This window comes from Neisseria sp. HMSC068C04 (genome assembly GCF_001810105.1).
Lineage (GTDB): Bacteria > Pseudomonadota > Gammaproteobacteria > Burkholderiales > Neisseriaceae > Neisseria > Neisseria flavescens_B.
Window position 1 is genome coordinate 1 of the sequence record NZ_KV799988.1, and the last position, 57671, is coordinate 57671.

General features: G+C 45.4%; 56 protein-coding genes, 1 tRNA gene, 1 pseudogene and 1 riboswitch (1 of these 59 running past the window's edge). Of the genes and pseudogenes, 29 read left to right on the forward strand and 29 right to left on the reverse strand.

Annotated elements, in window-relative coordinates; all coding sequences use genetic code 11:
* Positions 1-48: 48 nt before the first annotated feature.
* On the reverse strand, positions 49-1458 hold the full coding sequence (locus tag HMPREF2700_RS08975) for a PepSY-associated TM helix domain-containing protein (protein WP_070591638.1): 1410 nt from the start codon (positions 1456-1458) through the stop codon (positions 49-51).
* 345 nt (positions 1459-1803) lie between these two features.
* Here HMPREF2700_RS08975 and greA point away from each other — a divergent pair, with 345 nt between their 5' ends.
* Entirely contained in the window at positions 1804-2280 is a 477-nt protein-coding gene (gene greA, locus HMPREF2700_RS08980; RefSeq protein WP_003684304.1) for a transcription elongation factor GreA, read from the forward strand.
* Positions 2281-2377: 97 nt separating this feature from the next.
* Positions 2378-2806 (forward strand): DUF4149 domain-containing protein, encoded by a 429-nt coding sequence (locus tag HMPREF2700_RS08985; RefSeq protein ID WP_070591639.1) that lies wholly within the window; start codon positions 2378-2380, stop codon positions 2804-2806.
* Between the two features lie 134 nt (positions 2807-2940).
* Here HMPREF2700_RS08985 and HMPREF2700_RS08990 read toward each other — a convergent pair whose 3' ends face one another.
* Complete coding sequence (locus HMPREF2700_RS08990) at positions 2941-3702, reverse strand: OmpA family protein (RefSeq protein ID WP_070591640.1); 762 nt, start codon at positions 3700-3702, stop codon at positions 2941-2943.
* A 442-nt stretch (positions 3703-4144) separates the two neighbouring features.
* Here HMPREF2700_RS08990 and HMPREF2700_RS08995 point away from each other — a divergent pair, with 442 nt between their 5' ends.
* Entirely contained in the window at positions 4145-5095 is a 951-nt protein-coding gene (locus HMPREF2700_RS08995) for a CysB family HTH-type transcriptional regulator (RefSeq protein ID WP_070503716.1), read from the forward strand.
* 86 nt (positions 5096-5181) lie between these two features.
* Here HMPREF2700_RS08995 and fnr read toward each other — a convergent pair whose 3' ends face one another.
* Positions 5182-5916: a fumarate/nitrate reduction transcriptional regulator Fnr gene (fnr, locus tag HMPREF2700_RS09000; RefSeq protein ID WP_039862092.1), complete on the reverse strand. Its 735-nt coding sequence runs from the start codon at positions 5914-5916 to the stop codon at positions 5182-5184.
* 161 nt (positions 5917-6077) lie between these two features.
* Between fnr and hemN the strand changes: the two genes are divergently transcribed.
* The 4 genes from hemN to HMPREF2700_RS09025 all read left to right on the forward strand — a co-directional run bounded on the left by hemN (position 6078) and on the right by HMPREF2700_RS09025 (position 9849).
* The gene (gene hemN / locus HMPREF2700_RS09005) at positions 6078-7499 is read left to right on the forward strand and encodes an oxygen-independent coproporphyrinogen III oxidase (protein ID WP_070591642.1); all 1422 of its coding nucleotides are present in this window, start codon (positions 6078-6080) and stop codon (positions 7497-7499) included.
* A gap of 131 nt (positions 7500-7630) precedes the next feature.
* Positions 7631-7963: a hypothetical protein gene (locus tag HMPREF2700_RS09010; protein WP_003684426.1), complete on the forward strand. Its 333-nt coding sequence runs from the start codon at positions 7631-7633 to the stop codon at positions 7961-7963.
* A 614-nt stretch (positions 7964-8577) separates the two neighbouring features.
* Positions 8578-8823 (forward strand): DUF1289 domain-containing protein, encoded by a 246-nt coding sequence (locus HMPREF2700_RS09020; RefSeq protein WP_070591646.1) that lies wholly within the window; start codon positions 8578-8580, stop codon positions 8821-8823.
* A gap of 39 nt (positions 8824-8862) precedes the next feature.
* Positions 8863-9849 (forward strand): TraB/GumN family protein, encoded by a 987-nt coding sequence (locus HMPREF2700_RS09025; protein ID WP_070591647.1) that lies wholly within the window; start codon positions 8863-8865, stop codon positions 9847-9849.
* Positions 9850-9948: 99 nt separating this feature from the next.
* Here the strand turns inward: HMPREF2700_RS09025 and HMPREF2700_RS09030 are convergent, their stop codons facing one another.
* The 8 genes from HMPREF2700_RS09030 to HMPREF2700_RS09065 all read right to left on the reverse strand — a co-directional run bounded on the left by HMPREF2700_RS09030 (position 9949) and on the right by HMPREF2700_RS09065 (position 16397).
* Entirely contained in the window at positions 9949-10944 is a 996-nt protein-coding gene (locus tag HMPREF2700_RS09030) for an ornithine carbamoyltransferase (RefSeq protein ID WP_070591649.1), read from the reverse strand.
* A 143-nt stretch (positions 10945-11087) separates the two neighbouring features.
* Positions 11088-11843 carry a methylated-DNA--[protein]-cysteine S-methyltransferase gene (locus HMPREF2700_RS09035; protein ID WP_070591650.1) on the reverse strand — a complete coding sequence of 252 codons (756 nt, stop codon included), beginning with the start codon at positions 11841-11843 and terminating at the stop codon, positions 11088-11090.
* 168 nt (positions 11844-12011) lie between these two features.
* Positions 12012-12497 (reverse strand): hypothetical protein, encoded by a 486-nt coding sequence (locus HMPREF2700_RS09040; RefSeq protein ID WP_070591651.1) that lies wholly within the window; start codon positions 12495-12497, stop codon positions 12012-12014.
* A gap of 95 nt (positions 12498-12592) precedes the next feature.
* Positions 12593-13738, reverse strand: coding sequence for a succinyl-diaminopimelate desuccinylase (dapE, locus tag HMPREF2700_RS09045; RefSeq protein ID WP_070591653.1), 1146 nt, complete (start codon positions 13736-13738; stop codon positions 12593-12595).
* Positions 13739-13854: 116 nt separating this feature from the next.
* Positions 13855-14475 carry a glucose-6-phosphate 1-dehydrogenase family protein gene (locus HMPREF2700_RS09050; RefSeq protein ID WP_070591654.1) on the reverse strand — a complete coding sequence of 207 codons (621 nt, stop codon included), beginning with the start codon at positions 14473-14475 and terminating at the stop codon, positions 13855-13857.
* 34 nt (positions 14476-14509) lie between these two features.
* Positions 14510-15019 carry a hemerythrin domain-containing protein gene (locus HMPREF2700_RS09055; RefSeq protein ID WP_070584903.1) on the reverse strand — a complete coding sequence of 170 codons (510 nt, stop codon included), beginning with the start codon at positions 15017-15019 and terminating at the stop codon, positions 14510-14512.
* Between the two features lie 85 nt (positions 15020-15104).
* Positions 15105-15683, reverse strand: a complete 579-nt coding sequence (gene azu, locus HMPREF2700_RS09060; RefSeq protein WP_003684449.1) for an azurin — start codon at positions 15681-15683, stop codon at positions 15105-15107.
* A 291-nt stretch (positions 15684-15974) separates the two neighbouring features.
* Positions 15975-16397 (reverse strand): DciA family protein, encoded by a 423-nt coding sequence (locus HMPREF2700_RS09065; RefSeq protein WP_049329568.1) that lies wholly within the window; start codon positions 16395-16397, stop codon positions 15975-15977.
* Between the two features lie 153 nt (positions 16398-16550).
* Here HMPREF2700_RS09065 and secA point away from each other — a divergent pair, with 153 nt between their 5' ends.
* The 3 genes from secA to HMPREF2700_RS09080 all read left to right on the forward strand — a co-directional run bounded on the left by secA (position 16551) and on the right by HMPREF2700_RS09080 (position 21092).
* Positions 16551-19304 (forward strand): preprotein translocase subunit SecA, encoded by a 2754-nt coding sequence (secA, locus tag HMPREF2700_RS09070; protein ID WP_070591655.1) that lies wholly within the window; start codon positions 16551-16553, stop codon positions 19302-19304.
* A 132-nt stretch (positions 19305-19436) separates the two neighbouring features.
* Positions 19437-20537, forward strand: coding sequence for a chorismate synthase (aroC, locus tag HMPREF2700_RS09075; RefSeq protein WP_070591657.1), 1101 nt, complete (start codon positions 19437-19439; stop codon positions 20535-20537).
* A gap of 117 nt (positions 20538-20654) precedes the next feature.
* Positions 20655-21092 (forward strand): ProQ/FINO family protein, encoded by a 438-nt coding sequence (locus HMPREF2700_RS09080; protein ID WP_070591658.1) that lies wholly within the window; start codon positions 20655-20657, stop codon positions 21090-21092.
* Positions 21093-21434: 342 nt separating this feature from the next.
* Here HMPREF2700_RS09080 and HMPREF2700_RS09085 read toward each other — a convergent pair whose 3' ends face one another.
* Entirely contained in the window at positions 21435-23009 is a 1575-nt protein-coding gene (locus tag HMPREF2700_RS09085; protein WP_070584891.1) for an inorganic phosphate transporter, read from the reverse strand.
* 153 nt (positions 23010-23162) lie between these two features.
* Between HMPREF2700_RS09085 and HMPREF2700_RS09090 the strand changes: the two genes are divergently transcribed.
* The gene (locus HMPREF2700_RS09090; RefSeq protein ID WP_070591659.1) at positions 23163-24263 is read left to right on the forward strand and encodes an anhydro-N-acetylmuramic acid kinase; all 1101 of its coding nucleotides are present in this window, start codon (positions 23163-23165) and stop codon (positions 24261-24263) included.
* A gap of 64 nt (positions 24264-24327) precedes the next feature.
* Here HMPREF2700_RS09090 and HMPREF2700_RS09095 read toward each other — a convergent pair whose 3' ends face one another.
* The 9 genes from HMPREF2700_RS09095 to rlmD form a co-directional block, all read right to left on the reverse strand.
* Complete coding sequence (locus tag HMPREF2700_RS09095; protein WP_070591660.1) at positions 24328-25887, reverse strand: TerC family protein; 1560 nt, start codon at positions 25885-25887, stop codon at positions 24328-24330.
* 260 nt (positions 25888-26147) lie between these two features.
* A complete protein-coding gene (locus tag HMPREF2700_RS09100; RefSeq protein ID WP_070591662.1) occupies positions 26148-26939 on the reverse strand; it encodes a fimb protein in 792 nt (263 codons plus the stop codon).
* A gap of 199 nt (positions 26940-27138) precedes the next feature.
* A tRNA-Asn gene (locus HMPREF2700_RS09105) sits at positions 27139-27214 on the reverse strand.
* Positions 27215-27312: 98 nt separating this feature from the next.
* Complete coding sequence (locus HMPREF2700_RS09110) at positions 27313-27672, reverse strand: roadblock/LC7 domain-containing protein (protein WP_003679682.1); 360 nt, start codon at positions 27670-27672, stop codon at positions 27313-27315.
* Positions 27673-27711: 39 nt separating this feature from the next.
* Positions 27712-28353, reverse strand: coding sequence for a hypothetical protein (locus tag HMPREF2700_RS09115; RefSeq protein ID WP_003679679.1), 642 nt, complete (start codon positions 28351-28353; stop codon positions 27712-27714).
* A 1-nt stretch (position 28354) separates the two neighbouring features.
* Positions 28355-28891, reverse strand: a complete 537-nt coding sequence (locus tag HMPREF2700_RS09120; protein WP_003748733.1) for a GTP-binding protein — start codon at positions 28889-28891, stop codon at positions 28355-28357.
* Between the two features lie 10 nt (positions 28892-28901).
* Positions 28902-30005 carry a response regulator gene (locus HMPREF2700_RS09125; protein WP_070591663.1) on the reverse strand — a complete coding sequence of 368 codons (1104 nt, stop codon included), beginning with the start codon at positions 30003-30005 and terminating at the stop codon, positions 28902-28904.
* A 23-nt stretch (positions 30006-30028) separates the two neighbouring features.
* Entirely contained in the window at positions 30029-31504 is a 1476-nt protein-coding gene (locus tag HMPREF2700_RS09130; RefSeq protein ID WP_070591665.1) for a 23S rRNA methyltransferase, read from the reverse strand.
* 124 nt (positions 31505-31628) lie between these two features.
* Complete coding sequence (rlmD, locus tag HMPREF2700_RS09135; protein ID WP_070591666.1) at positions 31629-32954, reverse strand: 23S rRNA (uracil(1939)-C(5))-methyltransferase RlmD; 1326 nt, start codon at positions 32952-32954, stop codon at positions 31629-31631.
* A gap of 138 nt (positions 32955-33092) precedes the next feature.
* Here rlmD and HMPREF2700_RS09140 point away from each other — a divergent pair, with 138 nt between their 5' ends.
* Positions 33093-34196, forward strand: coding sequence for a L,D-transpeptidase (locus tag HMPREF2700_RS09140; RefSeq protein WP_070591716.1), 1104 nt, complete (start codon positions 33093-33095; stop codon positions 34194-34196).
* A 95-nt stretch (positions 34197-34291) separates the two neighbouring features.
* On the opposite strand, the gene queC is transcribed toward HMPREF2700_RS09140, so the two are convergent.
* Entirely contained in the window at positions 34292-34951 is a 660-nt protein-coding gene (gene queC / locus HMPREF2700_RS09145; RefSeq protein WP_070591668.1) for a 7-cyano-7-deazaguanine synthase QueC, read from the reverse strand.
* Positions 34952-34954: 3 nt separating this feature from the next.
* Positions 34955-35000: riboswitch (PreQ1 riboswitch) on the reverse strand.
* Positions 35001-35071: 71 nt separating this feature from the next.
* On the opposite strand from queC, the gene HMPREF2700_RS09150 reads away from it, so the two are divergent.
* Positions 35072-35671 (forward strand): CDP-alcohol phosphatidyltransferase family protein, encoded by a 600-nt coding sequence (locus HMPREF2700_RS09150; RefSeq protein ID WP_070591669.1) that lies wholly within the window; start codon positions 35072-35074, stop codon positions 35669-35671.
* Positions 35672-35810: 139 nt separating this feature from the next.
* On the opposite strand, the gene HMPREF2700_RS09155 is transcribed toward HMPREF2700_RS09150, so the two are convergent.
* Complete coding sequence (locus HMPREF2700_RS09155; protein ID WP_223168814.1) at positions 35811-37457, reverse strand: Pycsar system effector family protein; 1647 nt, start codon at positions 37455-37457, stop codon at positions 35811-35813.
* A 618-nt stretch (positions 37458-38075) separates the two neighbouring features.
* Between HMPREF2700_RS09155 and HMPREF2700_RS11515 the strand changes: the two genes are divergently transcribed.
* The 3 genes from HMPREF2700_RS11515 to HMPREF2700_RS11520 all read left to right on the forward strand — a co-directional run bounded on the left by HMPREF2700_RS11515 (position 38076) and on the right by HMPREF2700_RS11520 (position 40413).
* Positions 38076-38192: a tetracycline resistance determinant leader peptide gene (locus HMPREF2700_RS11515; RefSeq protein ID WP_001791010.1), complete on the forward strand. Its 117-nt coding sequence runs from the start codon at positions 38076-38078 to the stop codon at positions 38190-38192.
* A 15-nt stretch (positions 38193-38207) separates the two neighbouring features.
* Positions 38208-40127 carry a tetracycline resistance ribosomal protection protein Tet(M) gene (gene tet(M), locus HMPREF2700_RS09160; protein ID WP_000691744.1) on the forward strand — a complete coding sequence of 640 codons (1920 nt, stop codon included), beginning with the start codon at positions 38208-38210 and terminating at the stop codon, positions 40125-40127.
* Positions 40128-40245: 118 nt separating this feature from the next.
* On the forward strand, positions 40246-40413 hold the full coding sequence (locus HMPREF2700_RS11520) for a cysteine-rich KTR domain-containing protein (RefSeq protein WP_000336323.1): 168 nt from the start codon (positions 40246-40248) through the stop codon (positions 40411-40413).
* A 59-nt stretch (positions 40414-40472) separates the two neighbouring features.
* On the opposite strand, the pseudogene HMPREF2700_RS11525 reads toward HMPREF2700_RS11520, so the two are convergent.
* Positions 40473-40568 (reverse strand): annotated as a pseudogene (locus HMPREF2700_RS11525) (XRE family transcriptional regulator); the annotation flags it as partial.
* A 209-nt stretch (positions 40569-40777) separates the two neighbouring features.
* A complete protein-coding gene (locus HMPREF2700_RS09165) occupies positions 40778-41062 on the reverse strand; it encodes a PepSY domain-containing protein (protein ID WP_049359400.1) in 285 nt (94 codons plus the stop codon).
* A 231-nt stretch (positions 41063-41293) separates the two neighbouring features.
* Here HMPREF2700_RS09165 and HMPREF2700_RS09170 point away from each other — a divergent pair, with 231 nt between their 5' ends.
* From HMPREF2700_RS09170 to HMPREF2700_RS09230, 13 genes are all read left to right on the forward strand, one after another.
* Positions 41294-42046 (forward strand): PP2C family protein-serine/threonine phosphatase, encoded by a 753-nt coding sequence (locus HMPREF2700_RS09170; RefSeq protein ID WP_070591673.1) that lies wholly within the window; start codon positions 41294-41296, stop codon positions 42044-42046.
* A gap of 41 nt (positions 42047-42087) precedes the next feature.
* Positions 42088-43416 (forward strand): DUF262 domain-containing protein, encoded by a 1329-nt coding sequence (locus tag HMPREF2700_RS09175; protein ID WP_070591675.1) that lies wholly within the window; start codon positions 42088-42090, stop codon positions 43414-43416.
* Positions 43403-45364 carry a DUF262 domain-containing protein gene (locus HMPREF2700_RS09180; protein ID WP_070591676.1) on the forward strand — a complete coding sequence of 654 codons (1962 nt, stop codon included), beginning with the start codon at positions 43403-43405 and terminating at the stop codon, positions 45362-45364. The genes HMPREF2700_RS09175 and HMPREF2700_RS09180 overlap by 14 nt, the downstream gene beginning before the upstream one ends.
* Before the next feature lie 113 nt (positions 45365-45477).
* A complete protein-coding gene (locus HMPREF2700_RS09185) occupies positions 45478-47220 on the forward strand; it encodes a bifunctional alpha/beta hydrolase/class I SAM-dependent methyltransferase (RefSeq protein WP_070591678.1) in 1743 nt (580 codons plus the stop codon).
* Positions 47221-47609: 389 nt separating this feature from the next.
* The gene (locus HMPREF2700_RS09190) at positions 47610-48197 is read left to right on the forward strand and encodes a hypothetical protein (protein WP_070591680.1); all 588 of its coding nucleotides are present in this window, start codon (positions 47610-47612) and stop codon (positions 48195-48197) included.
* A 4-nt stretch (positions 48198-48201) separates the two neighbouring features.
* Positions 48202-49488: a phosphatase PAP2/dual specificity phosphatase family protein gene (locus tag HMPREF2700_RS09195; protein WP_070591681.1), complete on the forward strand. Its 1287-nt coding sequence runs from the start codon at positions 48202-48204 to the stop codon at positions 49486-49488.
* A 2-nt stretch (positions 49489-49490) separates the two neighbouring features.
* Entirely contained in the window at positions 49491-49865 is a 375-nt protein-coding gene (locus tag HMPREF2700_RS09200) for a hypothetical protein (RefSeq protein ID WP_070591683.1), read from the forward strand.
* Positions 49866-49928: 63 nt separating this feature from the next.
* Positions 49929-50636 (forward strand): lysophospholipid acyltransferase family protein, encoded by a 708-nt coding sequence (locus HMPREF2700_RS09205; RefSeq protein WP_070591685.1) that lies wholly within the window; start codon positions 49929-49931, stop codon positions 50634-50636.
* Complete coding sequence (locus HMPREF2700_RS09210; RefSeq protein WP_070591686.1) at positions 50633-51622, forward strand: phosphatidate cytidylyltransferase; 990 nt, start codon at positions 50633-50635, stop codon at positions 51620-51622. The genes HMPREF2700_RS09205 and HMPREF2700_RS09210 overlap by 4 nt, the downstream gene beginning before the upstream one ends.
* A gap of 107 nt (positions 51623-51729) precedes the next feature.
* On the forward strand, positions 51730-52350 hold the full coding sequence (locus tag HMPREF2700_RS09215) for a DUF2238 domain-containing protein (protein WP_070591688.1): 621 nt from the start codon (positions 51730-51732) through the stop codon (positions 52348-52350).
* A gap of 334 nt (positions 52351-52684) precedes the next feature.
* Positions 52685-53692: a ubiquinone anaerobic biosynthesis protein UbiU gene (locus HMPREF2700_RS09220; RefSeq protein ID WP_070591689.1), complete on the forward strand. Its 1008-nt coding sequence runs from the start codon at positions 52685-52687 to the stop codon at positions 53690-53692.
* A gap of 10 nt (positions 53693-53702) precedes the next feature.
* Complete coding sequence (locus HMPREF2700_RS09225; RefSeq protein ID WP_070591691.1) at positions 53703-54620, forward strand: U32 family peptidase; 918 nt, start codon at positions 53703-53705, stop codon at positions 54618-54620.
* Positions 54607-55053: a ubiquinone anaerobic biosynthesis accessory factor UbiT gene (locus HMPREF2700_RS09230; RefSeq protein ID WP_070591693.1), complete on the forward strand. Its 447-nt coding sequence runs from the start codon at positions 54607-54609 to the stop codon at positions 55051-55053. Before HMPREF2700_RS09225 ends, HMPREF2700_RS09230 begins: the two co-directional genes overlap by 14 nt.
* 150 nt (positions 55054-55203) lie before the next feature.
* On the opposite strand, the gene ccoP is transcribed toward HMPREF2700_RS09230, so the two are convergent.
* The 4 genes in view from ccoP to ccoN are tightly spaced (at most 24 nt apart) and all read right to left on the reverse strand, a layout consistent with a single transcriptional unit that may run on beyond the window.
* A complete protein-coding gene (ccoP, locus tag HMPREF2700_RS09235; RefSeq protein WP_083303984.1) occupies positions 55204-56550 on the reverse strand; it encodes a cytochrome-c oxidase, cbb3-type subunit III in 1347 nt (448 codons plus the stop codon).
* Positions 56550-56747 (reverse strand): cbb3-type cytochrome oxidase subunit 3, encoded by a 198-nt coding sequence (locus HMPREF2700_RS09240; RefSeq protein ID WP_003748776.1) that lies wholly within the window; start codon positions 56745-56747, stop codon positions 56550-56552. The genes ccoP and HMPREF2700_RS09240 overlap by 1 nt, the downstream gene beginning before the upstream one ends.
* A 4-nt stretch (positions 56748-56751) precedes the next feature.
* Positions 56752-57363, reverse strand: a complete 612-nt coding sequence (gene ccoO / locus HMPREF2700_RS09245) for a cytochrome-c oxidase, cbb3-type subunit II (RefSeq protein ID WP_063075589.1) — start codon at positions 57361-57363, stop codon at positions 56752-56754.
* A gap of 24 nt (positions 57364-57387) precedes the next feature.
* A protein-coding gene (gene ccoN, locus HMPREF2700_RS09250) for a cytochrome-c oxidase, cbb3-type subunit I (protein ID WP_188209933.1) crosses the window boundary here: on the reverse strand, positions 57388-57671 show its final stretch. Its footprint extends 1150 nt past the window's final position; the window shows 284 of its 1434 coding nt (coding positions 1151-1434); its start codon lies beyond the right edge, outside the window; its stop codon occupies positions 57388-57390.

Here is a 57671-nt window from a genome sequence, read left to right on the forward strand (position 1 = left end):
ATTTTGGGGAATTTTGCAAAGGTCTCGGCCTTTAATCACATCGGGCGGTTATTTAAACCATCTTGCCAATGCCGGGATACGCGACAACAACAGTGTATCCAAAATCCAAATAACAGCGATTGCAGCAATGGCTGTCGGGAAAATCACAGCCAAAATCAAAAGCGGCACAGCCATTGCCCACCATACCGGCAATTTGATTTTCTGCGCCGGAGGAACCAAACCACGTGCTTCCGAAGGACGGCGTTTCCACCACATTACACAGCCGCTGACACAGATAAAGATAATCGCCAGACAGAACAAGACATTTGCCAATACGCTCCACCAGCCCAATGTACCCATATGCAAAGCAATGCTTGCCGCCATGAATTTACCAAACCAGTTGTAATCGTCGAAATGAATATCAGCCAGAATTTTACCGCTGTATTGATCGATGTGTACCGTGCGGTCAGCGGTCGGACTAATCATATCGTAACTCATTGAGTCTTGCGACAACGTCCATACACCGGTCTCACCTTTGGGTAAATTGAGCTGATAACGGCCTTTAAAGCCAATTTCACGTGCAAAGCGGTCAACCGTCTCCAAAGTCATCGGCTCGCTTGGATTAATGCCGTTTTCGCCCATTGTCGTACCGGAAACCGGCATAGGCGTCAGCTCCAAAATCCATGGCACTTCTTTGGATTTACCGTCGTTCAGCACATCACCATGGGTTGGCACGGAAGATACCGGATTAGGCTCCACACCCCATTTACCCGCAGGAAACTGGCTCCATGCCTGAACCGCTTTACCGCCCCAAATACCTGCCCAAGCAATACCTGACAAACAGAACAGCAACAAAATCAAAGAAACCCAAGAGCCAAATGCGCCGTGCATGCTACGCCACCATGTGCGTCCTTTGCCTGCTTTCGGCACAAGCATGGATTTCAGGCTGCGCTGTTTCGCCCACCACAAATAAATCCCCGTGATTATCATCAGGATGGTCAGCGACGCGGTAGTTTCCAGCAGATAGTCACCCACCGGGCCGATCATCATATCGCCGTGGATTTCGTCCATCGTGTGATACCAGCCTTGACCGCGCGGCATCGTATTCACAACTTTTGCTGTATAGGGATCAACGGCAACCATAGTGGCTTTATCGTCATTGTTCACGCGGAATACGGCGACCATGTCATCTGCGCGCGGCGCAATATATTGCACTACAGAAGCAGTTTCCGGATTCACAAACTGTCTGGCGGCCTCAGCCTGAGCCGACAAAGGCTGCACCACTGCCTGCGGCGTAATATGTATGCGTTCGCCTTCTTTACCGGTAATATTGGCGAATAGCAGCATTCCCAACCCTGTAACAGCCAGCAGGGTTAAAAACGGCGCGACCAAAAGTCCGGCATAAAAATGCCATCGCCAAACAGTCAAATAACGGCGGTTAGCCTGTTGTTCATTTTGGGAAGTTGGTTTTGTTTCCATATTTTCTCTTCATATAGTTAAAGCAGACTAATTACTACGGATTAGTAACAGGTATTTTAATCAAAAACATTCATTTAAGAAACCGTTTTTTCCAATGCAGCTTTGAAATACTTCAATATTTAGTTTTCAGGCCGTCTGAAAAAACAAAATAGACAGAAAACAACACTTTACTGAAAATCCGTTTTAATCATTGCGGTTTCGGCAGAATTTGGTAGAATACAGACATTACTTATTTATTCATCAAGCCGCCAAGCTTTGGCGGCTTGTATTTTTATTTCCAATCCGGCTACCGCGCGTGGCCGGATAAAATTTTAAAAGCATCATCATGCTTTCATGGAGAACCCAATGCAAAAAATCCCTTTGACCGTCCGTGGTGCAGAATTGTTGAAACAAGAACTTCAACACCTAAAAAGCGTGGCACGCCCAGAAGTCATTGAAGCCATCGCCGAAGCACGTTCGCACGGTGACTTGTCTGAAAACGCAGAATACGAAGCCGCCAAAGAGCGTCAAGGCTTTATCGAAGGCCGCATCGCCGAGTTAGAACACAAACTCTCTATGGCGCATATCATCAACCCTGCCGAAATCCATGCAGAAGGCAAAATCGTGTTCGGTACAACTGTGACACTGGAAGATTTGGAAACCGAAGAACAAGTTACCTACCAAATCGTCGGTGAGGATGAAGCAGACATTAAAGAACGCAAAATCTACGTTGGCTCTCCAATTGCCCGCGCCTTAATCGGCAAAGAAGAAGGCGACGTTGCAGAAGTTCAAGCACCCGGCGGCGTACGTGAATATGACATCATTGCCGTGCAATATATCTAAATAAACAAAAGGCCGTCTGAAAATATTTTCAGACGGCCTTTTGTTGTACCTAAAAACACCATAATAGAAAAAGTGAAATCTTCCCAGGAGAAACATAATGAATCTACTGTACAAAATTATCCAAACCGCCGCCGCCATGTGGCTCGGTATGCAACTGACCGCAGGCTATGTTACCGCCCCAATCCTGTTCCGCCTTCTGCCTAAAATACAGGCAGGAGAAATTGCCGGCATTTTGTTTGCCATTACAGCACTATGTGGCTTAGTTATTTTTGGCGCAGCCTATGCCTTTTTCAGAAAACCGCTGGCCTCACTTTCTTGGTGGATATTGGTGCTTTGGTTACTCTTAGCCTGCAACCATCTTTTGGTTACACCGGTTATCGAGGCACACAAGTACGGTCTGGATAACTGGCTGCTGTCCCTAGTAGGTGGAACATTCGGCGTTTGGCACGGCTTATCCAATATCATCTTTTTGATTTGTACGATACTGGCAGCCATCTGCGTATGGAAATGGCCCAAACCAAACTAATCTGTCTTAATAAAAGGCCGTCTGAAAAAAGTCTTTCAGACGGCCTTTTATTTTGAATCATAAATTCCCCGACTCTTCAAATATAAACCATAAAGAAATGCCCTGCATATTGCAGGGCATTTTTCACAAACCGATTAAGGTTTAGCGTAACCGTGAACGCCATTGTAAGGAGCTGGGATCCAACCTTCATCAGTAGCAGGCAATTCGCCTTGACCTTCGATAGTTTGGCCTGGAGCAACTTGACGAGTAACAACGCTGCGGATTTTAACGTCAACGCGGCGGTCAGGTTCGATACAAGCGATAAGGGCAGCACGTTTCTTAGCTTTAGAAACTTTTTTGCCCAGTTTAGCAACTTCAGCTTCACAAGTAGCAGTCATGCGAGCTTGAGATTCGCCCAGACCTACTGCAGAGATTTTGCTAGAAGCAACGCCACGGCCTACCAAGTAGTTAGCAACTACGTTAGCACGACGCTCAGACAGAGCTTGGTTGTATTCTTCAGAACCCATGAAGTCAGTGTGACCTTCAACACGTACAGTTTCTACGTTTTTGTTGCTCAGGCGTTGAGCCAAAGCGTCCAGGTTTTCTTGAGCTTCAGGACGCAGGTTGTCTTTGTCGAAGCCGAACAGAGTTTTAGTAGACAGAGAAACAGTTTCATCAACATACTCAGGAGCTTGTTGTACAGGAGCAACTGCTTCACGATCACCACATTCAACACGGCCTTGGGTAGCTTTGTCGAAGTAGCTGTTTTTCCAGCATTCGCCGTAGTTGTTACGGACGATTTCTTGAGATTGGCTGCTTACGGTGTAACCGTGTTTGGTGTGCGCTTCGCTGGCCATAGCGGTGCCGGAGGCAACCAAGGCAACGAACAATGCGCTTAATTTCAGCTGTTTGGTCATTTTATTCCCTCATCAAATTGTTATGCGGCGGACTAGGAAAGCAACCGCTGCAAAGTACCAATATACAGGCCGCAGTATCAAAACAGCGGCAAATCGGATATATCAGGTTGCACTATAAAGAAGCGCAAGGCAAACTGTCAATACTCGATGCCTTCAAACAATCATGAAGTGCCTGCTTCCTAGTAGTTAATCATGCCGAAAAATCAATCTTGTGTCATTAATTTAGGGCAAAATCAGACAATTCATCCACCTTAAGTTGTACAAAAACAACAAAACCCCTTTCCCTCTTCTTTCCTGAATTTCCCGTTTTCATATCGTTAAAAGATATTTCCATTAAAAACAACCGTTTTCAAAACTCGGGGCAAAACTGGGCAAAATATGTTAAATTACATGCCGTTTGTCGCACAAAATCCACATTAACAACGTATCCGGTACTGCTACCATGAAACTGCAACAATTACGTTATGCCCTTGAGGTTTACCGACACAATCTGAATGTCTCAGAAGCCGCCGATGCGCTTTTCACATCCCAGCCCGGCATTTCCAAACAAATCCGCCTGCTTGAAGAAGAATTGGGTATCCAAATTTTTATCCGCAGCGGCAAACGTGTGGTTTCCGTTTCACAACCGGGCAAAGCCGTATTAGAGATTTCGGAACGGATTTTGCGTGATGTGCAAAACATTAAAAATATCGGCAGCGAATTTACCGATCATGACAGCGGCTCCCTGACCATCGCGACAACGCATACCCAGGCGCGTTATGCTTTGCCAAAAATCGTTGCGGAGTTTGTCAAAAACTACCCTAAAGTCAATTTGACCATCAAACAAGGCAGCCCTTCTGCCATTGCGCAAATGGTCAGCAGCGGCGAAGCTGATTTAGCAATTATTACTGAACGCATTGACGATCATCCTGAGTTGGGAAAACTGCCCTGCTATGAATGGAACCATGCCGTCATTGTTCCGCACGACCACCCTCTTTTGGACTGCCGCAACCCTTTAAGCCTTGAAGATTTAGCTTCTTTTCCGCTGGTTACTTACGAATTTGCTTTTAATTCCGGCAGCAGTATCGCGCGTACATTTAATAAAGCGCATATTGAGCAACCTGATGTTGCCTTATCGGCTGCCGATACGGATGTATTGAAGACATATGTCCGCTTAGGCTTGGGCGTTGGTTTGATGGCTAAAATGGCGTACGATCCCGTTGTCGATCAAGATTTACAACTTATTGATGCGGCACACTTATTTGAACCGTCGCCCACATGGATAGCCTTACGCACTGATACCTACCTGCGTGGTTACGCGTATGACTTTATCCAGATGTTTGCACCAAAACTGACCAGAGAAGTAGTCGACCGTATTCTGTACACACCGGTTGTTGAAGATTTTTCAATTTAATATCTGACTATCACTTTCGTAACTTAACAATTATTCTTTAATTCTTGTTAAAAAGGCCGTCTGAAATATTTCAGACGGCCTAAGATTCAGATAGCGTGCGAACAACCGGAAACCATTTTCTTCAAGGTTGTCGCATCTAAGATTTTGATGTGCTTGTGTTCAACCGAAATCAAGCCTTCATGATGGAATTTAGACAAGGTGCGGCTGACTGTTTCCAGTTTCAGCCCCAAATAGCTGCCGATTTCCTCACGCGACATCCGCAAGATAAAATCATTGGCGGCGAAGCCTCGTGAATAGAGACGCTGAGACAGGTTGAGCAAGAATGCCGCCAATCGCTCTTCAGCGCGCATATTGCCCAAAAGCAGCATAACACCCTGATCTCGGACAATTTCGCGGCTCATCAAGCGGAAAAAGTGGGAGCGGAGGCTGGGAATATCCTGACCGAGTTCCTCAATATGAGTAAACGGAAGCTCGCATACCTCGCTGTCTTCCAAAGCCACAGCATCACAGCTGTGAATATGGGAACAAATCCCATCCATACCGATCAGCTCGCCCGACATAAAAAAGCCGGTTACCTGATCTCGTCCATCTTGGCTGGCGACTGTTGTCTTAAAGAAGCCCGCACGGATGGCAAACAAAGAGGTAAACGGCTCGCCGGCACGGAACAGGTATTCACCTTTTTTCAGACGGCGGCTTTGACGAATAACCGCGTCCAATTGTGAAAATTCGTTAGGCATCAGTCCGACAGGCAAACACAGCTCGCGTAAAGAACATGTGGAACACAAGGTTTTCATTTGATGTGTTGCATTGTGTGTGGCCATAACGCACCCTTAATCTGCATAGTTCTATAAATCCCTGATGAAGCCGAATAACTATTGACCCAAGTCAAAGTCGGCATATCATTATCAGGCATTCTACCAAACTATCGAAATTTTGACTAAAATTTTCCCTAATTTCCCTACTTTATACTACAAGCCCGACCATGAAAATCATCCCCATCTCAAATAACACCAACACAAACAACGAATTACCGGAATTTGACCGTGAATTGATTGCCAGTTTGCCATCAAGCGGTCCCCGTTATACATCCTATCCGACTGCCGACCGCTTCCATGAAGGCTTTAAAGAAGCCGAATATATCCAAGCTTTAAGCCTGCGCAATACGGGAGCGCTCAACAAACCCCTTTCGCTCTACATCCACATTCCCTTCTGCAATACCATCTGCTACTACTGCGGCTGCAACAAAATCATTACCAAAGACAAAAGCCGTGCCGATGCCTATATCCAGTATCTGGAAAAAGAAATGGAATTGCTGGCACCGCATTTGGGCGGAAGACACCAGCTCGCGCAGCTCCACTTCGGCGGCGGCACGCCCACATTCCTGAGCGACGACCAACTCGAACGCGTCTTCGACATGATTCGTAAATACTTCCAGCTGATTCCCAACGGCGAATACTCCATCGAAATCGACCCGCGCAAAGTCAGCCGCGAAACTGTCCTCAAACTGGGCAAACTTGGTTTCAACCGCATGAGTGTCGGTATTCAAGACTTTGACCCTAAAGTGCAGGAAGCCGTCAACCGTATTCAAAGCTACGAAGAAACCAAAGAAGTGATTGATGCCGCGCGTGAAGCCGGATTTAAATCAGTCAGCGTCGATTTAATTTACGGCCTGCCGCACCAAAACACCGAAAGCATCAAAACCACCATCGACACGGTCTTGTCCCTCGATCCCGACCGCCTCGCCCTTTACCACTACGCCCACCTGCCGCATATCTTCAAACCGCAACGCCGTATCGACACCAATGTCGTACCCGGCAGCGAAGAAAAACTCGATATGCTGCAATATTGCGTTCAAACCCTGACCGAGCGCGGCTATGTCTTCATCGGTATGGACCACTTTGCCAAACCTGACGACGAACTCTCCATCGCCCTCAAAGAAGGCTTCCTGCAACGCAACTTCCAAGGCTATTCAACCTATGCCGACTGCGATTTGGTAGCGATCGGCGTGTCCTCTATCGGCAAAATCGGCAGCACCTACTCCCAAAACGAGCGCGACATCGATGCCTATTACGCCGCACTCGATGCCGGACATCTGCCGATTATGCGCGGCTACCAACTTAATCAAGACGACATCCTGCGCCGCAACATCATTCAGGATTTAATGTGCCGCTTCTCGCTTGATTATCAAATCTATGAAAGCGTGTTCGGCATTCCGTTTAGCCGCTATTTTGCAGCCGAACTGGAAGATATGAAGCAACTGGAAACCCTCGGCCTGGTCCGTCTCAAACCGCACAGCCTGACCGTTACGCCGAAGGGCCGTTTCCTGATCCGCAACATCGCCATGGTGTTCGACTACCATCTGCGCCATAAAGAAACCAAAGCCAAATACTCGCAAACTGTGTAAACAGGAATGGACAAGGTCGTCTGAAAATTTTCAGACGACCTTTGTTTTTATTTTCAATACTTTCGGGTAACATAAAACCATATTTTCCGCTTTATCAGGATTCAAAGTTAATTTGTATAGGCGCGTATCCTATGATTACCGAACAGCAAAACGATATCCTCAGCATCAATCAAGTGCAGCTTCTCCTTGCTGAAAAACGCACGGCTCTTGCTATCATGCGTACGGGCATTGCCGTTTTCGCACTCCCTTTGTCTATTTTCAGTGCGCTGATTGCGACATCGAAATGGTACGAGGCCGTCGATGTTTGGCCTTTGCTCGCACTGGTCAGTCTGATGAACATCAGTTTGATTATTTTCTCGATCTATCTGATTACCCGCTCGCTCCGTAGAATGCACCAATACGACCGAATGATTGCCGATATCAAATACAATAATCAGTCTTTGCGTAAACTGATTAAGTCATAAAATGCAGATCGTTGGGGCTGAAATAGGTCGTCTGAAAATCAACATATAGAGGAACTCCAGATTTGTATTAAAACATGATTCTGCCAAACATACCGTAATTGATCTTGGAGACCTTACTGTACACTTTGTTCCCCCTATTTGAATCGATACGATACCATTGCAGTACAAGATATAAAATGAACATTAAACATAAAGAATGGATAAAAATCTTACTCCTCCCTCATTTAATAACGGCTATTTTTTTAGGGCCAGCAATAATTGTTTTTTGGTCAGGTGGATTTGTCGGTCTCTATTCTGTTATAAACGTGTTCAGTGAATTAGGTTCGCTTAATTATTATATTTATATTGGAATTCCTTTAATTTTTATAATGTTTTTACTTGGGTTTTATTGGAAAAATCTGACGATAGGGAAGATACTGACTTCTTCTGCGATATATTTATGGTTTCTCTTAGGGTTTTTATGCCTAGGGTGGCAGATATAAACTTATTGAAATGACCAACTCAATTGGATATTGGTAGGAATCCTACTGGATACACTTGCCGTGTTTAGACAAATACGAATGCAGTCTGCAATTTTGATTTGTCCGGTCTCTTATCTCAAACGCTTTTAAAATATGGAACAACCCGATTTTTTCCCCATCCCCAGTCCCTGTATAGGTGTCTGCGAAGCCAATGCCAAAGGCTATTGCAAAGGCTGTCTGCGCAACCGGGAAGAGCGCTTGTACTGGCTCCAGATGACCGATAGCCAAAAGCATCAAGTCATGCACCTTCTATCCCTCAGGAAGGCCAAAATCCGCAACCGCAAAATGGAAAAACCCGAAACGGGCGAACATCCGGTTCAAAACCTGCTCGATTTCTAAAATTGCCCCTACCTACCGCACACCACAATAAGGAAAAACATGAAAAAACTGCTTGCCTGCCTGCTTTTGCCATTGACCGCCCTTGCCTTGGGTGCCTGCCAACCTAATGCAACTTCAACCGACAACAAACCTGCCGAACTTAACTGGCAGCAGCCTAAACTGACCAGCAATGTTTGGAAAATCAGCAAAGAAGGCCAACCCGATTCCTATCTGCTCGGCACCATCCACATGGGGCAAACCAATCAAACCTTGTCTTCCGATGCAGTCAAACTATTGCAATCCACCGACCAACTGACCACAGAAGTCGATCCACTGCCGGACAGCAGTCCGGAAACGAAAAAAATGTATCAAAAATACTTCAAGGAAGTCATGAGTACCGAACCGCTCAGCCTCAAGCTTGGCAAAGCAGATTTCCGTCTTTTACAAGAAATCTATTCACAAAATGAAGAAAGCCGACCCATCGCCCAATTTGCCGACAAACTCCATCCGTGGGCGGCATTCATTTTTGCCGGCAGTACATTTCCCAAAGGGTATAGCTCAGAAACCGGTGCAGATATGTTGCTGACCAACGCGGCCGCCGACATCAATAAGCCGCGTGGTTCATTAGAAAGCTTGGACGATGTTACCGCGATCTTCAAAGCCCAGCCTGAAGAAACCATGCTCAACTTTCTGAAAGCCAGTATTAAAACCAATAAAGAAGAAACCGAAGATATCAAAAAACTCCATCAAGCCTATTCAGACGGCCGCTTTGAAGAACTCATCCCACTTTTGGAAGAAACCGAACAACGCACCCTCAAACTTGTTGATGCCAAATACGCCAAAGCCATGTCCGATTGGCTGAAAAACGACCTCCTGATTCGGCGTAACTTGGCATGGCTGCCTGAAATCCGCAAGCAATCCGCCAAACAAAGCACCCTCTTTGCCGTCGGTATTGCCCATTTACCCAGCGAAAAAGGCTTAATCGAACTATTGCGTCAAGAAGGCTATCAAGTAACGCCCGAACCCAAAGTCCTGATTTGGCAATAAACCCCAATCAAACGACAAGGCCGTCTGAAAGTCTTTCTTTCAGACGGCCTTTATTTAATCTCTATTAAATGAAGCAGTAAGCAATGTTGAGCATAACAATCAATCGCCCAATGCCGCTACCATCACCGCTTTAATCGTGTGCATCCGGTTTTCTGCCTGATCAAACACAATGCTGGCTTCGCTTTCAAAAACTTCTTCCGTTACTTCCACACCATTCAGGCCGAATGTCTCATAAATCCATTCGCCGACCTTGGTTTCGCGATTATGGAAAGCAGGCAGACAATGCATAAATTTAACTTGCGGATTTTCCGCCGCCGCCATCAGCTCAGGCGTAACGCGGTAATCTTTCAGCAAATCAATACGTTCCTGCCAAGCCTCTTTAGGTTCGCCCATACTGACCCACACATCGGTATGGATAAAATCCACGCCTTTCACGGCTTCCTGCGCATTCTCCGTCAACAGAATCCGTCCGCCGGTCTCTTTAGCAACAGCCTGCACCGTCTCGATAATGTTTTCAGACGGCCACAAACTTTTCGGCGCACCGATACGCACGTCCATGCCCAGTTTCGCAGCCAACACCAGCAACGAATTAGCCATGTTGTAACGCGCATCGCCGACGTAAGCAAACGCAATTTGGTTCAAAGGCTTGTCGCTATGCTCGCGCATCGTCAGCGCATCGGCGAGCATTTGGGTCGGGTGAAACTCGTTGGTCAAACCATTGAACACAGGCACACCTGCATACTTGGCCAGCTCTTCCACCACATCCTGTCCAAAACCGCGATATTCGATACCGTCAAACATCCGCCCTAAAACACGCGCCGTATCCTTAATGCTTTCCTTATGCCCGATTTGACTGGCAGAAGGCTCCAGATAAGTTACCCCTGCCCCTTGGTCGCGTGCAGCCACTTCAAACGCGCAACGGGTGCGGGTTGATGTTTTCTCGAAAATCAGGGCGATGTTTTTCCCCTTCATCCGCTGCACCTCGCACCCTGCTTTTTTAGCGGCCTTCAATTCGGCAGCAAGGTCGAGATAGATGGTGATTTCTTCCGGCGTAAAATCCAAAAGTTTTAGAAAATGGCGGTTTTTCAGGCTCATGTCTTATTTCTCTTTTTCTAGCGTGGGCGTTACCCAACATTTTTCTCCATGCAGATTTTTCCGGGCTTCCCCGACCTTCTGCTACTCAATTTTTTAACGTGCGAAGCCTGCCCGAAGCGCGGCCCCTTATCCTCTATCAAAACTCAGAACAAGGCCGTCTGAACTTCGCCTCGCTCCAAGGCAAGCAACGACTGTTTGCGGTTCAAGCCGCCTGCGTAGCCGGTCAGTTTACCGTCGCTGCCAATAACGCGGTGGCAGGGAATCAGGATAGACACCTTATTCTGTCCGTTTGCAGCGGCAACGGCACGAATGGCTTTAGGATTACCCAACTGTTGCGCCTGCTCCTTGTAGCTGCGCGTTTCACCGTAAGGAATGGTCAGCAGCGCATCCCACACCTGCTGTTGAAAGGCTGTACCTATCGTTTCCAAAGGTGTCGCAAAAACTTTCAGACGGCCTTGAAAGTATAAATCCAATTCTTGACGCAAAAGTTGCGTTTGCTCATTTTCTTGGAAAATAAACTGCCCGCGTAAAGCTTTTTGGACAGCCATGATTTCCTGTTCCATATGTTTCTGCCCGACAAATTCCAACAGACACAAACCCTTGCTGCCGAACACCGCCAACATCTCGCCCAACGGCGTGGCAACCGCGGCCGCAGTCAGTTCGTGCGGACTATCCGGATAACGCGTTTCCAACAGTCGGAAAGCTCGGCGGATACGAACATATTCCTCAGGCGTACAACCGATACAATCAATAAAATCCTGCTCAAGCTGCTTGGCTTCGTGTTCCGTAAACCGCTCGTGCAGCAAGGCTTCGAGGTCGGCAGAAAAGTCGGTTTCCAACTGCTCGCGGATTTCATTCCACTTTGATGGAAGCGCATTTAAAGAAGGCAGAGTAATCATCTGCATTTACTCCCGATAATCAACAAACCCCCAAACGATTACCCGACGGATCATAAAACCCACCATCCGGTACGGCGGCTTTAAAACTTATGTGCAGGTTGGCTGGAAGTTTCCGCCTACCCTATCAATGAAATTCACTCAAAATTTTATAAAATCCAAAAATTGGAATTATAGAATTTTCTTTAAAACAACAAACTCTTTGTCTTTTTCTATCTTAAATTTTCCCAAGACCCACTCGCCGCTCTTTTTAAACTCTCCGTTTTCTCCACAATAGCCTCTTTGCTCAACCTTGGTCGCTTGCAGAATCACTTCGTCATCACTTACAAATCGATAAAGACCTTCTGAATGCGGAAAACATTCATTCCCGCATTCTGCTGAATAACTGCTGCTAAACCTGCCGCCCTTATCAAACTCAATGTGCTTTCCATAAATGTGATTGTCAGAGCCGGCTGTTTCTGCCCGACTGAGATAATATGCGTTTTGGGGCGCATCCATGGGTAACTCGTCAATATGCCACAATCCCACCAGCACATTTTTTTCTAAAATTTTTCCTTGATTAATTGAAACTGCTTGAGGCTTTGGCTCGGACTCAAAGCAACCTGTCAAAGACAATGATAATCCCAATACAACAAGGGCAGAGATAAATTTCGGCATGGATAAACCTTTAGTGAAAAAATCGATTAATGACAGTCAAGGCATTGCCACAATGTGTACTAATTTTAATAGGGGCAATACCCTTTCTGCCGTTTTCAGACGGCCTTTTCATCCAACAAACGTTTCAACATACCTTCATACACTGCCGACAGCTTAGGAATATCTTCCAAGCGCACATTTTCGTTGATTTGGTGGATGGTCGCGTTGGACGGGCCTAACTCGATGAGTTCTTTGGCAATGGCTTTGATGAAGCGTCCATCCGAAGTACCGCCGGTGGTGGACAATTCGGCCTCAATGCCACAAATCTCGGCAATGGCTTCGCGTGCCACATTGGTCAATTTTCCGGCCTGAGTTAAAAACGGTTGGCCTGAGCAAGACCACTGCAAATCATATTGCACGCCGTGTTTGTCCAAAATGGAGTGGACGCGTTGTTTCAGCCCTTCTTCGGTGGACTCGGTAGAGAAACGGAAATTGAATTTGACGTTCAGCTCGCCCGGAATAACGTTGGTCGCGCTTGTGCCGCCGTTGATATTGGAAATTTGGAAACTGGTCGGCGGAAAGTATTCGTTGCCCTCGTCCCAGACTTCTTGTGTCAGCTCTAACAAGGCCGGGGCAAAAGTATGCACGGGATTGATTGCCAAATGTGGATAGGCAATATGGCCTTGCTTGCCTTTGACAGTCAGGTTGCCCGACAGCGAGCCGCGGCGGCCGTTTTTCAACATATCGCCCAATTTATCCACGGCAGTCGGTTCTCCGACGATACAGTAATCAATCAACTCGCTACGCGCTTTCAACACATCGATGACTTTGGTCGTACCGTCCAGCGCATCGCCCTCTTCGTCCGAAGTAATCAGGAGCGCAATGCTGCCTTGATGATCAGGATTTTCGGCAACGAAACGCTCGCAGGCGGTAACGAAACAGGCAATGCTGGTTTTCATATCCGCCGCGCCGCGACCATACAGACGGCCTTCACGCTCGGTCGGTTCAAACGGAGGCGAATCCCATTTTTCAACAGGGCCTGTCGGCACGACGTCGGTATGTCCGGCAAAGCAGAACACCGGAGCCTGCGTACCGCGTCGCAACCAAACATTTTTGGTGTCGCCAAAATGAAGCTCTTCTACGGCAAAACCGATTTTTTGCAGGCGTTTGGCCAGCAGTTGTTGGCAGTTTTGGTCATCCGGCGTAACGGACGGGCGGGAAATCAGCTCTTTGGCAAGCTCTAAGGATTGAGTTTCGGTCATATTTGTTTGTTCACTTTGAGAAACAGGCCGTCTGAAACGTTCTGAATATGATTTTCAGACGGCCTTGAGTTTATTTGAAGATACTGAATAGGCAGTCTGCCTTTCGGTATTCTGAGTTATTTTCCATGACAAGCTTCGTAAAGCGGCAGTAAGTCTTCCACTGTTTCCGCTATCCATTTCACGACATCCTGCTTGCCCAAATCATCACGTTCGATGTGTTTCCCGATACAGAAGAAATCTTTGTCGTCTCGAAGCTTTCTATCGCCGTCGCTTTGTTGGGCAACGGTACGATAATCGTCATATTCGCTTTCCGTACCATGCCACATATCGAATGAAGCGTATTTTTCAGTATCAAAATTATCCAGCCAGCGGTTGTAATCAGGCAACGCAATGGGGGAAACATCGGCTTTATAGCAATGCCAATCCAAGCTGACACTCAAACGGCGGCGATTCAGCAAAATCGATAAAATCGCTGCGGAATTTTTATATTGTTCGTATTTGAAATAGGCAAAGAAATGAGCGCGCACCTGCCAGCCGTTACACCAGCGTTCGATATGCGGCGGTGCAAACGGCGCACCCAATTCGGCGGCAACCTGCTGGATCAGCTGCTGCCATACCTGCCAGTTTTCTTTATAGTCTGCCTTGATTTGCGGAATGCTTTCAGGCTGGTATTTTTTTAGCTGGGAAAACTGGAAAAAAGGGATATTGAACAAATCGCAACTTTTTGGGGTCAGCATAGTGTATTCCTTGAGACGATTGTTTCAGGCGGCCTTATTTGCGGCGGCGTGCGGCCATAATTTCGCCGATTTCGGTCAGTTTTTCTTTGGGGATAAAGGTTTTGCCCATATCAAACAGCGGCTCTTCAATCGCCAGATGAACATCATATCCTGCGACAAAACGTTTGAATGCTTCGGCATCAGGGATATAGGCGTTATCCGCTTCAAGCTTGGCAAATTCAGCCGCTACGCCGTCCCAGTTGCTATGCAGGCTGACATGTTGACGCAACAGTTCGTCAACGCTTTCTTGGGCTTGCGGCGCATATTGCAATAAAAGCGGAAAGAAGTTTTCCTCTTCATCTTCATGATGCAAGGGCGCGGCAACGTTGAAATACTGGGCAATTTGGCGGATGGTTTGCAAAACAACCTGATTGCAGCCGTTTTCGGCGATATAGTCCGACAACATGGCAACCTGATTGCAGAAACGGCGCACTTTGCCGTGGCAGGCATACAGCATTTCAATAGGTTCGGCAAAAGTAACGCTTTTGGTTTCAAACGGATTCATAGGATTTATTCTTAAATTAATGTTTCCAGATTATAACAAAACAGCCTGCGCAAGGCAGGCTGTCTGTTTTCGAGCTTTAGGCGGATTAGTCAACCAAAGTAACTTTACCGTTCATCAAAGCGCCGTGACCTGGGAAGGTGCAAGCGAATTTGTATTCTCCGTCAGCCAGTTTGGCTGGATCCAGAGTCAAAGAAGATTCTTCGCCGCCACCGATCAGTTTGGTGTGGGCAACAACGCGTGCATCATCAGGTTTAACGTAGTCAGTGTCAGCTGCGCCAACGCCATCTTTGAAAATACCGTCCATGTCTTCAGCTTTACCGATGACAATGTTGTGACCCATGCTGGTTTTAGGTTGGGTACCGGTGTGTTTCAGGGTGATGGTGAATTCTTTACAAGCTTTGCTTACTTGGATTTCTTTAGTGTTGAACTGCATAGCGTCGTTGGCTTCAACAGTAGTCGCGCAGTTGCCGGCAGCAGGAGCAGCGGCAGCGTCGGCCGGAGCGGCTTCAGAAGCAGGAGCTGCATCAGCAGGTGCAGTAGTTTCTGCAGGGGCAGCTTCGGAAGCGGCAGAAGCAGCAGGGGCTTCAGCAGGTTTTGCAGCTTCTTGAGAGCATGCAGCCAAGCCGATAACGGCAGCGGAAATCAGAGCCAGATAAGCTTTCATTGATGTATCTCCTAATGATGAGAGTTTTGTTAAGTTCTATTAACAGCACTACACGAATATATTAATAAAAGGCAAACGCCAAACTAAAATTTATCCGCATAGCGTGATGTGAAATTCAGGCGTTATTTTGCTACAAACTTCACACGAAATCAAAGTTTCAAGCCAAGTTTACATCAGTTTACCTAAAAGAAAACAGATACTTTCTAGGTCGTATTTCTTTAGTATTAGATGCTATCAGCCGAACGATATAAGTTTTAACATTTATTAACTGTAATCTCATCTAACATAATTTTAACGGCTATGCTTGCGTACCAATTCTGCCAATGCCGCCGCCAATTCGGGATGCTTGCCTTCCAATTTAGCTGCCGCCTCATCGAAACTGTCTAAAGCTGCCTCGCTCAATCTCAAACTATTGGTTTTCGGTTGAGTCGGAGGCTTGGGAACTACCCGGACCACCACTTCCCTGACGCCTGCATGCAATGTTTGCAATTTGGGTAACATGGCAGGCAGGATCATTTTCAAACGCGAAGCAGCCATATTATTGGCGGCAAGCAAGACCAATCTTCCGTCTTCTACGCAGGCCGTCTGAAAATGCGGATGCAGGTTTGCCGGCAAAACCGTTTTGATTTTTGCATCCAATTTCCGCCATTGTTGCGATTGTTGCAACAAGCCCGCCAATAAATGATCGCGTTTGCCTAATTGTGCTAAATCCATAGTTTCAGACGGCCTCTCAGTGAATTAACCAAACAATTACAATTGAAATACAGCAAAACCGCCTTTATTTCAAACAGCATTACCGCGTTATACAAGCGCTTGTGTTAAAATCCCAGTTTCGCCCACTATTATATCAAGGCGCAGGAATTATTCATGCTGACAAACATTGCTAAGAAAATCTTCGGCAGCCGCAACGACCGCCTGCTGAAACAATATCGTAAATCCGTTGCCAAAATCAACGCGCTTGAGAAACAAATGCAGGCCTTGAGCGATGCAGAACTGCAAGCTAAAACAGCCGAATTCAAACAACGTCTCGCCGACGGACAAAGCTTGGACGACATTTTGGTCGAAGCCTTTGCCGTCTGCCGCGAAGCATCGAGCCGTGTATTGGGCATGCGCCACTTCGATGTACAGCTGATCGGCGGTATGGTCCTGCACAACGGCAAAATTGCCGAAATGCGTACCGGTGAAGGTAAAACTCTGGTGGCTACCCTTGCCGTTTACCTGAATGCATTGTCAGGAAAAGGCGTCCACGTTGTTACCGTCAACGACTACCTCGCCTCCCGTGACGCGAGCATTATGGAGCCGTTGTACAATTTCTTAGGCTTGAGCGTCGGCGTGATCGTCGCCGATTTGCAACCTTTCGAACGCCAAACTGCTTACGGTGCCGACATTACTTACGGTACAAACAACGAATTCGGTTTCGACTACCTGCGCGACAATATGGTTACCGACCAATACGACAAAGTTCAGCGCGAATTGAACTTTGCCGTAGTCGACGAAGTGGACTCCATTTTGATTGACGAAGCGCGTACGCCGCTGATTATTTCCGGCCAAGCGGATGACAACATCCAGCTCTACCGCGTGATGAACGCCGTTCCTGCCCACCTTATCCGCCAAGAAACCGAAGAAGGCGAAGGCGATTACTGGGTAGATGAAAAAGCACACCAAGTTATCCTGAGCGAAGCCGGTCACGAACACGCCGAGCAAATCCTGACCCAAATGGGCTTATTGCAGGAAAACGATTCGCTCTACTCTGCCGCCAATATTTCCCTGATGCACCACCTCATGGCTGCATTGCGCGCGCACACCCTGTTCCACAAAGACCAACACTACGTTATCCAAGACGGCGAAATCGTGATTGTGGACGAATTTACAGGCCGTCTGATGGCCGGCCGCCGCTGGTCCGAAGGCTTGCACCAAGCCGTTGAAGCCAAAGAAGGCGTAGAAATCAAACGCGAAAACCAAACGCTCGCGTCTATTACCTTCCAAAACTACTTCCGCCTGTACAACAAACTGTCCGGCATGACCGGTACGGCCGACACCGAAGCCTTCGAGTTCCAAAGCATTTACAACCTCGAAACCGTCATCATCCCGACCAACCGTCCTGTACAACGTAAAGACTTCAACGACCAAATCTTCCGTTCAGCCGAAGAAAAATTTGAAGCTGTTGTCAAAGACATCGCCGAATGCCACAAAAACGGCCAACCGGTTTTGGTCGGTACAACCAGCATCGAAAACTCCGAACTGGTTTCCCGCTTGTTACACGAAGCAGGTCTGCCGCATAACGTTCTGAACGCTAAAGAACACGAGCGCGAGGCATTGATTGTGGCCCAAGCCGGTAAAGTCGGCGCAATTACCGTTGCCACCAACATGGCCGGCCGCGGTACCGATATTGTCTTGGGCGGCAACCTCAAACATCAAATCGAAGCCATCCGTGCCAATGAAACCTTGAGCGAACAGCAAAAACAAGCGCAAATTTCCGCCCTTGAAAGCGGTTGGCAAGCCGAACACGACCAAGTTGTGGCCGCAGGCGGTTTGCACATTATCGGTACAGAACGCCATGAAAGCCGCCGTATCGACAACCAATTGCGTGGTCGTGCGGGCCGTCAGGGCGACCCCGGCTCCAGCCGTTTCTATCTGTCGTTTGAAGACCCATTATTGCGTCTCTTTGCACTCGACCGTGCCGCCGCCATCCTCAACCGCCTGGCACCTGAGCGCGGCGTTGCCATCGAACACGGTCTGCTGACCCGTCAAATCGAAGGCGCACAACGTAAAGTCGAAGGCCGCAACTTCGATATGCGTAAACAAGTTTTGGAATACGATGACGTTGCCAACGACCAACGTAAAGTGATTTACCATCAACGTAACGAAATCCTGACCAGCAAAGACGTCAGCGATTTGACCCGCGAAATCCGCGCCGACGTTATCAGCGACTTGGTTGATTACCACATCCCGCCTGACAGCATGGAGGAGCAATGGGACATTCCGGCACTGGAGCACCAACTTGCCGCCGATTTCCGCCTGCATGTCGATATTAAAGGCTGGCTAAAAGAAGACAGCACTTTGGACAACCAAGACATTAAAGAACGCCTCATCAAGCGCATCGAAGACGAGTATGCCGAAAAAGTCGAATTGGTCGGCAAACAGGCTATGTCTGACTTCGAACGCAATGTTATGCTGCAAGTTATCGACAACCAATGGCGCGAACACCTCGCCGCTATGGACTACTTGCGCCAAGGTATCCATCTGCGCAGCTATGCTCAAAAAAATCCGAAACAGGAATACAAACGCGAAGCTTTCGCCATGTTTGAAAACCTGTGGCGCAGTATCAAACAAAACATTGCCGCTTTGCTGACCGCCGTTCAAATCGAGCGCAACAGCGAATACGACCACACTGCCGCACAAAGCGTCAGCGATGTTCAAACCGTCCACTCCGATGCGCCTGATATGGAAGAATTGCTCGGCCAATCGCAAACCGATTTGGTTACAGAAGCGTTCGATCCTGACGGCACAGACTTCAGCCCCGAAGCGCTTGCACAAAACGGCCTGATTGTTCACCGCAACGATCCTTGCCCTTGCGGCAGCGGCCTGAAATACAAACAGTGCCACGGTAAATTGAACTAAGCAGTCATCTCAAAAGGCCGTCTGAACGGTGAAACGAGAATCTTTGATTTCGTTCTCACATCTGTTCAGACGGCCTGAGAATTATCCAAACAAGCAAAAAATTTCCAAACCCAATTTCAAAAGAGTATCCCTATGGCAGGCAATACCTTCGGACAAATCTTTACCGTTACCACTTTCGGCGAAAGCCACGGCGCAGGCTTGGGCTGCATTATCGACGGCTGCCCGCCCGGATTAGAATTGAGCGAAGCGGATATCCAGTTTGACCTTGACCGCCGCAAACCCGGCACCAGCCGCCACGTTACCCAACGCCGCGAAGCCGACCAAGTCGAAATCCTCTCCGGCGTATTCGAAGGCAAAACCACCGGCACACCCATCGCCCTCCTGATCCGCAATACCGACCAACGCAGCAAAGACTATGGCAATATCGCCACCAGCTTCCGTCCCGGTCATGCCGATTACACCTACTGGCATAAATACGGTACACGTGACTATCGCGGCGGCGGTAGAAGTTCCGCCCGCGAAACCGCTGCCCGCGTTGCCGCCGGAGCAGTCGCTAAAAAATGGCTGAAAGAAAAATTCGGCACGGAAATCACCGCCTACGTTACCCAAGTCGGTGAAAAAGAAATCCAGTTTGAAGGCTACGAATACATTTCCCAAAATCCTTTTTTTGCAGCAAACCAAAGCCAAATTGAGGGCTTGGAAAACTATATGGACAGCGTGCGCAAATCATTGGATTCTGTCGGCGCAAAACTTCATATCGAAGCAGCCAACGTCCCTATCGGCTTGGGCGAACCGGTTTTTGACCGCCTAGATGCAGAAATTGCCTATGCCATGATGGGCATTAATGCCGTCAAAGGCGTTGAAATCGGTGCAGGTTTTGATAGCGTAACGCAACGCGGCAGCGAGCATGGCGACGAGCTCACGCCACAAGGCTTTCTATCCAACCACTCAGGCGGCATCTTGGGCGGCATCAGCACCGGACAAGATATCCATGTGAATATTGCCATCAAACCGACCAGTTCCATCGCCACACCGCGCCGGAGCATTGATATAGAGGGCAACTCTGTCGAACTTGCCACACACGGCCGCCACGACCCCTGCGTCGGATTACGCGCCGCTCCGATTGCAGAAGCCATGCTGGCCTTGGTATTGATTGACCACGTCTTACGCCATCGTGCGCAAAATGCCAACGTTCAGGTAAATACACCGGACATTGCCAAATTGGAAAAATAACCATTTATTTCTGAATATTCTCAGAAAAATTTAGCCAAATCACAGTCTTTATACTACAATAGCACCTTATTGCCGTATGACAAAAATACGGATTTATATTAGAGGAATACAACCGCAATGGCACAAGAAACCGCTTTGGGCGCTGCGCTGAAATCTGCCGTCCAAACCATGAGCAAGAAAAAACAGACAGACATGATTGCCGACCACATTTACGGCAAATATGATGTATTCAAACGATTCAAACCGTTGGCCGTCGGTATCGACCAAGACTTGGTTGCCGCCCTGCCCCAATACGACCCTACACTGATTGCACGCGTACTGGCCAACCACTGCCGCCGTCCGCGCTATCTGAAAGCCCTGGCTCGCGGCGGCAAACGTTTTGACTTGAACAACCGCTTCAAAGGCGAAGTCAGCGCAGAAGAACAAACCATCGCCCAACAGCACCCAGCCGTTCAACAGGCATTGGCTGCACAAGCCGAACGCCAAGCCGCTAAGGCTACCGCTGAAGCAGAAACGGCTCCTGTGCAAGCTGAGACCAACGAAGCTGCTGAATAATGTTCAGACGGCCTGATAAGGCTCATACTAAATAGAAAAACCCCAATTCAATACGGCACTTAAACGTCAATGAATTGGGGCTTTTTTATTGCCCTAACATTATAGTAAACTGATTAAAAATAGCTTTGTTTGCCTTACTACTCTAAGTTTTGAAACCAAAATCTTTTCCAAGATATTCCCAATAAAATATTTCTCTATTACCTTAATTATTCTTGTATCAGTACAGACATTGAACAACATTATTTGTTCGACATTAAAGCAAACTAAAATCTCCTCTTAATGAACATAAGTAAAGGCCATCTGAAATATCTTTCAGACGGCCTTTTGAAATCAAATAATCAATTAAAACACTGCTTGCAAAACCAAATAGCTGACAACAGACAAAACGGCAGCTGCAGGCAAGGTAATTACCCAAGCAAGGCCGATCGGTTTCATCAATTTCCAGTTGGCATTACGGTTAACCAAGCCGATACCCAAAACAGCACCCACCAAGATATGGGTACTGGAAACAGGCAAGCCCATAAATGATGCAGCCATCACGACGGCGGCGGCAGAAAGCTCTGCAGAAAAACCTGACGCAGGGTGCATTTCTGCCAAGCTGGTGCCTACGGTTTTAATCACTTCTTTGCCGACAAACCACAAGCCGACGATCAAAGCGATACCGAAAGTCAACATGGCAATCGGCGGCACGGCGTTTTGAGCGGTAATGCTGTTGGTACGCAACACATCCATAATTGCGGCAAACGGACCAATCGCATTGGCAATATCGTTCGCACCATGGCTGAATGCAAAACCGCAAGCGGTAAATACCTGCATCCATGAGAACATTTGGAAAGTCGATTTATCCAAATCTTTGCGTTTTAAACTTTTGGCAAATACAAACGTACCCATCCAAATAGCCGCACCGATCATGAAAATGGTCAGGAAGCTGTTGACGTTGCTCATGCCCAAATGCAGATTTTTCAGACCTTTGAAAATCAACATGGCCGCAATCATCATGCCGCCGACAGAAGCAATAAACGGCACCCAGGAATGCAGGGCTTTGTAAGAATCTACTTCGCCCTTACGGCTGTCAAAGCGGTGCAGACCGCGATAATACTCAGACTGCAATTCTTCAGGATCAAAGTCCGGCTCATCATAAATTTGGGCATCGTGCGCCATTTTGGTGGCGTATTCGACTTTTTCAGATTCACTCAAGGCTTCAAAAAACAGGCGGTGTTCTTCTTTATAGGCTTTCTTCTCCAACTTGATGCCTTTGAGCGTATTATCAGCCCAAGAGTTGTAGTCCAAAACGTTTTTCTTAATTCGTGAAAACAACAGATAGGAAACGATGCCGCCCAATACCGGAGACAAAATCCAAGACAAGGCAATTTCGCCCAACTTGTCCCATTGAATCAGCGCAACGGAATCCACACCGTTCAATGCCGCCATACACAAGGCACTACCGACGATACCGCCGATAATGGCATGTGTCGTGGAAACCGGCAGGCCTTTGCGTGATGCGAAAAGCAGCCACAATGCCGCAGCCAAAAGCGCAGACATCATAATAAAGACAAACTGCATCGGATCCAGATGCATGCCATTCAAATCGACAATACCCTTACGGATAGTATCTGTTACCTCGCCACCGGCAATCACTGCGCCGCTGACTTCAAATACTGCCGCAATCAGCAAAGCTTGCGGAATAGTCAATGTGCCGGAGCCGACACTTGTACCGAAAGAGTTGGCAATATCGTTACCACCCACATTAAACGCCATAAAGACGCCGAAAAAGGTAGCAAGGATAAACAGGCCGGAGTGGTTGTAGTGGGTATAACCCAGGCCCCAATAAATAAAATAGCCGACCATGCTCACAAGCATAGCGGCAAAAACCGTATTAATCAGCTTCAAGTTCGCACTCGACTGAGTTTGAGCCATGGAAAGTTTCCTTTTGGAAAACATGTTGAGTCGCGTTATTTTAACCTCTTTGTAATCTTTCTTGCACCAACTATTTACATTAAATGCCGAAATTCCCGTAAAAACGTCAAAAGGCGTTAAAATGTCATTTTACCTTCTCTTTCTGTAACCGAAATGCAACCCCAATACTATATCGGCATCATGTCCGGAACCAGCATGGACGGTGCCGATGCCGTACTGATTCAAATGCAGGGCAAGCAATGGCAACGCGCCGTTGCCCACAGCTTCCTACCCTATTCAGACGGCCTGCGCCAAAAATTGTTGGCACTGCAAGACATAGGCGAAAATGAATTGCACAGAAGCAATATCCTGGCGCAAACACTCAGCCGCCTATACGCCCAAACCGTCCAACAACTATTGACAGAACAAAACCTGTCGGCCAAAGACATTGCCGCGATCGGCTGCCACGGACAAACCATCCGCCATGCGCCTGAACACGGTTACAGCATTCAACTGGTCAACCTCCCCCTATTAGCCGAACTAACCGGCATTTTCACGGTCGGCGACTTCCGCAGCCGCGACCTTGCCTGCAACGGTCAAGGTGCGCCCCTCGTCCCCGCTTTTCACGAAGCGCTGTTTCAAGATGCGAATGAAACTCGTGCCGTACTCAACATTGGCGGCATTTCCAATATCAGCATTCTTCCGCCCGACAGCCCTTCTTTCGGCTTCGATACCGGCCCCGGCAATATGCTAATGGATGCATGGATACAACATATTTGGCGACAGCCTTACGACAAAAACGGGGAAAAAGCCGCACAAGGCAAAGTCCTCCCAGACCTGCTCGCTTCCCTACTCGACCATCCTTACTTCAGCCGCCCTTATCCGAAAAGTACAGGCCGAGAATTGTTTTCCCTAAGCTGGCTTCAAGGCCGTCTGGAAGGTAATGAAAAGCCAGAAGATGTGATACGCACATTGGTCTTTTATACTGCACAAACCATTTTTGATGCGACCAAACAAGCTGCTCCGGCGCATCATCTTTATATCTGCGGCGGCGGCATCCGCAATCCGGTATTGATGCAAGACTTGGAAACCCTGTTTTCCCCCGACACCAAATTGCACAGCACAGCCAAGCTCCATCTTGACCCGCAATGGGTCGAAGCAGCCGCTTTTGCCTGGCTTGCAGCCTGTTGGTGCAATCAAGTTCCGAGCAATCCCCACCATGCAACCGGCGCACATTCACACCGAATCTTAGGCTCGGGACATTACGGCAACTAAAGTCGGATAAATAAAAAGGCCGTCTGAACATTTTCAGACGGCCTTTACCATACTAACTCTTCACTTATTCCTCTTCTGGCAAACGGTTGATTTTCACACGGGCAATCCGTTGTCCGTCTTTTTCAACCACTTCAAAACGCCAGCCGTGATAATCGATGAAATCTCCTACATCAGGAATACTTTGCAACTCTTCCATAATCAAGCCGGCAACGGTATGGAAGTCCGCATCTTCCTCTTGAGCAGGCAGATTTAACTGAGAAGCCAATTCCACATACTCCAATGCACCATCCACAGACAGCGTTTCATCCTGACTGGCCGGAACAGCTTCTTCTTCCTCACGCTCAAACTCTTCGGGGAACTCACCGGCAATGGTTTCCAACAAATCTTTCATGGTCACCATACCCAACACCGCGCCAAATTCATCCACCACCAACGCATAATCCGCGCTGCTTTGACGGAACAATTCAATCGCATTCAACGCCGTCGTACTGTCCGGCAAAATCAATGGTTGACGCAAGGCCGTCTGAATATTGATTTCGCCCGATTCAAGCAGCTGGTTCAGCAAATCTTTTTTACTGATATAGCCCAAAGGCTCATCTACACCTGCCTTACCGACAACCAACAACCGGCTATACGGCGTATTTTTCAACTGCGCATTTTGTTCTTCCCGACTTTGGGAAATATCCAATTTCTCAATTTCCCGACGCGGAATCATCACGCCCATAATCGGACGCTCCGCCAAAGTCAGCACGCTGCGAATCATGGATTTTTCGTTTTCTTCAAAATGCTCGTCATCGCCGCCATTATCGCCTGCTTTTGCCAAAATGCTTTCGCGGATACCCATCATACCCAACACATTTTCAGCGGTGCGCTTACGCCAAGAAGTGCTGATGTAGTCATTTTTGCGGGCATTCTTTTGCGAAACCTGATTAAACAGTTCGATCAAAATCGAGAAGCCGATCGCCGCATACAAATAGCCTTTCGGAATATGGAAATGGAAGGCTTCCGCGATCAGACTGAAACCGATCATCAACAAGAAACCCAGACACAACATCACAACGGTCGGATGCTTGTCCACAAAGGCAGTCAACGGTTTGCTGGCAGAAATCATCACCGTCATCGCCACAACAACCGCACCCATTGCCACCACAATATGATCCACCATCGCCACTGCCGTAATGACAGAATCGATAGAAAAAACCGCATCCAAAATCAAGATTTGCGCCACAACGCCCCAAAAAGCGGAATGCTTCTTCTGCCCTTCAGCAACAGCAAATTGATTGTGGCCTTCAAGGCGTTCGTGCAGCTCGGTAGTCGCTTTATAAAGCAGGAAAATACCGCCGGCAAACATAATCATGTCTTTGCCGGAAATCTCCAGACCGCCCAGCTCAAACAAAGGACGCGTCAGCGTCATGATGTGCGCCATAAAGCCCAGCATGAAAATTCGAATAACCACGGCCAAACCCAAGCCCGTTATCCGCGCCCTATCACGTTGCGACGGTTTAACCTTGTTTGCCAAAATCGCTACGAAAACAAGGTTATCAATACCTAAAACAACTTCTAAAACCAGAAGCGTGGCAAAGCCTATCCAAGTATGCGGCTCTGCCAACCAACTGAAATCCATAATGATTGTGTTCCTTTAAAATACAAAAAGGCAGCCGTTCCGCTTAAAACGGACAGACTGCCAAAGTTCGGACATAAATAAAGGGAAAGAAGCGGTATAACAACTACTCTGCTCTGAGTCTTTCATGAAAAATTTATGCCTCGGTCAAAAATAATGGCAAACAGTTTATCAGTTTGACGAAAGAAAGGCAAAGTCTGACAGCATATTTTCTTTTAAAAACAGCCTATACCATTACTTACCAGCTTTCAGACGGCCTTTTCTTACTTGATAAAACCATCAATCGGCGCATAACCCAAGAAATCTGCCTGATCATTCAATATCACAACCCATTCTTTACTTCGCGCACTGGTAAATGGCAAGAAATACAATTCTTTTCCATTGTTTTCCAGAGAAGCCTGTTTAAAAATTGACTCCTCACTCATGCCACGGGCTTTTGCCAAGACAGACAACGGTTTCATTGCCTTACGAATTTTCTCACGTTCCTGCTGCGAATCTGGCAACCACCAAGAAGGCCTCATACTCGGTTCAATACCTTTCAAAGACAAATCAAGACTTTGGTTAGCCTCATCCGGACTCGTTGCCTCACGCAACCCAACACGACGCACGCCAAACCAAGGTAAATCCTGCAAATCCTTTGGGACATGGCTCAAATCATTTACATCAATTTCTGCAGCAGTTACCACATTTATCCTATCGGTTTCAAATGCGGCAACCACTGGACGCGCCAAAGATACGCTGCACAAACCATAAATTAAAGCAGCCAGCTGAATCATGCCGATTAAGGAAAAATCAATAATCCTCTCTTTAAGTTTCTTGCTCGGACTGGCAAGAATCAAAGTCAGCAACGGGCCGCAAACAATATCTACTGAAATGACCAGTTTATATAAAGCCAATCCGCCTGTCAGCTCGGCATATGGATAAGGATACCAAATTCCAAATACCAACAAAGCGGCCAATCCTGCCAAAATCAGACTAATCAACAAATGCCATGCCGCATTTTTTAATGCGAACCGAAAGCGTGATGAAGAATGTAATGTATGTGAGTTTTCCATAGATAACAATAAGATATTATTTTTTCTATAAATATTATAGATCGCTTAAAAAATAAATGTGATATTTAAATATGCTGGTAGGCCGTCTGAAAATTGAAGCATTCAGTACAACCATCTCGCCACGCATTGTCAATATGTTAAAAATACTCAATAAATAGATAAAATAAAAACCACCATGTAACATGGTGGTTTTAAAATTTGGCTCCCCGACCTGGGCTCGAACCAGGGACCTGCGGATTAACAGTCCGTCGCTCTACCGACTGAGCTATCGGGGAATTAAAGATGGAATTATATAGAAAATATCAGCAACCTGTCAAGCAACAATCTATATAAAAACAAAAATATTTTTATATCTTTTTAATTTATAAAAATTTTATAAGATTTCAGCAATTTGTTTGGCCGCACGTTTCGCATCCAACAAAATCAAGCCCAATTTACCGCTTTCTTTTGCCATCAATGCCAACACTGCATTTTCACCTGCTTGACTCAACAGAATATAGCCATTTTTACCTTTAACCATTACCTGATCCAACTCACCGCAAGCCAACTCATGTACGGAACGATTGCCCAATGCCAAAAGCGTTGCCGACATCGCACCTACACGGTCTGCATTCAGGTGGGAAGGCAGCATGGTTGCGATCGGCAGGCCGTCTGTAGAAATAACTGCAGAAGCAGTGATATCAGCAGAGGTATTGTTCAAATCGCTTAATACAGAGATTAATAGTTGTTGCATAGTCGCTCCATTCTAAAATAAATATCGGTCAGGCAAAAATCAACGGCTGCCGTATCGGTGGTACAGAACTTTAACCAAAGTAACAAAAGCCTCTTTATTTAAATCAGGCATTCCACCAATTACCAAAATCAGCTTGGTCATGCCAATATACAGAGGAAAAAAGGTCAACTCACTTTGGCCTGAAGGATCACAAATACCCCATGCGCTATTATTGATATGCAGGTTATTGCGAATCAAAAGACGGTGATTGTCTTCCATTTTGGCCACTTCGCTCGCCAAAAGCCCCAACTCTTCCGCAGCCTCGTGATGGAAATTGGCATTGGCAAAATACAAACCGTTTTCATCAGCCAATAAAGCTTTGCCAGAATTAGACAACTGTTCCAACAATGTAGGCAATTGCTCGTCAGTCAAATGGATATCGTCTGTGCTGATTTCCTCATCACCATACAAAAATTCCAAGCGTTGGAGGCGGTACAACAGGTTCAAAGCAGTATTGATGTCGCTGGTATCCGCCCATGCCAAGATTTTCTCGCTGCTGATGGTTTCAGACGGCTCTGCACGCAACAGACCATACAATAAAGTTCTGCTGGCACTGGGCGTATCACTTGAAACAGCATAATACGCACCCGCCGGTGTAATCTTAGGATATAAATTTGCTTGTAAAGAGAGTGTCGCTTCCATCTTATACCTCTAATCCGGGGTCAATTGAGAACAACATGGCAGTAACCAATTGTTTTACATCGTCTTCTCGACGCGCATCAATCTCAAAAACCGGTACATTAAAATTATTCTGTGCTAAATATTTTTGATAAACATCCACGCTTGGTAAGGATCGAATATCCATCTTCGTTACCCCTACAACCAGAGGCGCTTTTTTCAGCAATTCCCGAAATGCATCCAAGAAGAATTGCAAGTCCTTCAATGGATTACTTCTTGTATTATCCAAAAGAAGCACCAAGCCCATACTGCCTTGACTCAGAATTTCCCACATGAAATTAAAACGCTCCTGACCAGGCGTACCATACAGGTGAACCTTGGTTTCCTCATCCAAATGAATGACACCGTAGTCCATCGCCACAGTCGTGTACCCCTTGCGGACAAGTGTCATATCGGATGCGGATGCATCGGTTTGAACCGGTGGTTCATCAGATAAAGCTGAAATTGCAGTGGTTTTACCTACGCCAACAGGACCGGTAAAGATAATTTTATTTTCTTTCATGACGTGTCCTTTACGATTTACCCAGCAACTTACGCATCAGGCGTTGCAACAGGCCGCGAGGTTGTTCTTTCGACGGACCGGCAATTTTTTGAGCCTCTTTACTCATTGCTGTTTCAGGTACGTCTTTGCTATTCACATCAATCTGTTCGTTCAACGAAGGCGTATTGTTCGCATCAGTTGCAAACTCTGTATCTGTCGCCAAAAAGCCTGTCATATATGTTGCCGATAAATAGTTCAAAATATCAGGCATTTCTAAAGGCATGACTTTATAGAGGATGTTCAGATTAACAGACGTTTTTGTCAGAAATGCCGACAAACGCATAGATTCCGGAACATGTGCCAAACGAGTTAAGTTTGGCCAACGCTTGAGTGTAAAGACAGTTTGCGGCGTCATCGGATAAATCAGACGGCCTGATGCAGTCCAAATAGCCATTTGCCACAGACATGACATAATGGTAACTTTGGCTTTTTCTTTCCATTGAGGATTATCAGGGACAGCCTTACACACGACAGCCAAGTTATCGTTCTTACACAATTTCTCCAAATCGTTGGCACTGACTGTCAACAGTACTCGCTGGATACTAGGAAACACGATTAATATCGGCTTGCCTTCATGCAAGACGGCAATATCTTGGTGTCCTTGACTAGCAAATTTCAGCGCACCCAACAAGCCTTTATTTGGATTAAATCGGCGGATGGTTGCTTTTCTTGTGCCATCGGAATTTGATTGTCTTTTATTCTCTTCAGCCGCTTGTTGCTCAGACGGCTCAAAAACATTGCCGCCGTGAGCCAGGCTGCGCAAAACAGGAAACAAGGTATCAAATTTGACCGGCTTAGCTAAATAAGGAGTCGTTACTGTCGGCAACTCGGAAGAAAACATAGCCACAGGTACTTCCGGATAAGTTTTCTTCGACTCTTTCCAAGCTTCTACACCTGCCGGAGTATCGGTATCAACCAATATCAAGTCCGGTTTCTCATCAGAATCAGGGGAAACGATGACGTAATTCGTCGTATTGTGCATTTTAAATGCCATACGGAATACCGCCTGCTGTTGCTCACCCATCTCCTGTAACATAACCCGTATGGTTTTAATTTTTGGTAAATGATTATTCATCACTCGTACTTTCTACGATTATCTTATTTTTTTGAATATTGGTTCATTCGTTGCAAGAGACGGCTCATTGCCAAGACAACCTCTTCAGGCAGGCTGACAACACGCTCACGCAACAAGCGCAGAAATTGTTCCAAACGTCCCCAATCTTCAACGCGTTCGTACAAATCAAACAAGATAATGTACAACTGCGATTCTTGAGGATACTGCAAAACAGCCTGTTCTAAAGTACCGATGGCCAAATCCAACTGACCGTAGGCCAACAAAGATTCCACTTCTTTCAGAGCTTCATCAGCTGGTGAAGAGCTGGCGCTGATAACTGAAGAGTCTTTTTGAACCAACTCACGATATTTGGCTTTCATCTGCAAAGAACTTGGCTGAATATAACCACGTTTCAAGCCAATCTCTTTAATTTGCTGCTCAGACGGCCCTTTTTCCAAGTCATCAAAAATTTCGTGATAACCAAGGCTATAACCCCAACCAAGCATACGTTCTTTTACTTGACGACCATATTGACCCAAAGAGTGGTAAAGCTTCCACAGATGCTTGGCAAACTGCCCTACTTCTTCATTCTGATAATCCAGACGCAAGGCATCGATAATGAGACCAGCAGGCTTCGCAGAAGTTTGGATTGCTTTATTGTATTGATGCAAAGCAGTCTCGTAGCTGATCTTGTCTTTCAGGATTTTTGCACTACGCTCCGGTTTGGCAAAACCAATAACCGCACCCATCTCTTCGGGGCTGATTTCGCCAAAATCTTTCTTACCTAATACGATAGGCGCACGTTTGCCCATACCTGGAACGGCAATACGTTCAACCGAGTCGCCCTCAAAGGCAATATGCTCGTCGGAAGCAACCTCCAAACCGCTTTGTTCGCCAATTTGACGGTCCACTTCCTGCATATTCCAACCAAGATGGTGCTCGGCAAAAACACGCAGGCGCAGGTTAGTAGAATCCAAAGCCAGGCCGGCTTTCAGGTATTCAGCTACGCTATCTTCAGAAAGGGAGGCACTATGACGCTCAAGCGTATCCGCCAGCATATCGATATTGCCGACTCGCAGATTCAAACCAATTAATTCATGAACCAGCTTTTCCGGAGCGCCGTCTTCCAAAGTATTGAGATAACCGGCCAAAGACTCCGCTGCTTTGCTCTCATAGCCAAACTGTTTATAAACCTGATATTCGGTCAACGGATCGACTTCTTGTGCGGAAACAGAAGCTGTTGCATCGTTTGAGCCGCTTCCACCCCATTCCCAGTCTTGATTATCCGCATTGGAAACTGTCTGGTTGACTTTCTCAATCCAGTCGTTTCCATCCTCAGAGGAGGCTGTATGAGCAGCAGATGTACGGCCGCTTTTTGATGCATGCGCGCTTTGTTTGTCTGAATTGTTACTTTGTTTATGACGAACAAAAACCAACACCAGCAAAAAAAGCACCAGCAAAAAAATAGTTAAAAGTTGATAGTTCAAGAACACCTCCCGGTCTTGTGCTGCAAACTGCATTTATTAACATCTGTTGCTTTACACGCAACTTCAACGTTATTCATTCCCCAAACGAATGATGATAACATGAATGCACTCATTTTTACATTAAAAACCCTACCCACATAAAGGACTTGATACCAATTTACAACTCAAACACACCAATGGATTCAACATGCGAGGTTTGTGCAAACATGTTCATGATTCCCGCCGCCTTAAACTTATAGCCCTTATCAACCAAGACACCGGCATCTCGTGCAAATGTTGATGGATTACACGAAACATACACTATCTTCTGAGGCAAAAACGGCTTGTGTAGCAATTTGACAACAGCATAAGCCCCATTTCTCGGTGGATCTAGCAACATCTTGTCAAATTGTCCCCACGACTCAACAGTCTTTTCATCGGTATCGAATAAATCTGCAACAGAAAACGTCATATTCTCGGCACAACGATTCAGGCGTGCATTTTCCCTTGCCCTATCGACCAAATAATCGGCGCCTTCGATACCGACAACCGATGCGCCACTTTTTGCCAGCGGCAAACTAAAATTGCCCAAACCGCAAAACAGATCGGCAATCCGCTCTCCTTTCTGAGGATTTAAAAGCCTGACAGCCCTTGCAACCATCACTTCGTTCAGCTGCGCATTAATCTGCGTAAAATCACCGGGTTTATAAGGCATTTCCACATCAAATTGAGCAAAAGTATAGTTCAGGACAGGCGCGTTCTCAGGGTAAAACGGCAAGGACTCAGCATGATCCTGCAGCCATATTTGCCATGCCTTTTCAGCACCCGACAATATCTTATCAAACCAATTACGCAATTCGCTTAATATTTGTCCAAACGGTTGATTTACGAAACGAATGTTGAGCACCGTCACATTTTTTCCGCAATAAAACTCAACAAATTTCACTTTTACACCGTCATCATGCAGCTTTTGCAGCAAATGACGGACATCAGGCAATCTATCGGACACATGTTTAGGCAAAATCTGGCAATGGCGGATATTGACGACATCATGGCTTTTTTTAGCCTGAAAACCGAGTTTCAGACGGCCTTGCTTATTCACCGAAACACTCAAACGTGCTCTATCGCGATAATACCAGGAGTAACCATATAAAGGGGGTAAAATTAGCTCCGGCTTGACCTTCCCTATCCGTTCCAACTGCTCTTCCAAAATCCGTTGCTTTAATGCAACTTGTGCTCCGAAAGAAACATGTTGAAGCGAACAGCCGCCACATGTATCAAAATAGCAACACGCCGGCTCGACACGTTCGGAAGAAGCCTTCAAAACCTTTTCAACCTGAGCCTCTGTAAACTGCTTTTTTTCTTTATGTATGGTAAACGTTACACGCTCCCCAGGCAGCGCACCGCCGATAAATACGGTCTTCCCATCGACTCTGGCAACACCCCTGCCCTCATAATCCAAAGAAAAAACTTCCGTCTCTTGATACTGTTCTTTCACACCCACACCGTTTCCGTCACTCAGCCGCTGCCCGACCGTTTGACTGTCTTCCAATACCGAAAGCGCATATTTTCTCACAAAAACACAGAGTTTCAGGTATCATGCGCCAAAAACTTTCATTTCAAACCCTACAAAAAAGACGACATGAAAAAAATACTGTTCGGCCTGACCGCCGCCCTTTTAACTTCAGCCGCTGCTGCAAACACACTTATTCCAGACGTCTCCCCAGCCTCTTCCGGACAACACGTCGTTATCAATATTACGCAACAGCGTTTGTTCCTCTACGACAACGGCAAACTGAGCAAAATTTATCCTGTTGCCGTCGGCAAAGCCATGACCCAAACCAACCTGGGCGAACACAAAATCGGCGCAAAAGCCTACAACCCGGTTTGGCATATCCCTAAATCGATCCAAAAAGAACGCAATGACGGCGTAAAAAGCGTACCGGCCGGTCCAAATAACCCGCTGGGCCCCGTATTTGTCCGTCTTGGCGACCCTAAATTAAGCCTTGGTATCCACGGCACCAATGCCCCTGCCAGCGTACCCGGCGTCCGCAGCCATGGTTGCGTACGCATGAAATCGCCTGACGCATTGGAATTCGCCAAAACCATCGCAACAGGTTCTCCTGCCTCCGTTATCTACCAAATGGCAAGTCTGAACGAAGATGCTAACCAAAACTTGTGGCTGGCTGCCTATCGTGACCCTTACGACAAGAAAAACCTTGATACGGCTGCCCTGAAAAAAAGCATTGCCGCCTGGGCAAAAGCGCACGGTAAAACCATCCCTGCCGCTCGTGTGGATGCAATCTTGAAAGGACGCACCGGCGCAGCAAACTGTCTGACCTGCGCCAAAGGCGTGAAACTCAAATCGCCTTTGAAATCTTTGGCATGGACCAGCGGCACAGATGCTTACAGCAAACCTAGAGTCATGCCGAAACCGGCTCCTGCTAAAGATGTAGTATTGCCTCAAGGCACTGAAATCGAAGTTGATGCTACCGACGATACAAACAAGGCAGCATCCGAACCGAAACAAATCGTTCGTCCGACTCCGGTGAAACCGGCAAAACCTGCGGCCAAACCGGTAACCACTCCGACGGATGCTCCTGCCTCCGCACCTAAAGCCGCTTCCGAACCAGCTACTGCCCCAGCCCCTGCACCTAAAGCCACTTCCGAACCGGCTACTGCCCCTGCTTCTTCTCCTGTGAAAGATGCTCCGACAAGCAGCGAACCGGCAGATTTGCTGTTCTAAGCAGAACAAAATACATAGCCAAAGGCCGTCTGAAATGAATTTTTCAGACGGCCTTTTTGTACAACTGGATATTGGAAATAGATGCCCCTCTTAATTCAGACGGCCTTTTTACTTTCCAAATATTCTGACAAACCGCGCTCGCGCAAAATACAGCTCGGGCATTCATGGCAACCACCGACCACGCCGTTATAACAGGTATGCGTGTGCTCGCGAATATAATCCAATGCACCCATTTCATCTGCCAGCGCCCATGTTTGCGCTTTGGTTAAATACATCAAGGGCGTGTGAATTTGAAAAGCGTAATCCATGGCCAGATTCAGCGTGACATTCATCGACTTAACAAACACATCGCGACAGTCGGGATAACCGGAAAAATCGGTTTCGCATACGCCGACAATGATATGGCGTATTCCCTGCCCTTTGGCGTAAATAGCGGCGTAAAGCAAAAACAAAGCATTGCGTCCATCTACAAATGTATTGGGCAGGCCGTCTGAAGCTGTTTCAATAGATGCCGTATCATCCATCAAGGCATTATGCGTAATCTGTTGCATTAGGCTCAAATCGAGTACGGTCTGCTTTACGCCCAAATCTTGGGCAATCCAACGCGCGCGCTCCAATTCGATGGCATGGCGTTGCCCATATTGAAAAGTGATGGCCTGCACATTTTCACGGCCATATGTTTGAATTGCCTGAATCAGGCAGGTTGTTGAATCTTGCCCGCCCGAAAAAATAACGAGTGCCTGCTGTTTTTCCATAGTAAATTCCTAGTTTTGTTAACGCGGGAGGTTTGCGAACCGCGTGATTCGAAGATTGACGGATTATAACGGATTTCGTCTATAATCACGGCACTTCATTTTCTTTTATATAGCATAATTATGAGCATCTACGCCCTGAAACCAAAATTTCAAAACCTGTTGCGCCCAATGGTTAAGCGACTGTATCAAAAAGGCATTACTGCCAATCAAGTCACTCTGTTTGCCTGCGCCGTTTCTATTTTGATCGGTTTGCTTTTAACATTGTTTGCAGGTGTATCCACATTATTCTGGCTTTTACCGATCTGGTTGTTTGTCCGTATGGCACTGAATGCAATGGACGGCATGCTGGCACGGGAGTTCGGCCAACAATCGGCATTAGGCGGCTATTTGAATGAAATCACCGATATTGCCGCCGATGCTGCTTTGTATCTGCCTTTTGCCTTCATCGCGCCCTTCGGCGGCGTGCAAATCGCCCTGTTTATTTGGCTGGCGGCAATGACTGAGTTTTGCGGCGTTTTGGGACAAGTTCATGGCAACGGCCGTCGTTATGACGGGCCATTCGGCAAAAGCGACCGCGCATTCTTTATCGGCGCATTGGCCGTATGGTATGCAATCGCCGGCAGCTTCCATTCGACTTTCTATATCCTTATGTGGCTGGCCTGCGCGGCATTGGTTTATACCTGCTACAAACGTGTCACCAATGGCTTGAAGGCCGTCTGAAACTTGCCCACTTTTTTGGGTTAATCATCATTGATTAGAGTATTTAAACCCATCAACCTGTTTTACTGAAAACAAGAAGGCCGTCTGAAACCGATAGTTTATGGTTTCAGACGGCCTTTTAGCCATCAGCCAAGATAACTTACTGTTTACCCAATTGACTGTAATCTACCAACATATACTTGGCAGTAATTTTCTGTGAAGCATTACCTTCATCACCCATCAGAATCATCTGTGGCTTGCCATTAACGGTAATCGAATCGACGGCTTCAACGTTGGTAATGTGTTGCAGATTAGGTAGAGAGATTTTTTGCGGTTCATCGGTCGGATTACCGCTCCAAGTCCACAGTTGTGAGAATTTCTGTCCATTCTCATCCTTCACTTCATTGGCGATCACATAGGTTTTCAACACAGGATCATAATTGAGGGAACGGATACCGCCGCCATCAATATCAATCACGGCCACTTCATCAAACTCAGGCTTGGCATTTCGCTCAAATACATCTTTCGGATTGCTGATAAACGCGACCAAAGCCATGTTGTTAAACTCAGGATCACGGAATCCCAAAACAAGACGTTTTTTCACCGGATCAAACGCCATGCCCTCAATATTGATTTCTTCAAAAGAAACCTCTGCCTTGGTTCGCTCACGAATCAAATCATGCAGCTTGTGATCGGTTTCCAAAACCTGCGTCAGATTGTCGTAGCTGGTCAGCCCCAATACATTGCCGTCTTGGATTTTAAAGCGCATCAGGTGTTCGCGGTCAGGCGAACGGTTGCCTTTACGGGTGCGCGAGTGTGAAGTCAGCGCGTAGATAAAGCCTTCATCGTCGCGTGCCAAAGCCTCCAAGTCGCTGAGACGGCGTTTGAAACCGGTAATCACGCGCGTATCCAATGCCTCGTCTTCCACAAACCTGCCGGTTTTATCAATGCTAATGATACTGAACGCATGGTTGGGTTCGTCTTCCGCGATCAGCAGCTTACCATCCGGAAGCTGTTGTACAGCAGAAGGCTCAAATACGCCGTTAAACATATTAATACCCAGCGAACGCAGCTCTGCCGCGTTGTTGGCCGGAGGTGTCAGTAATGACGGCAATGTTTTCACGCCGATAAATGCTACCAACGAAGCCAGCAAACCCCAGCGGAATACCGCATAAGATAAGTTAATGTATTTGAACTGCTTATCCGCCAACAAACCGAGCCAGTAAAGATGGTCGCTCATCTTTTCATAGATTTGTTTACGGTCGCCCATAATTTCCTGCATCATTTCCCAATATTGATCTTTTTGCAGTTTCACACGGTCTTCATAAATCAAAATATTGGGTTGGCTGCCGCCAAAAAAGCGTGTTTCAGTACTGCTGAGGCGGGTTTTCAAATCCCGCAACTTAGAACGGCCGCGGACAAAATCCTTAAACCATGTACGCGCCGCCTGCATTTTACCGATACGTTCCGGCGAAGCAGAAAGCAATGCAAACACGATAGACGCGGCGGCAGTAATCATAAACGTACTGGCCGGAATCAAAAATTCGGGCGACGATGAAAAAATAAACGCGCCCGAAATCATCAGAGCAGAAACAATAAAACCATTCAGCGAAATCATAATGTTCGCTTTGGTTGCCGCCAGCGCCAACAATTCCATCTCCGAGCGTACGGCATTGCGGAACATGGTTTCCACGCCCTTATTCGTACCCAACAAATCAGACGCATTCAAATCCTCGGCTTTATTTTTTTTCTTCTTCGCCTTGTCTTTTTTGCGTGTGGCTTTCTTCTCGTTTTTTTCAGACGGCATCTCAGGATATTCAACTACATCCTGACCTTCTACTGCTTCCTGAATTTCAACCGCTTCAGCCACAACCTCAACTTCGTTTTCAACCACACCGTTTTGCTTGTAATCCCAAAACTCAACATCCTGTTGGGATTCGGCAGCTGTGCCGTCGTTTAAAGGTTTTTCTTGGTCGCCCACCAGCCTCGACTGACCATCTTCCTTCCAATCATTCAAACTCATATCATGATTCCCAACATCAAACACTTTGAATTAAATGGAAAATAAAAAGCATATTTAGTTCATTTATTTTAGGTAATTTACATGCCAAAGCAACGCAGGTATCTCAATTTGATTTGGTACTTGAAAAGAACGGGAGTAATTGGAAGATTATAGAATAACAAATATTGGTACATTATTACAGCTATTTTGTAATCACGTACTCTCTTTGATAAAAAATTGGAGATTCCTTTACAAATATGCTCTTACGTGCTATTATTTAAGTATCTATTTAAAAGGAGTTAATAAATATGCGGCAAGGTATTCTTAAATAAACTGTCAATTTGATAGTGGGAACAAATAATTGGATGTCCTTTTTTAGGAGGGCTTAGTTTTTTGTACCCAGTTTAAGAATACCTTTATCATGTGATTCTAAAGTATCCAGAGAATATCTGTATGCTTTGTATACCTATGGTTATGCATAAAAATCCCAGTGATAAAAGTATTTATCACTGGGATTTTTATGCCCTTTTGGGTTTTTGAATGGAGGAAAATCACATGAAAATTATTAATATTGGAGTTTTAGCTCATGTTGATGCAGGAAAAACTACCTTAACAGAAAGCTTATTATATAACAGTGGAGCGATTACAGAATTAGGAAGCGTGGACAAAGGTACAACGAGGACGGATAATACGCTTTTAGAACGTCAGAGAGGAATTACAATTCAGACAGGAATAACCTCTTTTCAGTGGGAAAATACGAAGGTGAACATCATAGACACGCCAGGACATATGGATTTCTTAGCAGAAGTATATCGTTCATTATCAGTTTTAGATGGGGCAATTCTACTGATTTCTGCAAAAGATGGCGTACAAGCACAAACTCGTATATTATTTCATGCACTTAGGAAAATGGGGATTCCCACAATCTTTTTTATCAATAAGATTGACCAAAATGGAATTGATTTATCAACGGTTTATCAGGATATTAAAGAGAAACTTTCTGCCGAAATTGTAATCAAACAGAAGGTAGAACTGTATCCTAATATGTGTGTGACGAACTTTACCGAATCTGAACAATGGGATACGGTAATAGAGGGAAACGATGACCTTTTAGAGAAATATATGTCCGGTAAATCATTAGAAGCATTGGAACTCGAACAAGAGGAAAGCATAAGATTTCAGAATTGTTCTCTGTTCCCTGTTTATCACGGAAGTGCAAAAAACAATATAGGGATTGATAACCTTATAGAAGTGATTACGAATAAATTTTATTCATCAACACATCGAGGTCAGTCTGAACTTTGCGGAAAAGTTTTCAAAATTGAGTATTCGGAAAAAAGACAGCGTCTTGCATATATACGTCTTTATAGTGGCGTACTGCATTTGCGAGATTCGGTTAGAATATCGGAAAAGGAAAAAATAAAAATTACAGAAATGTATACTTCAATAAATGGTGAATTATGTAAAATCGATAAGGCTTATTCCGGGGAAATTGTTATTTTGCAGAATGAGTTTTTGAAGTTAAATAGTGTTCTTGGAGATACAAAGCTATTGCCACAGAGAGAGAGAATTGAAAATCCCCTCCCTCTGCTGCAAACGACTGTTGAACCGAGCAAACCTCAACAAAGGGAAATGTTACTTGATGCACTTTTAGAAATCTCCGACAGTGACCCGCTTCTGCGATATTATGTGGATTCTGCGACACATGAAATCATACTTTCTTTCTTAGGGAAAGTACAAATGGAAGTGACTTGTGCTCTGCTGCAAGAAAAGTATCATGTGGAGATAGAAATAAAAGAGCCTACAGTCATTTATATGGAAAGACCGTTAAAAAAAGCAGAGTATACCATTCACATCGAAGTGCCGCCAAATCCTTTCTGGGCTTCCATTGGTTTATCTGTATCACCGCTTCCGTTGGGAAGTGGAATGCAGTATGAGAGCTCGGTTTCTCTTGGATACTTAAATCAATCATTTCAAAATGCAGTTATGGAAGGGATACGCTATGGTTGCGAACAAGGATTATATGGTTGGAATGTGACGGACTGTAAAATCTGTTTTAAGTATGGCTTATACTATAGCCCTGTTAGTACCCCAGCAGATTTTCGGATGCTTGCTCCTATTGTATTGGAACAAGTCTTAAAAAAAGCTGGAACAGAATTGTTAGAGCCATATCTTAGTTTTAAAATTTATGCGCCACAGGAATATCTTTCACGAGCATACAACGATGCTCCTAAATATTGTGCGAACATCGTAGACACTCAATTGAAAAATAATGAGGTCATTCTTAGTGGAGAAATCCCTGCTCGGTGTATTCAAGAATATCGTAGTGATTTAACTTTCTTTACAAATGGACGTAGTGTTTGTTTAACAGAGTTAAAAGGGTACCATGTTACTACCGGTGAACCTGTTTGCCAGCCCCGTCGTCCAAATAGTCGGATAGATAAAGTACGATATATGTTCAATAAAATAACTTAGTGTATTTTATGTTGTTATATAAATATGGTTTCTTGTTAAATAAGATGAAATATTTTTTAATAAAGATTTGAATTAAAGTGTAAAGGAGGAGATAGTTATTATAAACTACAAGTGGATATTGTGTCCTGTATGTGGAAATAAAACACGATTAAAGATAAGGGAAGATACTGAATTAAAAAAATTCCCCCTCTATTGTCCGAAATGCAGACAAGAAAATTTAATTGAAATAAAGCAGTTCAAAGTAACTGTGATTACAGAGCCAGACGCAAAGACGCAGAGCCGATAAAATGAGATTAATACAATCTCATTTTATCGGCTCTTTCCGTTATGTATGGATTCTTTTAATTAGTCTTCGATGTTTCTTGCTTCGTTGATACCGCTGGCTAAAGATTCCATTAAGGATAGTTCTTTGTCTGTAAAGCTATCCATGTATTTCTCTATGCCATGAAGTACATCATATACAATAAATTTCCTTACATTGGGTTCTTGTCAAAAAAAGTCGTCTATCTGCAATAGATAAGTACGTCCACCAATGTGGTTTTATAAATCATATAGATAGAATAACAGACTGTTTTACATTCTTTAAATTCCTAAATAGCAAACTGCCGCAGGACCAAAAGCCTTGCGACAATCCACTTTATATCGAAATATTAATAATCGATGCGCTCTTTGATAATTTTCAAATCAGGGTAAGACAAAACAATGTCGTACTCACGGCCATCTTTAAACGCCTCAACCTCCAACACAGGCTGACCTCGACGGCTATCGGCATCAACATCTTGAACTTGATAGCCGCGTTGTTCCAACATTCTTACGGCTTTAGCACGGTTTTGCTCGAAGTTTTTGTCGCTGTAAATTTTGTGTTCGATGTAATCGCTGGCACCGGCAGTAGCGGCAGACAAAGCAACGATGGCGGTCAATAAGAATTTTTTCATGTTTGATTTCCTTTTAAAATGCGTATTCGGGTTTCGATGGATGTATTAAAACATGACAAAATTAGCAGTTAATTAGTGCTTGGTTAAACGCAGTAAAGGCCGTCTGAAAACTGTTCAGACGGCCTTGATCCTTAATCATCAAATTTCAAACGTATTGCCCAAGTGTAAATCCGGAGGGTTAGAAAAAATGAAGAGCCTGCAATGAATATTCACCCAACAAACAGACAAATCATGAACAAATTTTGCGAAATCACCTTTTGCCAACAAATCGGCAGCAACAAACAACACAACCAAGATGCCCTTTTTAACGGCGAACAAGTGTTTCAATATAAACTCAAGACCGCTGAAACACGCCTTGAAACCCGTCCACGCTTTATCATCGGGATAGCCGACGGCATTTCCAATAGCAACCGTCCCGAAAAAGCCAGCAAAGCAGCCATGCACCTATTAAGCCATACAGCACAACTCAGCCGTCAAACCATCAATCATGTACAAGCCGCTTTATCTAAAGAGTTGGCAGAGGATTATTTTGGTTCCTCAACCACTTTTGTTGCCGCCGAAATCGACCAAACCACCGGCAAAACCAAAATCATCAGCGTAGGCGACAGTCGCGCCTATTTGATTGATACACAAAGAAAATGGAAGCAACTGACCCAAGATCACTCGATACTCTCCGAATTGCTGGATGATTTGTCGGATAAAAAAGAAGAAGAGTTCGCCACCATATATGGCGGCGTTTCTTCTTATCTAGCAGCAGATTATTCCGAATTCCAAGACAAAATGTGTCATATCGAACTTACGCTTAAAGCAGGAGAAAGCCTGCTGCTTTGTTCAGACGGCCTAAGCGACGCTCTTTCAGAAGAAATAAGAGAAAAAATTTGGCAACAATATGATAACGATAAGTCCCGTCTGACTGTATTTCGTAAATTAATTGCGAAACAAAGAGTTTATGATGATATGTCGGTAGTAATTTGCCGATTGTAGTCTATAATGTTTACCTATTTTTCATACTAAGGGGTATCTATATGAGCATAGAAAAAGCAGAAATACTCAAGATTGATGACATATTTAAATTAAATTTGAGTATCCCTAATTATCAAAGACCATACAAATGGACAATCAAAAATGTACAACAATTAATCGATGACCTGCTCCAAAATTTTAGGGAGGGGAAAAAAATATACCGCATCGGAACAATTGTTTTAAATAAAAATAAAGACTGTTCTGAAATAGTAGATGGCCAACAGCGGCTTATTACACTCTCGTTATTGCTTCATAAACTGGGGAAGGATGTGTCTCTTTTAAAGGAAAAACCGAATCATAGCATCAGCAAAAATAATATTACAACGAACTATAATTTTCTTAACAACTATAATTTCACAAATGAATTTAAGGATTACCTCCTTAACAGGTGTGAAATGGTTTGTATTGAATTAAATGACTTAGATGAGGCTTTTCAATTTTTTGATTCACAAAATGCCAGAGGCAAACCTTTAGAATCTTATGACCTCTTAAAAGCCTATCATTTAAGAGACATGAGAGATAAAGACGAGCGGATTATTCACCAATGTGTCGAACGTTGGGAAAAATCTGCAATGTCTAATGATATAAATAATTTAGATAAAATTATCAATTATATCTTATTTAGACTTCGCCGCTGGCATTACAAAGAGAATGCAGAAATATTTACATCAGATGAATTAGATACATTTAAAGGCGTTCATGAAAAAGTTGATTATCCTTACTTACACGGAATATTAGCTACTCATACCATACAAAAATTATTACATGAAAATCCATTTTTATATGGATCAATATCAGCATTTCAGGCCACACAAGTGTTAATCAATGGAAAATATTTCTTTGATTACATTGAACATTATACAGCCATCTATGAAAAACTATTCAAAGAAAAGGATGGATTGTTAGATAAAATTCATTCTATTAATGGAATTGATTTAGAAAAAGGAGTAATGGCTTTTTTAAACAATCATAAATACAGCTATCGAACTGGTGATAAATACATTAGAAATTTATTTGAATGTACCGTATTGTTCTACTTTGACAAATTTGGAGAAAGCCATTTTGAAGAATTTATAACAAAAGCTTTTCTATGGGCTTACCGTACTCGGGTAGAATCTCAGCGTATTACTTTTAAGACCATTGAAAATAAAGTTCATGATAAAGTTCATGATAAAGTTCATGATAAAGCTGGATTAATTTCTTATATTGAAAGATCCATTACTCCCGAACAAGTCATGCGTTTTATTCAACAAACCGGAAAAGTCAATTTTTCAAAACATGTAGACCCTAAAATAAAAGAGATTTTGGAAATTAAAGATGAAAACAAATAATGATTACGTAAAAACATTAACCATAAATGAATTATTGAATAATAAAGACAGATATATTATTCCTATTTATCAACGTAATTACGCATGGGGAGATGATGAAATCAGCCTTCTTATTCAAGACCTATGGAATGCAAAAAATAAGAATAATTATTATATTGGCAGCTTAGTCATTTATAAAAGAGGAAATGGAGGTTTAGAAGTCATAGACGGACAACAACGATTGACCACACTGACTTTAATCATGCACTACTTAAAAATCATGCACTACTTAAAATCAGATACCTTTGTTAGAAATGTATCCTTTGAGCATAGAAATGACTCCGACGATGCCTTAGGAGATCTTGACTCCGACTCTATACCTGATGTTTTTAAAAATGCTTTAAAATCAATAAAAAAATATTGGGAAACAGATAGGACAAAAGAAGAGAGAATGAGTTTGGCAGAGTTCTTACAAGAAAACGTTAAAATTATTAGAACCGAAGTACCCGAAGACACCGACCTCAATCATTACTTTGAAATTATGAATACGCGGGGAGAGCAATTAGAAAAACATGAGATTATCAAGGCTGCTTTAATGGAGGTTTTAGACACAGATAGTGAACGCTCTATTTTCGCCAAAATTTGGGATGCGTGTTCTGACATGAGCCGATATGTTGTAATGGGAATTGAAACCACACTTAGAGAAAATATTTTTGGCAAGAATTGGGAAAATACTATTCCAAAAAAATTTAATGAAATTATTGAGAATATTGCTGATACAGAAAAAACTCGACATTCAGATAACGGCTCCGCAAATGAAGAACAATCAATTCTTCAATTGATAACCGCCGATAATGGGGATATCCACTCCTCCCAAGAAAAACCAAACGGGCTTACAGATGGGCGTTTTAATTCCGTTATTGATTTTCCTAACTTTTTGATGCATATTTTGAAAATTTATCTAGAAAAATTTCCTACTGGCATTAACGAAATTACCTTTAAAGAGATTCCTCTGGATGAAAAAGAACTTTGGCGTGCTTTTGACAATGAAGACTGGAACAAAGAAAAGATTGTAAATTTCATAGATATATTGCTATCTTGTCGGCATTTATTTGATAAATATATTATTAAATCAAATTCACTACGTTCAGAAAATGAGCATTGGTCTTTATGGGAAATTAAAAAAGGAGAATCAAAGAATTATTACTATAAAAATGTTTTTGGTATCGACAATGGCAATTCCACTGATACTGAAGAAACTGATGATAAAACTAAGAATGCAATAATGTTGCTTTCTATGTTTCATGTTTCTAATCCATCCCGAATCTATAAAAACTGGCTATATGCTACATTGCGTTGGTTATTCGAGAATAAGAAAAGTATTACTCAAGAAACATATATTCAGTTTCTTGAAAATCTTTGTGATAAATTTTATTTTGAAAACAACTGCAATGAAAATAGGGATTTTATGAAAATTATCTTAAATGATAATTACACCACCCCTTCAGTACATAAGACTTGGAATGATGGAGTAAACGTCCCAAATTTTGTATTTAATCGATTGGATTATCAATTATGGAAATATCAAGACAAGGTAGAGGTCTTTTCAGCTATTGACCAATCTAAACAATCTATCTGGAAAAATTTTAGATTTAGTTTTAGAAGCTCGGTTGAGCACCATTACCCACAAAATCCCTCTCAAGATTTTGGCCTAGATAAATTAGATACAAATGTCTTAGATAATTTTGGCAATCTATATTTGTTATCTCAAAGTAAAAATTCCAGTTTCAGTAATAAACTTCCAGATTGGAAACGGCAGTATTACAAAGAAAAGGATACTTATGATAGCTTAAAACAAGCTATTATGATGAGTTACACAAACTGGACAGAAAGCGAGATAAAAGATCATGAGAAAAGAATGCTAAAAATCTTAAATGAACCACTGACTAACTCATCGTATCAACCATAATCGGCACTTAACATATCTCCCCATAATTTCATTCGTCCGTCTATCGGATAATCATTGCATTTATTCGATATGTCATGATACTGTTCAAAAAATATGACTATTAGGAGTTTCTCATGTCCGAACAGCAAAAATACTTTTCCACACAAGACGGTACTTCGCTTTTCTACCGCTATCGCCCTGCTGCCGATGGTTCTTCCGACAAAGCCATTGTGCTGTTCCATCGCGGACATGAACACTCCGGACGGATGATGTTCGTGGCAGATGAGCTGGGTTTCAACGATTTTGCCTATTTTGCTTGGGACGCGCGCGGTCATGGTTACAGCCCTGGTGAACGAGGCGATAGTCCGAGTATCGGCACTTCGGTTTCAGACGTAGATGATTTTATCCGACACATCCAAAGAGAATACGGCATCAAACCTGAAAACATTTGCGTGATTGCGCAAAGTGTCGGAGCGGTATTGGTTTCTACTTGGTTGCACGATTACGCGCCGAAAATCCGTTGCGCCGTATTGGCTTCGCCTGCGTTCAAAGTCAAGCTCTATGTTCCGTTTGCCCGTACCGGTTTGAAAATGATGCAAAAATGGCGTGGCAATTTCTTTGTCAACAGCTATGTCAAAGCCCACTATCTGACCCACAATGTCGAACGTCAAAAAAGCTACGACAATGATCCGCTGATTGCCCGTGCTATTTCTGTGCGTATCCTGCTTGGTTTATATGAGGCGGCGGAGCGCGTAGTTGCCGATGCACAAGCGATTACTACGCCTGTACAACTGTTGATTTCAGGCAGCGATTGGGTCGTTCATCACAAACCGCAACACGATTTTTACAACCGTTTGGGCAGCCATATTAAAGAGCGCCATATCCTGCCCGGTTTCTACCACGACACCTTAGGCGAGCAAAACCGTGAAATCGCGTTTATCGAAATGCGCCGTTTTATCCGCGAGCGTTTCAATCAGCCTTTGCAACAAGTCGATCTGACTCAAGCGCACTTATTTGGAGACAGCCGTCGCGAAGCTGACGAACTGGCTACACCTTTGCCTGTTTGTACGCCTCGCGGCGCATTTTGGGCAACATATCGCGCCTCACTCAAACTGGGTTCACGCTGGAGTGAAGGTTTAAGAATCGGTCAAGAAACAGGTTTTGATTCGGGTAGCACGCTGGATTACGTCTACCGCAATCAACCGCAAGGCAGCAATGCTTTCGGTGTATGGGTGGACAAATACTATCTCAACGCCATCGGCTGGTGCGGCATTCGCCAACGCAAAGTCAATATCGGCAAAGCCATTCAGACGGCCTCAACCAAACTGCGTGAAGCAGGCAAACCTGTACACGTTTTGGATATTGCATCCGGTCATGGCCGCTATGTATTGGACGCACTGACTGCCGACACATTGCCTGATTCCGTACGCTTGCGCGATTACAGTCCGATTAATGTTGAAGCCGGACGCAAACTGATTGCCGAGCGCGGCTTACAAAACACGGTAACCTTCAATGAGGTCAATGCCTACGACCGCGCCAATTATCACGATTTACAGCCGCGTCCTACCCTGGGCATCGTCTCCGGCCTGCACGAATTGTTTGCCGACAATGATTTGATTTTGAACTCGCTCTACGGCTTCGGCGAAGCCATTGAAACCGGCGGCTACCTGATCTACACCGGCCAGCCCTGGCATCCGCAACTGGAAATGATTGCCCGCGCCCTGACCAGCCACAAAGCAGGCAGCCCAAACTGGGTAATGCGCCGTCGCAGTCAGCAGGAAATGGATCAGCTGGTTGAAAAAGCCGGTTTTGAAAAAATCCATCAATGGATAGACGAAGACGGTATTTTCACCGTGAGCTTGGCAGTGAAGAAATAATAAAGATAATAGCAAAAAGAAGGCCGTCTGAACCTTGTTCCGGTTTTCAGACGGCCTCAATGATGCTTAAATCGTTCGCTTTGAATGAAAGATTGGTGTAAACAGATTCGTCGTTTTTCATGATGAAGTGGTTATTCTTTGTCAATACCTATGACTTCAGAAGTAGTGTAGCTATTTCTATTGAAATAACTGCCAAATATGAATTTTATTTGGTATTACTCCACAAAATAAAAAAAGTGATTTTTGGAATAGACTATCCAGAGCCATCATTGCATCACTTTTAAAGTAGAACATATATCTTACCTATTCCGAAAAAATCTACGATATACCAATATACAAAGAAATTTTCGGGAGCGCTTGCTCAAATTTCAATAAGTTGAAATCCCATAATGCTAAAGTTACTTACATTACTGCTTGTTTCCACATTTTCAGCTATCTGCCATGCTGCTACGGTTGACTGGACACCGTTATTGCAATCTATGAAACGAGATTGTGCTTTTGATTTAGAAGCCCTGCCTTATGAAAAGTCTGAAATAGACAGACTACCTACGAAATACCGTACATCCGTTCTCCGTAGCCATAACAAGCAGACGGCATCAGGAAGTGAAGTATTAACTATCGAATTGAAAAATTCTGTTGCTTTCGGACAACCCTTATCTGCTTTGACCATCGAATCCAATGAAGGATACGGCTACGTCAAAATGAAATTTTCCCCAAATGCTGATGTGCCTAAGCTTATTGCCTTATTTACAACACCGATCAATAGACAACGCGGAATATTGGCAGCAGGCAAGGTACAGAATTTTTGTATCAAAGGAGCACACGGCACGTTGAAACAATACCAATCTTCACAGCATCACTGGCGAGCCGTTTCAACAGATGGTCCGTGGCAGGAATTCCGCTACCATCCAAAAGAAAACGCTTTATCCTGCCTTCGCTCTGATCAATACGGCGATGAATTGAGATGTCCAAAATAAGTCCATGAAACCCACCCTCAAAACTTCCCTGCTCAAGCTGATTTTAGTCGGTATCCTGTTTTACACCAGCTACGGCCTCTCCAACCATTACGCGGCATCGTTGGACTATGTGCCTGAAATCGCTTTTGCATGGGAGAGCAATATTCCGTTTTGGGCATGGACGATTGTGCCTTATTGGTCGCTGAACCTGATGTATGCCGCGGCATTTTTTCTTTGCCGTGATACACATGAACAAAACCGATATGTAGCGCACCTTGTCGTCGCCCAACTGATTGCGACTGCTTGCTTTGTGCTGTTTCCGCTACGTTTCGGGTGGCCTAAACCGCCTGCCGATGGGCTGTCAGGCTGGCTGTTTGATTCATTGGCTGCATTTGATTTGCCGTACAACCAAGCACCATCTTTGCATATCGCGTTGGCGATTATCGTGGGTGCATTTTATTGGACGCGCTTTCCCAAAATCCGCCTGCCGCTTTTCTTATGGCAAAGCCTGATTGCCTTGTCGGTACTGACGACTTATCAACATCATTTTATTGACGTGTCGACCGGCGCATTGCTCGGCTGGCTGGTGTTGTGGGCTTTTCCACGTCAGATGACTTCGCCGTTAAAACTGGGTTTGAGTAATGTACGCTCAAGAAAGATTGCGTTGCTGTATTTTCTTGGCGCGTGTTTAATGGCTTTGCCTGCGCTGCTGGGTGGTGTGTGGCTGTGGTTTATATGGATTAGCGTGTCTTTGCTGATGGTGGCCTTTGCCTATTTGACTGGGAATGCAAACATATTCCAAAAACAGGCTAACGGTAAATTATCGGCGGCAGCGACGGTTTTACTATTGCCTTATCTGGTGGGCGTACGGCTAAACATGGCGTATTGGTTACGCGGTAAAGCGAAAACGGCACAAGTCCGCCATGATGTATGGATTGGCAGCGTTTTGGGAATTTCAAACCATCTGCCTGCCGTATTGGATGTATACGCCGAATATCCCTGCCGTAGCTATCAAGGAGAATATCGCTCCCTACCTTTACTGGATATGGTAACGCCGTCTGAAAACGATTTGGTTCAGACGGCCTTGATATTGGAAACCTTGCGCCAAAAACACGGCAAAGTGCTGATATGCTGCGCTTTGGGTTATGGAAGAAGTGCCGCAGTGGTGCTGACGTGGCTGCTGGTCTATGGTGGCTGCAAAGACTTGGCACAAGCGAAGGCCGAACTCAAACAGGCTCAGCCGCAAATGGTATTATCGCCGGCCACTGCCCAAGCAGTCGAAGCTGCGGCCAACCGTTTAAAACAAGGATAATGATGGACAACGCAACCGATAGCCGTATTATTGCCCACCTGCTCTCTACCGCACATTATGTTGCCACCTGCAACGCCTTACTGCTCGCCTTGTCGGTAAAATATGGTGGTGCATGGTTTGCGGTGCAACTTGTCTTGGCAGCGGTTTTGCTGTACTGCCATATCCGCATTCACTTCGACCACCGCGTGTTCCAAGACTTTGCCGACAACCGCTACTCTCCTGAAGACTTTGACCAATCCTTACAACAAAACGGTTTGCGTCAAATTTCAGGTAGCCGTACGTTAACCCAACGGATAAACGGCGCACTTTCCTTATGGCGCAAAAGCTTATACCTGACCGCCGCACAATTTTTAATTTTGCTTATCCAAAGCATTTGATTATTTTTGCTGATTTACCCAAACCGAATCCTTAGCGGTATCTCACTCCCAAAGGCAGAAACAATGAAAAACTTCCTCAAAAAACAACTTGCCTGGCTGACCGACCAAGCCTTGTGCCTGTCGGTCTCTTTTCTTACGGGCGTGCGCCCCAAAAGCCCGAGCGAGCTGACATTCAATCAGCACCAAAAGGTCTATTATGCCAATCACGGCAGCCATGGCGATTTTGTGCTGGTGTGGATTTCCCTGCCCCACCGCTGGCGCTTGTCCACGCGCCCAGTCGCCGGTTCGGATTACTGGCTGACAAGCAAACTCAAACGCTTCATCATTCAAAACGTTTTCAACGCCTTGCTGATTCCGCGTCATAGCGATAATCCGCAAGCGATTACCGAACAGATGAAAGACGCGCTGAACGCAGGCGACTCCTTGATTATTTTCCCTGAAGGTACGCGTAACACTGACGACAACACCATCCTGCTGCCGTTCAAGTCCGGCATTTATCATTTGGCAAAAAGCAAACCCAATACCGAATTTGTGCCGATTTGGATAGACAACATCAGCCGCGTACTGCCCAAAGGCAAAATCCTGCCTATACCGCTTTTGTGTGAAGTCCATATCGGACAGCCGCTTACTTTGCAGGAAAACGAAGACAAAGACAGCTTTTTGACACGCAGCCGTGAGGCGTTGCTGGCACTCAGGCCGTCTGAAAACGACCGCAGCGAACTTCACCAAAATGAATCTGAAGTTCATCAAAACAAAGGAGGACAAGCATGAGCCTTTCTACGACTTCCCAACAAATCATTGTCGAACAAGCCGCCGCTCATCTGACTCCGCAAGCCAGCTATATTTTTGTCGGCGTATTTGCCGTATTGTGTTTTGCCAGCATCATCGGACAATGGCTCAAGCGTAAAAACGGCGCAGATAATGCCACCATCGCCAACCTCAACGCCCGCATTTACGCGTGGTGGCTGATGACGCTGGTGTTGCTGGGCGCGTTTTGGTTCGGCAAAATCGGGACGGTTGTACTGTTTTTCCTGATTTCATTTGCCGCACTGCGCGAATTTATGACCCTCGTCTATCGCCGCCGCAGCGACTATTACAGCATGGTAGTCTGCTTTTACCTGCTGCTACCGGTGCAATACTATTTCGTCTATGACGGCTGGTACGGCATGTTCAGCATTTTTATTCCGGTTTACGGCTTTTTGATACTGCCGATTATTGCCAGCCTCAGCGGCCAAACCGCGCATTTTTTGGAACGTGCCGCCAAAACACAATGGATGGCGATGATTTGCATTTTCTGTCTGTCCCATGTTCCGGCGCTGATGTTTCTGGACTTGGACGGCTTCGATAACGGCAATAATATCCTGTTGCTGATCTTCCTGATTGGCGTGGTGCAAGTATCGGATGTGTTGCAATACGTTTGGGGCAAACTGATTGGCGGTGCAAAAATCATGCCTTCGCTTTCCCCGTCCAAAACCATTTCCGGCACTGTCGGCGGTATTTTGTCGGCCACAGCCATTGCCGCTCTGATAGCGCCGATTACGCCGTTCTCGCACGGCCAAGCAGCCGTTATCGGCTTTATCGTCTGCCTGATGGGCTTCTTTGGCGGCCTGGTTATGTCTGCCATCAAACGCGATTACGGTGTCAAAGACTGGGGCAATATGATACGCGGCCACGGCGGCATGCTTGACCGTGTGGATTCGATTTGTTTTGCCGCACCCGTGTTTTTCCACATCACCCGTTATTTCTGGAACGGCTAAACTTCAGGCCGTCTGAAAGCTGTTTTCAGACGGCCTTTAATGCATGAAACTGCCAGCCCTGCCAATTCGTTATACAATACGCGACATTGTTATTACATACACACAACATGAATAAACCCTCTCCAATCTTTCCCATTTTCCTTGCCACAATTATCTTTGCCCTCATTGTTTGGTCAGGCATCAATCCCCATGACCGCGCGGTCTGGTACGCCGAAATCATCCCCGTAGCATCCGTATTCTTCCTTCTGGTTGCCACCTACCGCATTTTCCGCTTCAGCAACTTGGCCTACTTATTCATGAGTTTTTGGCTGATTATGCATTCCATCGGTGCATACTATACTTTTGCAGATGTACCGTTTGAATCCATCAACCGCTTTTTTGAACCAATTTTGGGCGAAAACCGCAATCATTACGACCGTATTGCCCATTACATCATCGGCTTTTATGCCTACCCGATGGCCGAATGGCTGCTGCGCCGCAAGCTGTGCAATCTGCCGCTGGCCTTATTTTTCTCCCTGTTCTTCATCATGAGCGTGGCTGCCGCCTATGAAATCATCGAATGGCAATATGCCGTCATCGACGGCGGAGAGGCCGGACTGGAATTCTTAGGTTCTCAAGGTGATATTTGGGACGCGCAAAAAGACATGCTTGCCGATACTTTGGGCGCGTTAACTTCTCTGTTTATTTTTGTATTTACCCGACCCGATAAACGTTTGGGCCTCTCTTAAATATATCCCTTTAAAGCAAAAGGCCGTCTGAAAACAGATTTTCAGACGGCCTTTTTTCATTTTTCTATCGCCATTATTGTAAAAATTAATAAATGCGATAGTTAAAAACATAAGCCGATTTTGAAACAAAATCCGTCATCAAAATTTTTAAGCACATGAAATATATAAAAAACAACGTCTGTTAAGATTTTGTAAACAATATGTCCACGTCAACATGAATTTTTCGATTTGATTTAAGTCAGCATATCTTGTGTCATTAATCCATAAAATATTCGGAATTCTACAAAATATTGATTAACCCGATAGAGGTTATCATCAAGACGAGGAACACAAAATGCAGAAAATTCCAGAATTGGTCTGCCCCGCCGGCAACCTGCCTGCACTGAAAACCGCTGTGGACAACGGTGCGGACACGGTTTACATGGGTTTGAAAGATGCGACCAATGCACGAAACTTTCCGGGACTGAATTTCGATATGAAATCTGCGCGGGAAGGCGTAACTTACGCCCATGCGCGCGGACGCAATGTACTGATGGCCATCAATACATTCGCACAAGCCGGCCAAGTGGAGCGTTGGCATGCCGCTGTGGATACGGCGGCGAATTTGGGTGCCGATGCGATTATTGTTGCCGACCCTGCCATCATGGCGTATGCGGCAGACAAACATCCGAATTTACGCCTGCATATGTCAGTACAAGGTTCGGCCACCAATTACGAAGCCATCAATATGATGAAAGAGCTGTTCGGCATCCGTCGTGCCGTTTTGCCGCGCGTGCTGACCATCGATCAGGTCAAACATGTGATTGACAATACTGATGTGGAAATTGAAGTCTTTGGCTTCGGCAGTTTGTGTGTGATGGTGGAAGGCCGTTGCATCTTGTCGAGCTATGCAACAGGCGAATCACCCAATATGCAAGGGGTCTGCTCTCCGGCAAAATCCGTCCGCTGGGAACAGCTGCCCGACCGCATGAACGTACGTCTAAACCAGGTATTGATAGACCAATACAAACCCAATGAACCCGCAGGTTATCCAACCTTGTGCAAAGGCCGCTTTGAAGTCAATGATGAAACCTACTATGCTTTGGAAGAACCGACCAGCCTGAATGTTTTGGAAATGTTGCCCGAACTCATCAAAATCGGTGTGTCCGCCATCAAAATCGAGGGACGCCAACGTAGTCCGATGTATACGGCACAAGTAACCAAATCCCTGCGCCAAGCACTGGATGCAGCCGCAGCCGATCCGTCGCATTTCAAAGTCAATCCGTCCTGGAACAATGCCTTGAGCAAAGTTTCGGAAGGTCATCAGACAACTTTGGGCGCATACAACCGCCCATGGAAATAAGGGGGAAAAAATGAATTCATTGAAATTGTCGCTGGGCCCTATTTTATTTTTCTGGCAAAAAGAAGCCCTGCTGGAATTTTACGTTTCCATGCTGGATACGCCGTTGGACACGGTCTATTTGGGCGAGGTAGTCTGCTCACGCCGTCAGAAAATGCGCTTTGCTGACTGGTTCGGACTGGCTGAAGACCTGGCAGAAAGCGGTAAGGAGATTATTCTTTCCTCACAAGTCCTGCTCGAAAGTGAATCTGATCTGAAACGCCTACGCAAAATCACGGAGCAGGGAAAGTTCAAAGTTGAAGCCAACGACATGGGGGCGGTTAAATTGGCACGCGAACACGGCATCCCGTTTGTTGCCGGTGCAAGCCTGAATATCTACAACGAAACCACTTTGGACGTATTCCGAAAATTAGGGGCATTCCGCTGGATTGCACCGTCTGAGCTGAGCCGCAATAAGGTTGCCGAAATCATCAAGGCTTCAGACGGCATTGAAACCGAACTCTTCGCTTGGGGTAAAATGCCGCTCGCCTATTCATCACGTTGCTTTACCGCCCGCCATTACAATCTGAATAAAGACAGTTGCGAGTTCCGTTGTCTCGACCACGAGCACGGTATGGCCATGAATACGCGCGAAGGCCAGCCGTTTCTCACCATCAACGGCATCCAAACCATGTCTTACGGCTGCCAAAACCTACTGCCCCACCATGAAGACTTAAATAAAATCGGCGTGAATATGCTCAGACTGTCACCACAAATGCACGGCATGGCTGAAATTATCCAAATTCACCGTGATGTATTGGACGGAAAAGCCACATGGGAAGATGTTCGCCCCGAGTTGGAACGGCTGACTACCGGAACACTGGTTGACGGTTATTGGCGCGGTCAGCCCGGTATTGAAACCGTGAAGGAGGCATATTATGGCGCTGCCTGAAATCATATTACCCAAATGGATGGCGAAAATCGGTACCAAACTTCCCGGCAAACCTCCGCGCTTTGTTTTAGTCTCCGTATTGAATACCATGCTGAAAAAAGGTTTACTGCCTGCCGATATGGAACTTTTTGCCGGAAGAAAATTCGAAATCGAAGTTATGGATGCCGGCATTAAAGTGCGGTTTAGTGCCAATACGGAAAAATTCCTGGATGACAACTTCAGCGGTACCCCCGATCTGAGGCTGGCCGCCAACGGTATAGACTTCATGCGCATGATGATGCGCGAGGAAGATCCCGATACCTTATTTTTCAACCGTAAATTGCAAATTGAAGGCGATACGGAACTGGGGCTAATTACCAAAAACTTACTCGACAGCGTCGAGTGGCCTTTCAGCGAATGGTTCCTGAAACGCAGTACATCCACTTTGGATTGATTAATTTTGGTTGAAACAAGAATAAAGGCCGTCTGAATGTTTCAGACGGCCTTATATATTTAGTCTCTTTAATATGTCTTTTCTTATCGGCTTTATCAAATATAAAAAAGCGTACCTTGTTAGATACGCTTTTTTCAATCCGACTCAAAATTAGAATTTTGCACCGGACTCATTTGCCATAAAGTCTACAGCCGCTTTGACTTCATCGTCACTCAAGCTGCTGTTGCCGCCTTTGGCAGGCATTGAATTAAAACCTTCAAGCGCGTGTTTGTGCAGAGTGTCTTTACCTTGCTTAATTCGAGAAGCCCAGTCGTCTTTTTTACCTACGACAGGAGCACCTGGAATCATACCGCCATGACATGTTTTACAGTTGGCTTCAAAAACAGCTTTGCCATCTACCTTAACCGGAGCCGCTTCTGCTTTTTCAGCAGGTTTGGCTTCAGCAGCCGGAGCAGCTTTAGCATCTGAAGCAGCTTTATCGGCAGCAGGAGCTGAAGCAGCCGCCGGAGCTGAAGCATCGGCAGGTTGAGCTGCAGGAGCAGGATCGGCTTTTTTAGCAGGAGCTTTTTTACCGTCTTTATGAGACATGCCCCAAACATAAGCAGTCATAATGTGCAGTTTGTCTTTGTCGAGGAAGTGACCCCAAGCAGGCATTTGGCTGCTATGACCGTTGGTAATGGTTTCGGTAATCGCTTTTTGAGTACCGCCCCACAACCATACATCATCGGTCAGATTCGGGCCGAGGCCTTGGATACCTTGACCTTTGTCACCGTGACAAGTGAAACAGTTGGCAGGCGGGCCGCCAAACAGGACTTTACCGCGTTCTGCACGTTCTTCGTCATATTGGTCTTTAGGTTTAGAAAGGGACATAACATACTGTGTTAGGTTTTTCACGCCTTCTTCACCCAAAGCAGGACCCCATGCTGGCATGGCGGCAGTACGGCCTTTTTCAATGGTTTCCTGAATTTTCTCAGGATCACCGCCCCACAACCAGTCGTCATCAGTCAGATTTGGGAAGCCTTTAGAGCCTTTGGCATCTGAGCCGTGACATTGGATACAGTAGGTATTGAAAAGGTTTTGTGCAATAGCACGGGCTTCAGGATCTTTAGCCACTTTTTCAATCGGCATATTGGAAAATTTAGCATACACTTTACCGTATTGCTGATTGGCTTTGGCAACTTCTTCTTCATATTGGCCATGGCTGCTCCAGCCCCACAGGCCTTTGTAATCGCCGATACCGGGATACATAATCAGGTAGCCGACGCCAAACAGCCATGTGCAGACATAAAGCCAAAACCACCAACGTGGCAGAGGGTTGTTGTACTCCGAAATACCGTCCCACTCATGACCCGTGGTTTTTACTTCTTCGCCTTTTTTAGGGCGTTTCACAACATTTTGCGAAAGCAGAAGCCAAGCCAGGCCGATGAAGCTGAGCACGACGATAACGGCAATATATATACTCCAGAAACTACTGGTAAATTGGGATGTTGTGTTCATTATTTTGCTCCGTGATCACGGACTGACTGAGCTTGATCGTCCTTTTCAGACGGCCTTTGTTCGTCATTATCGAAAATACTGCTGGCTGCATCATCATAGTTTTTCTTATTGCGTCTATTGAACACAATATAGAGGACTAAAATAAAGCTGATGAATACCCAAACAGTAAAGAGCGAGCGAGCCCAGTTAGCGTCCATGATGTTACCTTACGTTTTTCAATGCCAAGCCCAAGCCTTGCAGGTAGGCGATAACAGCGTCCAGCTCTGATTTGTTGGCCAGCATTTCAGGTGCTTTGGCAATTTCTTCATCGCTGTAAGGTGTACCCACTTTACGCAGGGCTTTCATATGCGCCACAGTTGCCTCGGCATCGACTTTATTGCGTGCGAGCCATGGGAATGCAGGCATATTGGACTCCGGCACAACGTCGCGCGGGTTCAGCAGGTGGATGCGGTGCCATTCATCGGAATAACGGCCGCCGACACGAGCCAAATCCGGACCGGTACGTTTAGAACCCCATTGGAACGGATGGTCATAAACAGACTCACCGGCAACGGAGTAGTGGCCGTAACGTTCAGTTTCTGCACGGAATGGACGAATCATTTGAGAGTGGCAGTTGTAGCAGCCTTCGCGTACGTAAATATCACGACCGGCCACTTGCAAAGCGTTGTATGGTTTCACGCCTGGCGCAGGTTCAGTAACTGCCTTGGAGAAGAACAGCGGAACGGCCTCGATCAGAAGGCCGACGCTGACTACAAGCAGGGTGAATACAATCAGTACACCGACTTTTTCTTCAGCTAATTGTTGTAATTTCATTTTGGTAGCCTATCTTTCTTATCATTAGTGGTGTTGAGTTTGAGAAACCGCAGGAATCTCAGCATCAACTGCTTTACCACTGATAGCAGTACGGTAAACGTTATATGCCATGATGCACATACCGCTCAGGTACAGAAGACCGCCGGTGAAACGAATCATGTAGTAAGGCATGGTACGTTTTACAGATTCGACAAAGGAATAAGTCAGTGTGCCGTCTTCGTTCAAAGAACCCCACATCAGGCCTTGCATCACACCGGCAATCCACATCGCGGCGATATACAGAACCACACCGATGGTTGCAATCCAGA

Coding starts and splice junctions, on each gene's coding strand:
- HMPREF2700_RS08975 (WP_070591638.1), bottom strand. CDS start 1,458: ATGGAAACAAAACCAACTTCCCAAAATGAACAACAGGCTAACCGCCGT.
- greA (WP_003684304.1), top strand. CDS start 1,804: ATGCAAAAAATCCCTTTGACCGTCCGTGGTGCAGAATTGTTGAAACAA.
- HMPREF2700_RS08985 (WP_070591639.1), top strand. CDS start 2,378: ATGAATCTACTGTACAAAATTATCCAAACCGCCGCCGCCATGTGGCTC.
- HMPREF2700_RS08990 (WP_070591640.1), bottom strand. CDS start 3,702: ATGACCAAACAGCTGAAATTAAGCGCATTGTTCGTTGCCTTGGTTGCC.
- HMPREF2700_RS08995 (WP_070503716.1), top strand. CDS start 4,145: ATGAAACTGCAACAATTACGTTATGCCCTTGAGGTTTACCGACACAAT.
- fnr (WP_039862092.1), bottom strand. CDS start 5,916: ATGGCCACACACAATGCAACACATCAAATGAAAACCTTGTGTTCCACA.
- hemN (WP_070591642.1), top strand. CDS start 6,078: ATGAAAATCATCCCCATCTCAAATAACACCAACACAAACAACGAATTA.
- HMPREF2700_RS09010 (WP_003684426.1), top strand. CDS start 7,631: ATGATTACCGAACAGCAAAACGATATCCTCAGCATCAATCAAGTGCAG.
- HMPREF2700_RS09020 (WP_070591646.1), top strand. CDS start 8,578: ATGGAACAACCCGATTTTTTCCCCATCCCCAGTCCCTGTATAGGTGTC.
- HMPREF2700_RS09025 (WP_070591647.1), top strand. CDS start 8,863: ATGAAAAAACTGCTTGCCTGCCTGCTTTTGCCATTGACCGCCCTTGCC.
- HMPREF2700_RS09030 (WP_070591649.1), bottom strand. CDS start 10,944: ATGAGCCTGAAAAACCGCCATTTTCTAAAACTTTTGGATTTTACGCCG.
- HMPREF2700_RS09035 (WP_070591650.1), bottom strand. CDS start 11,843: ATGATTACTCTGCCTTCTTTAAATGCGCTTCCATCAAAGTGGAATGAA.
- HMPREF2700_RS09040 (WP_070591651.1), bottom strand. CDS start 12,497: ATGCCGAAATTTATCTCTGCCCTTGTTGTATTGGGATTATCATTGTCT.
- dapE (WP_070591653.1), bottom strand. CDS start 13,738: ATGACCGAAACTCAATCCTTAGAGCTTGCCAAAGAGCTGATTTCCCGC.
- HMPREF2700_RS09050 (WP_070591654.1), bottom strand. CDS start 14,475: ATGCTGACCCCAAAAAGTTGCGATTTGTTCAATATCCCTTTTTTCCAG.
- HMPREF2700_RS09055 (WP_070584903.1), bottom strand. CDS start 15,019: ATGAATCCGTTTGAAACCAAAAGCGTTACTTTTGCCGAACCTATTGAA.
- azu (WP_003684449.1), bottom strand. CDS start 15,683: ATGAAAGCTTATCTGGCTCTGATTTCCGCTGCCGTTATCGGCTTGGCT.
- HMPREF2700_RS09065 (WP_049329568.1), bottom strand. CDS start 16,397: ATGGATTTAGCACAATTAGGCAAACGCGATCATTTATTGGCGGGCTTG.
- secA (WP_070591655.1), top strand. CDS start 16,551: ATGCTGACAAACATTGCTAAGAAAATCTTCGGCAGCCGCAACGACCGC.
- aroC (WP_070591657.1), top strand. CDS start 19,437: ATGGCAGGCAATACCTTCGGACAAATCTTTACCGTTACCACTTTCGGC.
- HMPREF2700_RS09080 (WP_070591658.1), top strand. CDS start 20,655: ATGGCACAAGAAACCGCTTTGGGCGCTGCGCTGAAATCTGCCGTCCAA.
- HMPREF2700_RS09085 (WP_070584891.1), bottom strand. CDS start 23,009: ATGGCTCAAACTCAGTCGAGTGCGAACTTGAAGCTGATTAATACGGTT.
- HMPREF2700_RS09090 (WP_070591659.1), top strand. CDS start 23,163: ATGCAACCCCAATACTATATCGGCATCATGTCCGGAACCAGCATGGAC.
- HMPREF2700_RS09095 (WP_070591660.1), bottom strand. CDS start 25,887: ATGGATTTCAGTTGGTTGGCAGAGCCGCATACTTGGATAGGCTTTGCC.
- HMPREF2700_RS09100 (WP_070591662.1), bottom strand. CDS start 26,939: ATGGAAAACTCACATACATTACATTCTTCATCACGCTTTCGGTTCGCA.
- HMPREF2700_RS09110 (WP_003679682.1), bottom strand. CDS start 27,672: ATGCAACAACTATTAATCTCTGTATTAAGCGATTTGAACAATACCTCT.
- HMPREF2700_RS09115 (WP_003679679.1), bottom strand. CDS start 28,353: ATGGAAGCGACACTCTCTTTACAAGCAAATTTATATCCTAAGATTACA.
- HMPREF2700_RS09120 (WP_003748733.1), bottom strand. CDS start 28,891: ATGAAAGAAAATAAAATTATCTTTACCGGTCCTGTTGGCGTAGGTAAA.
- HMPREF2700_RS09125 (WP_070591663.1), bottom strand. CDS start 30,005: ATGAATAATCATTTACCAAAAATTAAAACCATACGGGTTATGTTACAG.
- HMPREF2700_RS09130 (WP_070591665.1), bottom strand. CDS start 31,504: ATGCAGTTTGCAGCACAAGACCGGGAGGTGTTCTTGAACTATCAACTT.
- HMPREF2700_RS09140 (WP_070591716.1), top strand. CDS start 33,093: ATGAAAAAAATACTGTTCGGCCTGACCGCCGCCCTTTTAACTTCAGCC.
- queC (WP_070591668.1), bottom strand. CDS start 34,951: ATGGAAAAACAGCAGGCACTCGTTATTTTTTCGGGCGGGCAAGATTCA.
- HMPREF2700_RS09150 (WP_070591669.1), top strand. CDS start 35,072: ATGAGCATCTACGCCCTGAAACCAAAATTTCAAAACCTGTTGCGCCCA.
- HMPREF2700_RS09155 (WP_223168814.1), bottom strand. CDS start 37,457: ATGCCGTCTGAAAAAAACGAGAAGAAAGCCACACGCAAAAAAGACAAG.
- HMPREF2700_RS09165 (WP_049359400.1), bottom strand. CDS start 41,062: ATGAAAAAATTCTTATTGACCGCCATCGTTGCTTTGTCTGCCGCTACT.
- HMPREF2700_RS09170 (WP_070591673.1), top strand. CDS start 41,294: ATGAACAAATTTTGCGAAATCACCTTTTGCCAACAAATCGGCAGCAAC.
- HMPREF2700_RS09175 (WP_070591675.1), top strand. CDS start 42,088: ATGAGCATAGAAAAAGCAGAAATACTCAAGATTGATGACATATTTAAA.
- HMPREF2700_RS09180 (WP_070591676.1), top strand. CDS start 43,403: ATGAAAACAAATAATGATTACGTAAAAACATTAACCATAAATGAATTA.
- HMPREF2700_RS09185 (WP_070591678.1), top strand. CDS start 45,478: ATGTCCGAACAGCAAAAATACTTTTCCACACAAGACGGTACTTCGCTT.
- HMPREF2700_RS09190 (WP_070591680.1), top strand. CDS start 47,610: ATGCTAAAGTTACTTACATTACTGCTTGTTTCCACATTTTCAGCTATC.
- HMPREF2700_RS09195 (WP_070591681.1), top strand. CDS start 48,202: ATGAAACCCACCCTCAAAACTTCCCTGCTCAAGCTGATTTTAGTCGGT.
- HMPREF2700_RS09200 (WP_070591683.1), top strand. CDS start 49,491: ATGGACAACGCAACCGATAGCCGTATTATTGCCCACCTGCTCTCTACC.
- HMPREF2700_RS09205 (WP_070591685.1), top strand. CDS start 49,929: ATGAAAAACTTCCTCAAAAAACAACTTGCCTGGCTGACCGACCAAGCC.
- HMPREF2700_RS09210 (WP_070591686.1), top strand. CDS start 50,633: ATGAGCCTTTCTACGACTTCCCAACAAATCATTGTCGAACAAGCCGCC.
- HMPREF2700_RS09215 (WP_070591688.1), top strand. CDS start 51,730: ATGAATAAACCCTCTCCAATCTTTCCCATTTTCCTTGCCACAATTATC.
- HMPREF2700_RS09220 (WP_070591689.1), top strand. CDS start 52,685: ATGCAGAAAATTCCAGAATTGGTCTGCCCCGCCGGCAACCTGCCTGCA.
- HMPREF2700_RS09225 (WP_070591691.1), top strand. CDS start 53,703: ATGAATTCATTGAAATTGTCGCTGGGCCCTATTTTATTTTTCTGGCAA.
- HMPREF2700_RS09230 (WP_070591693.1), top strand. CDS start 54,607: ATGGCGCTGCCTGAAATCATATTACCCAAATGGATGGCGAAAATCGGT.
- ccoP (WP_083303984.1), bottom strand. CDS start 56,550: ATGAACACAACATCCCAATTTACCAGTAGTTTCTGGAGTATATATATT.
- HMPREF2700_RS09240 (WP_003748776.1), bottom strand. CDS start 56,747: ATGGACGCTAACTGGGCTCGCTCGCTCTTTACTGTTTGGGTATTCATC.
- ccoO (WP_063075589.1), bottom strand. CDS start 57,363: ATGAAATTACAACAATTAGCTGAAGAAAAAGTCGGTGTACTGATTGTA.